Below are 56967 nucleotides of genomic sequence, written 5' to 3' on the forward strand. Positions count from 1 at the left end.
GTCGTTGAGCCAGTCGAGCGACGCGGGTGTAACGGTCGCCTTGGTGTCAGTCCCGACCGGGGCGGCCGTGACTTCGTCCGCCGTCTCCAGCGATGCGGCGGGGTGCGTGAGCACCGTGGCGAGCGCCGGCACTTCAGGCGGCACTTCAGGTGGCGATGCAGGCTGCGATTCGGGCCCGGAAGCAAGACTGGCGAGCACACCGGCCGCGACCGCTTCCACGTCGCCGGAGGCGAGCAGCTGCAACCGGTCCTGAAGCGGGCTGGCGTCAACGCTGGCCAGTTCGCACCAGCGTGCGAGCTTCCCCTCGACGGTCGTCTCCAGACTGATGCCCTGGGCACGGCTGCGAACCACCGGCAATACGCGCGACTCGACCTTCAGACCCGCGGCACCGGAAAACAGCGCCTTGATCGCTTCACGATCGACTACCTGACGATGCTCCTCGTCGACCTGCCAGCGCACACGCACGAACTTGTCGGCCGCGTCCGCTGCGAGCTCCTGAAGCTTTGCCATGTCCGGTGGTCCGTCGAAGTCCATGCAGATCATCTGTCGCGAAGGCGTTGCGACGAGCGTTGCTGACGCGCTGCCCGGTTCAACGTCCCACGACAGATAGCCCTTCTCGCCCTCTTCTCCATAATGGAAGCGGCCAATCGAGCCCGGATATGCGACCAGCCTGCCGTCGCGCTCCCACTGCTGCTCCTTGTGAATATGGCCCAGCATGAAGCCATCGCATTCGGCTTCGAACAACGCCGTGAGCGAGAACTCATGATCGAACCCCGCCATCGTGACGCCGTGCTCGGTGGTGCAGCCGTTGACTGTGCCGTGCGAGACACCGACCGTGCGAATCCCCGCTGCGCGAAGCTGCCTGTTCACACGGCCCGCCGCCGCCAGATATGCGGCGAGCACATCGCCCAGTTCCGTACCGGCCTCGAGCGCGCCAACGCTCGCAGCCAGTTGGCCCTTGTTGACCGTGGGCAGGCAGGTGAACACCACTTCGGGCATGACGCCGATGAACTGACGCAGTTCGTCATCCGAGAAGCCAGGTCCCTTCGATGCCCAGAAACGCCCATCGACGAGCGCGACCTGAGACACGCGATCCGCAACGTGGATCTGATGAACGCCGCCCATGAGGGCGAAGTTATCGAGGGTGCCTGGAGGCTCGTGCGAGAACGTGCCCTGCAACATCAGCACTGGCATCGCGTTGGCTAGCCGGTGAATCTGGGTCGCGAGCGCGTGCAACGACGGCGCATGCGCATCGAGCCGGTGATCGGTCGAGTCGCCGGAAACCACGCCAAGCTGCGCGCCGCTGTCGATCGCGTTGCCAACAGCAAAACTGAAACAGCGGTCGGACTCGGCCAGATTGTCGGGCGCGTAATGCAGGTCAGAAAAATGTGCGAATCTCACTTTCGCCTTCAGAAATTAAAAAGGCCGCCATACGGCAGCCAATATTGGAATGCGCGCCCGGATGGACGCAGGGGTATGGAGAGAGCCAGCCCCGAAGGGCTGGCGGAAGGTTGTGGAACGGGATGAAACCGGTCAGTCGAAGAACGTCGTCTGCCTGGTCGCCGCGATCTCGCGATCGAGTGCTGCGCGATCAGTCAGTGCCTTCTCCAGACGCTCGTTCATGCTGTCGACATCCTGCGGCCGCTCGACCCATCCACGTCCATAGGTGGTGTGCGCAAAGACCCGGAAATCTTCCTTCCGGTTTTCCGCGCTTAACCCGAGACGCTTCAGCAGGTCCGACATACGGTCCAGCTTGTCGGTGAGCGTTTCGACTGCATCGTCCGCGCTGCCGTCAGTTTGCGACGACGGTGCGTTGGGATGTGCACGGGCTGCTTCGGCCCCGCCTGCAACCTGTACCGGCTGTTGCTGCCCGGATGCCTGTTGATCTGGCGTTGGGTCGCTGTGGTCCACAGAGCTCTCACCGCGCGTTCCCTTATCAGCAATGACGCCTGGAAAGCCACCGGCAAGGGGAACAACGTTGCCACCGGCTTCGAGCAAGGCAACCGCCTGTGCGGCCGCTTCGATTGCCGGCACCGCATCATCGGCGCCGTCAAGCAGCGCCCCGATGTCGATGTCGGCGTCGAGCACCGTGAGCAGCTGCTTTGCCCGAACCGCTTCGCCGTTTTCGTTGATGCGCGTGATGTCGAACTCGCGCTTCGTGATCCAGAATCGCGTCCCGGTCAGTTTGCCTCTGGCAAGCTGCACGGTCTGCATGGCCGAATATGCCTTCTGAAGCACGTAGATGGAATTCGTCGGCAACTCGATGAGGCCCAGCCCCTTGATGTCCGGCACAGCGAAGATGAAGCTCGCCGACAGGTTGCAGTGTCGCGCCTGGTACTGCGGACACTGTTCGGGGTCGCAAATGCCATCAGGAATCGCTTCGTCCTGCCGCCGGATCACGGTGCGGCCGCCGAAGTGCCGAACCGCGCGTTGCGCCCGCTGATCCCGCTCCATCTTCGCGTACATCATGCAATAGCGGATGCCATCGCGTTCGTACTGGGAGAAGAACTTGCGACCATTGGCGCCGTACACGGCCATCTGGTTGGGCAGGTTCTGCATCCAGTCGTTGAACGCGAACAGCACCGGAAAGCGATAGAGCCTGAGTCCCTCGCCACGATCCTCGCCATACAGCCTGAGGATTTCGTCGGCGACGTCGGGATTGGTGAAGTCCGAGCGGCGACACGTGAAATACGGTGTGTTTTTGGGCGCGAGTGCGTTTTTCAGGTTGCACTTCGATTCGATCACCTTGCCGATCGTGTCGAACGAATCACCCGCCGCAACCATGTCGTTGTAGATGTCAACGGCGCGACTGTTGGCTCGGGCTTTCGATGTGAGCACCTTGATGCCGGGCCGGATGTGTCCGATCACCGGCGGGCGCAAGGCCCGTTCTTCAACGACACTGCGCACAGGGCCGTTGAGCATGCTGGGAACTGCATTCATGAGGGTTTTCTCGCAAGGAAAAAGATCGCTGTGGTGCGCAGCTCGCTGGCCGACTGCTCCAGTTCGTGCGCCGCCGCCTCGCCGCGGCGTTCAGCAACATGTGAAAGAAAAACGCGGCGCTCGGGATCGCTGAACGTCGCGAACCGTGCTACCTCGCACCGCGTGCGCCATGCTGGCAATGCGGTGTCTGCAGATGCGCGTTCCTGGGCGATCGTGTCGCTGATCGCCTGGGCAATGCGCTGGTCAAGACGGTCGGGAAGCATGGAAGACCTCCGTACGGGACAGGAACTGAAGGACGAAAAAAAAGCGCGTTCCTCGGTCAGAGGAGCGCGCTTCGGGGATTCGGATGAAATGACCCGAGCGCCACAACCCTTCTGGGGTCGTGGCGCTCAGGGAGCCGTGAGGCTCACAGTCGGGAACGTTAGGTCGTTCCCGCGCGGCATGGTCACGCCGCGCAACAGCCCATTTTCGGAAAATTCATTCCGCCGCAGGATCACGGATCAGTCCACTACGATCGTTCAACCCAGACGGGCTCTGGAGAGAGAACACCCGAATGATCCGGGTCCAAACGATGTCGCGGCGCAAATGAATGCGGCCGGCGACGAGTTTTATGACTGAATGAATGGGGAGCACAGGCTAGGCGCTCATCAGCAGAAGATTCCACACCAGTTGCCGGCTGGTCGGAGCATGCGCAGGGCACGACTTGGACAGAAGATGGACTCCGGGCTAGCCGGGTCAGTGTCGATGCGTCAGGGACGCGAGAAGTAGAGTCAGTATTGCCCAAAACGCTGCCGCAAATCCCCCGAAAGATCACGAAAACGGCATAGCTTTTGCCTGAATTCGTCAGAGGACTCGCGTTGACAATGGACGGTGAGAGAGACCACATCCGAATAGACCATGGCCGCAGTCCTTGAACTTTCCCCCGAGCCCGACCGGCAGCCGGAAGGCAACACCGGTCGTCCAGCGCTCAGTGTTGCCACACCTGCTTCCGAGGCACCCCCGTCAGCATCCGGTAGCGGCCTGAAGCCCATCGAACGCCTGACGAGCGACGGCCGCATTGAGCGGATCAATCCGGAGACCGATGCGAAAACGGTGCTTCGGTACAGCTCGCAGTTCGCCCGCAACTACATCAGGTCCGACTACAACTTCTGCGCATCGAAGATTGCCGTCGCGCGCGGAGGCAAGGTCAAGGCTCTGGAGAAGGCGTTGCGCGACACCTCGAACTGGCTCGGCAAGACCGATGAATGGCTGGCCCGCCACGAAGCGCGTCGGCTCGAAATGCCGCACGAACTGATCGAACTGACTGTCACGCGTCCGCTCGCTGGTCTGCTGGTGCGATGCCTGACGCAGTATGACCGGATCTTTGTGCGATCCACCGAGCGGATGATCGAGCGAAAGATCACGGACCAGGATCGCGCGAACATTCTCGCGAACGCGGAGCGCCGGCTCAAACACATCGTTCAGGTGTGCATGCCCGACAACGACCAGTACGACTTCGACGGCCAGCGCCGCGAAAGCTGACTGCTTCGACCTCTCACGCCTACTTCAGATCGCGGCCCACTTGACTTCGTGGCCGGATGGATACGCTCGACTTGTCACCCTGTGAGGAACATATGGATCTACGGCAAATTCAGGCACTGCACGCCCAGTATTCGGGGCAACCCGTCGTCATCGACATCACCCGCCACACTGCCGCGATGCCGGCGCTACCGGCACCCGAAGGCGGCAAATCGCTACGCTCCCAGGGTGCCGCAATGACCGCGGCACTGCGCACGGCAAGACGCCCTGCCCTGATCGCTGTGGCCATTGCCGCGCTTGCTGGTCTGGCGGGGATGAGTGCAGCGCGGGTGTGGCACGCGACGCGCGAGAATATTCATCCGGCGCCGATCGCCGTGGCTCCCGCATCCGCTCAGGTTCCTGCTACTTCGCAATCCGTGGGCGACGGCACGATGCCGATCAATGCGGCGCCCGCGAAGCCATTGACCGCGAGTGACCTCGAAGTGCCAAAGGCAACCGGACCGTCCGGCCTCGCGAGCGTCGACGCGCGGTCGCTCGCGATGCCGGCCGCGGCTGCGGGAACCGATCTTCGCGCGGCCCCCCAAGCCACCAATCCGGAACAGGGCGCCGCGGCCTCTCCGATCCACGCGCAACGCCCGACTGCCCCTGCACAGACAGCCCCGCTGGCGATCACACCGCAGGCTCAGGCACCGGCACCGGCACCGGCGCCATCGCCATCGCCATCGCAGAGCGCGCCGACACCCACAACCGCGACTCCAACCACAACGGCGGCCGCGGTGGAGCAGCCGCATGGACCGGCCAGGCCAGCCTTGCGGCCATTGCATCACCTCACCCGTCACCAGGCGACGGCGAACGACGAGCCCGCTGCGCCGTCGACCACAACGGCCGCGCCGTCGAAAGCGCCCGCCGCGAAATCCGGCGACGTTCAACTGTTCTAGGAGCCCCCCCATGAAAACACAAGGTCCCAACGTCACCCTGCTTTGCGCAGGCCTGTCGGTTCACGGCAACGTGATTCTCGACCACGGTCTGAGCCTTTTTCGGCATCGTCGATGGTGACGTAGTCTCCAATACCGGCCTGCTGCACGTCGGTCAGGGCGGCATGGTCAAGGGGCAGGTTCAGGGCGAGCACGTCCGGATCGACGGCATGGTTGAAGGCGACGTGCACGCGCGCGGCATCCTGGAAATCAACGGCCGCGTCAAAGGCAACGTGTTCTATTACGGCACCATCCGGCTCGGCCAGCACGCATCGCTCGAAGGTCAGGTCAGACGCAAGAGCGATCTCACGATCGAAAACGGGGCGACCAACGTCCAGCAGCTCTCGCGAACCGCGGCAGCAGTCTGAATCGCGAGAGACGTGAACGGCCTCGAAGCCACCAACATGACGGTCGATGTGGCCGATGGCCAGAGCGTGGACGTGCCGCTCGGCGACGCTCACTATTGCCTCGCGCTAAAGCTCCACCACGCGGACCTGTAACTACCGGGCCACGATAGAACAAAGGGCGCTCCCCGTCAGGGAAGCGCCCTATTTTTTTGCATGTGCGCCGGACCACGTCCGCGTCCACGTCATAGCGGTGCAGGAGCCCTATGGAAAAGCGCACGATAGCCCGGCAGGTTGATGAGAGACCGCTCCCGTTCAACCGCCAGGCCGCGTGCTTCGAACCAGGTCGCGAGCCAGTCGATGGCCCTTTCGAGTGCGTGCTCGTTCGCCTCGCAGGCGAAACGAAGGGCGTGGTGACGCAGCAACGCGGCATACTGCGCCGAATTGGCCAGAAAGAAAAACGGCGACGCGACACGGGCACGCTGCCACGCCAACGCGAACAGCTCCGCGATCTCGCTGGCCTCCAGTAACGGCACCTGATCCTCTCCGATGTCCGTCACCATCGCCAGATTCATCGGCGACACGGACTGCCGGTCGGGTCGCGCGCCAACCTTTGCGAACACCGGCCGGTTCTCCGCGTGCCAGGATTCCAGCGCGTCCGTTCCGACCCAGACTCGCGAGCGCAGGTTCTCGTTCAGCCATGTACGGCATTGCGGCTGGCTCACAAGCGAAAAGCCTGCGACGGCGAGCGGCGCCCAGTCATCGCGTCCGACGGCGAGGTAGGAGAAGTCGCCGTCGCTGTACGAATAGCAGAGGGCATCGAGACTCGCCCTGTCGAACTCAAAGGCCGATGCCCGGTGTCGATGCGGCGCAACCGCTGCACGACGACCTGCGAGGCAGCGCCAACAGGCATGAGGGATGAGACGGGCACATAGCCAAGCCTGCGGAGCAGTCGATCGAGCATGGAAACTCCAGATATTGATCAGCGTGCTTCCGATTCGATGACGAATCGCGACACGGGATTTTTCTTGATCGTGGCGATGACAAGGCTGTCACGCGCCCGTGTCATCGCGACGTAGAACAGGCGCCGCTCCTCCGATTCGGTGCTTTTCTCGTCCGGTACGACACCCTCTTCGGCGCGCGTGATCCAGACGTGGTCCCACTCCAGCCCTTTCGAACTGTGCATCGTGGTCAGCACGAGCGCGCCGTCTGCGGGCTTGTTGTTGTCCCGCTTCAGATACTCGATCCGCTCGGCAAACGTGCCGTTCAGTCGCGACAGCACGTCGTACGTGCCCTGGATTGCGCGAATCGCCGGATCGGCCTTCGCATAGGTCATCATCAGTTCCAGCACGCCATCGAGCGCAAGCGAATAGAACTGGCGCTCACACATCAGTTGCCATTCGCCCAGGCGCTTCATGAACGCGCGGTACGCGGTGGCCGTCTCTTCGGGCAGGCCTAGCGCGACCAGATCCTTTTTCTGTCGTTGTACAAGCGCCGAGCCCATGTCGCGGTGCAGTGAGCCCAGGTGCGCAGAATTCATCCCCATGTAGCCCAGGACCGCATCAAGCCCGTTCTGCTTGCGGCCCTCGACGATTTCGAGCAGGTTGCACATGAGCGCGCCCTGCGGGCGGTTCAGTACCGAACTGCCGGACGCACGGAAGTACGGGACGCCGTGCGAGCGGCAAACCGCCTCGATCGGATCAAGGATACGGTTCGTGCGTGCAAGAATGGCGCACGACTTGCCGGACGCGAGCAGCGGTTGCAGGAATTCGACTGCGGCAATGGCGTCTGCATATTCGTCGTCGGACCGCCTCGTCGCGACCGAGCCGCCGGCGCCGCGTTCGGCCTGCAGCACCTTTGGAATGCGATCGGCGTTATTGCGGATCACCCGGTCGGCGGCCGAGAGGATTTCGCTGCGGCACCGGTAATTGCTGCCCAACACGACCCGTTGCGCATTGAAGGATGCGGCGAAGCTCTCCATCCCGCGAAAGCCAAGCGCGGCACGGAAGCCATAGATGCTCTGATCATCGTCGCCCACTACCGTCACCTGTGTCCCCCCCTTCGCGTGAAGCTCGACCCACCGGTACTGCAACGGGTCCGTGTCCTGAAACTCGTCAACGAGGAGATCCGTGAAGCGATACGGTGTGATATCGTCCGCCTCCATGCCTGCAACCGCGAGGCGCAGCATGTCCTGGAAGTCGATCTTGCCGTTGCGCTCAAGCGCTGCCTGATAGGCCTCATAGAGTTGCGCATCGGCGGTGCCGGCCTCGACGCGACCAAAATTGGTCTTGATCCGCTCGATCACGGGCACGACTTCTTCAGGCTTCCATTCGAGGCCGAGCTCGGCGATGACGCGGGCAATCAGGCCCATGCGATCGCCATCGGATGCGATGTCCCGCCGTTTTCCGCCGGGCTGGCCCAACTGCCGGAACGCCAGCGAGTGAAAGGTGCCGGCGATGAGCCGATTCTTTGCCTGTGCGCCCGAGAGCGCCAGGATGCGATCGCGCAGTTCCACGGCCGCATCCTTGCTGAACGTGACGGCACCGACGATCGCGCCAGGCTGCGACAGGAGGAGCGCGGCCTTGGCGGCAATCGTCTTCGTCTTGCCCGCGCCCGGACATGCGATCGCGACGCAGTGCCGGCGGTGCTCGGCAACCTCGCGCTGCTGGGGATTCAGGCCGTCAAGCATGATTGCGTCACGCCTAACGGCCACGAACCGTCGTCATCAGACGCAGGTGGGTCATGTACCCACGCACGCCAATCGGATGGAACTTACGCAGAAAACGTGCCGATTCCTCGTCGACGTCCGACTGGTCGCGAATGCCGTTCCAGACGAGAAAGTCGAAGTTGTCCATCACCTTGTCGAACTTCATCAGCAGCGACAGCAGACGCATCGAGAAACGCGAATACGCCTCAACCTCGATGGCGAGCGACGGCTTCGTTACCGTCGGCGCGAACACGATGTCGCCCTGATCGCGCAGTTTCTGCTCGGTCTTCTCGCGGAAGTCCTTGGCCACGCCAAGCTGTTCATCGACATACGCTTCGAGTTCGGCAACCTGCTTCTCGAGCCAGGAAGTGACCGTACCCTGATCCTCAGCGCCAAACGTCGAGCGGCCAAAGCGCTGCATGTTGATGCTCATACGGTTCAGGTACGGCCACCACTGTTCGAACAGCGGCTTCAGGCGGGTGTGATTCAGCCGCACTGTCGCGGTCACTACTGCCGCGCCGGAAAGCTGGCGCGCCATCAGTTCACGGCCGATTTCCCGGCGGCGTCGCACGATCGCTGCGCGCTCGGCCGGAGACAGCTCGCGGAACAGCTTGCGCGTACGGGCGACCTGCTCACGCTTTTCCTCGGCTTCGGACTCGCTGATCATCCCTTCCTTCTGAAGGGTGTTTGCCGCGTCTTCCATCTGTTGCAGCTCGAGTTCGATCTCGCCGCCGTCCGCGCCATCCGTCGTCGCATTCTGGTTTGCCGCCGATGCACTTGCGGCATCAGCACCGGTAGCCGGGTTTTCCGCTGCTGCAGGAATGTCGGTCGCCGACGGCTGGCTCAGGGCTTCGGTATTCGTCTCTTCGGAGATGGTGCTCATAAGGGTGTCCCTTTGGAAAGGTGCACGCGCACGCGCGCGGCATGTCCCTATTGTTGCGAGCCCCATCCCGCCCGGGCCGTCAAAACATGTGTGATTTGAAGCATCTTTGTGACCAGTTGATGAGCCGGACGGAGTTTTTGAGTTCCGTAGGCCGCGGCGCAATGGACGGGGCATTCGCCTTTTTGAACCGGATGGAGCGGCGGTCCCCACAGCGGGCGGGGGGCAGACTGATCGTCTCTGGCCGGCCCAGGAGCGGTCATTCGACACAGGGCCACAAATCGCGGACAATCGACCAGCCGCCCCCCACCACATCGCAGGAATCATGAAGCAGCGTGTACGGATAAGGCTTGTTCAGAGGCAACAAGCACGGTGTCATGCGGCCGGCAAGCCTGCAGCTGGAACCAAGGGATATTTGGAAGATGACTATCGGTCGCGACTTGCCGCTATCTACTATCAACACAAAGAGTTGTTCAAGCGATTAGAAGGCGCGTGAGCACGAGAAGCCCACATATGGGCCGCGTTCCGTCTCGTTAACACAGCGCCGACACGCCGCACGACCGTGCCGAAGAATGTCGAGACAAAGGCAGCCTATGCCGAAGCTTTCTGCATCGGTAGGCGCTCCGCAAACGCGCTCGAAGCGGTGTCAATAATCCTCCGGTAGTACTCTTTGACGTGCTTATCCCGCGCACCTGGGTGGCATGTCCTAAAACACTCGATGCCATTCGACCGGAAGTGCCTAAAAGCCTTTGGCTCAACCTTCACAGTCTCACGCTCCGGAAGCACGGCTTTCAAGGCGCGGTCGTATGTGTGGCCGCTACCGAAGATGATTAGATCTGGCTTAAGCAGTTCGATTTCAAACTTGACGGCTGCCACCGAAAAATCAAACAGATGAGCAGAATGCCCGATCGAGGCCCGAGAGTAGCCGCGCTTCGGGCGGTGCCAGTCCATCTTCATCAGGTTGTTCCAGCAAACAGCCGCTCGATCGCCTCCAGCGAATGCATCAGCGAACCGCTTCCACTGCCGCAATAACTCACTATTACCGGTGCCACAGGCGTGTTGATTCTCATAGCGAGCCTTCGCGATGCCGATCCTGTCCGGACGCTCGTAGAAGGCTCCCAGCTTGTCACACCAACCGTTAGTTTCCTTCCCAATGAACATGACGCGGACGGGCGCATCGAGGTAAGCCTGCGATACGCTCGGAGTTCTAAAGAGGCGACCCTCCAGATCACGCTGTGTTGGCTTGGCGGTGCGTTGGGAAGGGTAAAGCCCGGCCTCGGTCCGTCATGGGACACCCGGCGCGATTCGCCGCGCGACGACTGCGGCCGTCAGCCGGCTGACGGCCTTAACCCGAAATGATGCGGTTTTCCTTATAGCTTTCGGGCTAGCCGATCACTGGTAGGACGACGCGGCGTGCCACAACAGCGCACCGAGCACCGCGGCGATGGCGATCCAGCACGGCGCGAGCACCGGGATCGGCGCGACGAGGATCGCAAAGGCAACACCGAACACCAGCAGGATGCCGTGGCCTGCCAGGTGAAACGACAGTGGACTGGCGAAGCCCGCCGCTGACGCATTGATCTTGCGACGCATCGCGCCGTCGAAGAACGCCGCGACGCAGAAGATCAGCGTGCCGAAAATCCAGAGCTTCATGACGCTCGCGCGGTACACGAGCCGATACAGCTCGCGCCAGAAGTTGTGGACCCAGGTGTGGGCGAACTCGGACACTCCCCCATCGCCAATATCGCCGCCTCCCGTCGCGTCGATGGTTGCGCGGACAAGACCCGTTTGCACGAACCACGCCTTGAACCGTTCGTTGGTCTTCTCGACCACTTCGTCGGCCGTCTCCACACCGAGAATTCCTGCGACCGACTCCGCTTCCTCGGGCGGCACCGAGAAAAGCGACGGCTCAGGAATAGCCGGCATGATGAACACGGCAAGCAACGGCACGAAGAAGAACCACCACTTGACGTGGGAGACGAACCGGCTACTGGCCATGGATGTGCATCCCCCACTCGATCAGGAATGACCCGATCCGCACCAGAAGGTAGACCGGAAAGCCAACGAGCCCCGCGAGGCCAAGATAGAAGTGCACCGGGCGCCGCGCCACAAAGAGTGCCAGTGCGAACGCCATCGCGTTCGGCCCGTGCGAGAACTCGGCCGGTCGCCCGCCTTCAATCTCGTCGATCGCGCTGGCCGTCGATATCGCGCGGCGCACGACGTCCGGTTCAACCCTCGATAGCTTCGCTATCAGAAAAGGCGTGAGCGACATCGTAGTCCTCGAAATAGAGTCGGAAGTTTTCGCCCGTCAGCGCGCGCGCGGCCAGCTGGAAGGCGGCCGAGCGCTGCGTGACCGATTCGGGGCAACGCTCGTCGAACATGCCCGTTTCAAGCTTGCCGTAGCGTGCCTCGAACGTGGTCACCGGTTCGAACATCGGCGGCCAGACGTGATAGCGATCGCCGTCGATCGCCACGTAGCGGCGCGCATACAGCAGGTGCGCGCGGGAAAATAACCCCTGCATGAATGCGATGTGCGGGTTGCCCGTCTTGCGGGTGCGCTTGTAGGCGGCGAGCCCGCAGTCCAGCATCTCCTTGACGAGCGGCTCACTCTCGCCCATGAACTTCTCCCCGATGAAATCGGCCACGCGGGCGCAGGCGAGTTCAAGTTCCGGCGCCACCGTAAAGACGGGGATCAGACGGGAGGACAGCTTGTGTTCGCGGATGATTTTTTTGAATACGGCATTCATGCGTAGGTTTTCAGCCTTGAAGGATGGGAATACGGCCCTGATAGACGGCGGCACCCGAAATGCGCATGAAGTATTGCAGGTTGGGCAGGCCGTGAATCAGGCGGGTTGGGATCAGCGGAACCTTCTCCAGTTGAAGCGAACGTGAAACGGACCCGGTAAATTCACCGATATGCGCTTCGCTGCCCGTGCTCGTACTGCCTGTGAGCGTCAGGTTGCGAATCGCGGTCTCCCCGACCTTGTCCGAAAACCACTGCGCGGTATCGCTGTCTTCCAATCTTAGGATTATCTGGTTGTTCAGATTGCCCAAAACCTGCAGCATTTTGGCGGCGTTTCCGAACCGCGCTTCCAGATCCGCTCGCGCCTGGAACGCGACGAACGCCTTGAAGCCAGCGCCGCGCCCCTTGTTGAGAATCTGGATCACCTGTTCGTTGATCGCTTCTGCGATCTCGTCGATGATCAGCACCACTTCCGGTGGCGAATCGTAGAAGTTGTAGATCGAGCCGCACACGGCAGCCACGTCGGACAGGATCATCGACGCGATCGCTTTCTGCACGATGTTGTTCGACAGCGAATCGAGGCCCATGTACAGGACAGCCTTCTGCTTGATGACCTTGTCGATGTCCCAGATCTCGCGCTCGTCGTCGAAGTCATCCGCCTTGGGCGCGAGCATCAGGCCGGTTTCCCCGGTTGCGAGCATCTGCAGCAGCGGTAGCGCCGACGCGATGATGCGCATGTAGTGCTCGCGGTCGTGCACGTGCGTGGCAATCAGGCCGTCGATCGCTTCGTTGCCACGTTCCTGTAACGCGAACTGCGCGTTGTAGAGTCCGATCATCCCGTCGACGAGCGAGGCGGCATTGTTACGCTGACCCTGCCGGGTCGTTTCCGTGGCGACCTGTTGCTCCCAGTCGGTGAGCCCCTGTTCAACGAAGAAGCGCTTCAGTGCCTTTTCGAGCAGCGACGTGATGCCCGACTGCGCGTACTTGAGGATCGAGCGCAGGGTCGGCTTGTCGCCGATGTAGAGTTCGCCCTTCACGGCACGGTCGATGAACAGGAACGCGAAGTCCCGGAACGGCCCCTCCTCCATCAGCTGGGCGATCCGGCTCGGGATTTCCGACGGCTGCGACCAGTTTTCGATCGGGTTCAGCCGGATCGACTCGGACGGCTTGGCCTGGTTGAAGTACAGGAACTTCCGGCCGGCGCGCTGGCATTCCTTCTCGACGCGCCGCTTCCACTCCGCGTCGTTTTTCGGGTCAACGATGATGAGCACGTCGCTGAGGTGAATGACCTGGGTGGAGATCACCTCATAGGTGCGGGTCTTGCCGGCGCCCGTCGTGCCGCCGACCAGGGTGTGACCACCCATCGCCTTGTAGTGAAACGGCACCAGCGCCTTTTTCGGTTCCATGCCGTGAATCCACGACGAACCCTGCGGCATGCGATCGCGGATGCTGTCTTTCGGCGCGAACATGCCCTCGATGGCTTCTTCAATCCTGCGGCCCGTCTTCGTCCTGTTAAGCCAGCGCGGCAGCCCGGGAATATCGGTCGTCGGCATACGCAGGATGTCATGGGCGATCTGGCAATGCTTCTGCGTCCACTCGTAGCCGATGCCGAGATACATCGAGTTCGCTTCACTACGCATCCGCTTCTGGATCTGCAGCAGCTTTGGCACCTCGAGCGTCGTCAGCCATTTGGTCGAGATAGCCATGCGGAAAGTCAGCGCGCGCCAGATCTGCAGGGAACGCAGCGCCAGAAACGCAAGTGCGACCAGTGCGAACGCCCAGCCGTAGGGCATGCCCGAGATGGGCAACAGCACGATCGCCGCCAGCCAGAACACCGCTGCGCGAACTTCGTAGATCGGCCTGAAATGGTTGATGTAGCTGGTCACGCCGGGCTCGCGAGTATGAGTTGTCCCGCGCGCGGCGCGAGGGTGACTTCGGTTGGCGCATCGGCGACCATCAGGCTGCGCTTGCGCATGTGTTCAACAAGGGTGCTGGCGGCGATGCCGTAGCTCCCAATCAGCCGCTTGGGCACGACTAGCCCCTTTTCGGTCCACTGCACTGCCGCCTTGCTACTGGCGACGTCTTCACTGAGTGCCTGAAAAAATTCGCGCACGGAGCCGGGGACGCCTTTGAGAACCTCGTCGAATGTCGACGCGTTCGACGACTTCGGTTGACTCGCCGTCGTTGCTAGTGGGCGCATGGCGGTCGGATCGACCGCGGCGGACACTGGTGCCGGCGACGGCACAGTCGGGGTATCCGCAGGCGTGGCGGGCAGAATCTCGCCCGTCGATGGTTCGACGGTCATGCCTGCCGGTGTCACAACAGCCGCCGCCTGCGTTGCTGTTGGAACTGGAGGAGCCGACGTTGGAGGCGGATTGTGTGGTGCTGCCGCGCTCGCACCTGGTACCGGTGCTCCCGGCGATGACACTGGCTCGAGCTCTGCGGCGACGTGGACAGCCGACGGCACGGCGAACTGGACCGGCGCGAACACGCCACGCTGCGCCTTGCGATCAAACTCGTCGGCCGTGCTCACGCCCTGGCGGACGACCTTGTGCAGCAGCGATTCGGCCTCGATCGGCCGCATGTTCGGATTGATCGCGCCAAAGAGTTCGGCGAGCACCTCGGCGTCGAGACCGGCGAGCAGCCCGGAGCCCACCAGCAGCTGAGCCAGCATGCCGGTACGCATCCGCTCGACCGGCAGCGGGGTGTCGCGCCGCGCGAGGCGATATGGCGATCCGGCCAGCCACGGGCACAACTGACCGTCAACCGGTGGATTCCACAGCGCACGGTCGCTGTCCCGCTCGACGGCGAAATGCCGGTACGGTTCATCAAGCCGCGAGCACACGGCGGCCAGAAACACCGCATAGTTGTACTGCGGCTCGATGCGCCTGCGCTTTTCTGAAGGCAGATTGGTGCCGAACTTCTGGCCGCCAGCGAGCCGCATGGCGTAGAACGCGGTCTCGATCGTGGCGCGGAAGGCGCCGCCCGGTTCGCGGTACAGATCCGGGCTCAACGGCAACGACGAGAACCACGACGCGCAGGCGCGCAGAACGGCGAGCCACTTGCGCTCCAGCTCGCTCTGGCTGGCTTCGTTCGCACACTGCGCAATCAGGTCCACGCGACGCTGATACTCGCCGAGCAGCGCGTCCTCGGTCATAGGCGTATGCGCGGTCATAGCAGCGGCTTCGCGAGTTTGGCCAGCGCCCGGCCGGTTGCTCCGGTGCCGCCCCCGAACATTCCGGCGATTTTGGGAATCTCGAACGACACCAGGAACACGAAAAACGCGAGGTCAAAGACGTAGCCGGCCGACAGTGAAGTGGTCAGTCCCGCGCTGGCCGCGTCTTTGACTGCGTTGACGAGAGTACCCGTGACGAGCTTCATCATGATGGCGGCCACGACCATATACATGCCCGCGGTGATCATGAAGTCGAGCCATGACTTGAAGTAGCTCCGTGTGAATGACGAAAATCCGAGCGCAAATGCGATCTGGCCCATGACCGCGCCGCACGCAAACTGCAACTGCCCCACGTTGATGTAGAACACGAAGACGACGGCCGTGATCGACAGGACCAACCATGCAAGAAGGAGCGGAATGACGCCGATCAGCACCGAGATGTATTCGGTCCATGCGGCACCCTTGAAAGCCTTGATGACCGAGTCGAAAAGCTGGCTGGCGGCATTGCCGATGATGCTGACCGAACTGCCCATGTTCGTGCCACCGGCAATCTCGGACGACAGTGTCACGAACCACTTGTAGAAGGATGGCACCCAGGTCGCGTAGCCGATGTAGAAGGATGCAAAAATGCCGAGCATCCCTAGCTCCTCGAAAAGCGCGATCCATGCCATGACCGGGTCTTTTGTCGCGGCGAAGCGGACCGCTGCCAGCACGATCGTGATGACCGCAAGGCCACTGGCGAACTTGTCCGATTCCTGGCTGATGCTCTGGCTTGCATCAGCGGCGGCACTGACCACCGAGGCAAACATCGCGTTGAGCTTCGCCATCGCATTCGCATTGGCCTGCCCAAGTTCTCCCGGCTTGACCAGGGAGGCAGCCGTGGCACCCGAGCTCGACGGACTGGGCGTGTTGGAAGCGGGCACCACGGTGCCGTCCGGCAGGGTCGTAGGTTCGTCTGCGAGCGCAAACCCTGGACACGCGAACACACACAGCGGCACCAGCACCGTCAGAAAAAGCCGGTTCAGATGGCGAAGCATGTTCAGCCCTGCCCGCATCAGAAGCCATAGGACGCGCGTTCTGCGTCCTGTTGATCCAGGAAGCTTTTCGCGGCGGCTGAGCGGTTCTTGTCGTCCTCGTTGGCAATCGACTGCTTCTGTGCATCCTGCTGCTGTTTGCCGGCCGTCATCTGGATCAGGTCACTCATCTGGCTCGATACGATGTCCAGATAATGCGTCGTCATCTCAGCGGTTGCCTGTTGCGTCGGCGTGAGCGACATCTGCGACTGCAGTTCCTGGCGGCGTTTGGCCAGCGTCTGGGCGTGCACCATGACGTCATTGCCTGTCTGAAAGAGGCGCGTGGCCTCGTTATCACGCTGGTTGTAGAGCGTTGCCATGTCGGCGAACCACTGCGAATTCGACTTGCCCGAGCGGGAAATCAGTGTCTGGACGCGATTGATCCACTGACTGCCCTCGTTGAGGTCACCGTACATGTCAGTCAGGGTGCTTTTGAGCTGCGTGAACTTGCTGATGTCGCCGGTGATCTGGTCGTACTGCGCCTTCATGGCAGACGGGTCGAGGTTCGTCGCCTGCAGCAGCTGGTTTGCCATCATCTGGTACTGATAGACGATGTTGCTGTCCTGATAGATCTCGGTCTTCATGGCCTTCGCCGCAGTGATGATGTTCTGCGCGAGGTTAGACGCGTCAATGACGGGCAGCACGGCGTTGGCAGCGTGCGACATACCGAGCATCAGGCCTGCGGCGAGCGTCAGGCGGCCAAGGATCATTTTCATCGTGGGTTTCCTAGTCGAGAGTCAGCATTTCGCGCACGTAGGCCTCGCGCCAGTCCGGTGCGCCGGACGTGTAGTGCCTGTCGAGCACCGCCTGCGCGCGGCCGTCCGAGCGCAGCACCGCGAGCGTTTCCTTCGGGAAGCTCGCCTGCAGCATGCGGGTCTGGTCCGGCGTCACCCATAGGTAATCGCGGTTCGGCACGGCGTTGGCCAGCATGTCGATCTGGTGTTCCGTCAGCCCGAACAGGTCGCGATACAGATGCAGGTTGTTCTTTGCATCCTTGTTGGGCAGATAGAAAATGTTGGGAATGTTTTCCTTGAGAATTTCGAAGTTCGGAATCCGCGCCACCTGGGAGAGCGACTGCGTCGCGAGCAGTAGCGTCGCATTCAGCTTGCGGATGGTGACCGCCCAGATTTCCAGGCGCTGATAGAAGCGCGGATACTGGAAGAAGAAGCCCGCCTCCTCAACTTCGATGACCGTATAGCGCTTGCCATCAAGCCACTGCGCGATACGGTAGAACGCGTAATCCATGAACAGCGCCGCGGCCACCGGATAGTTCTGGAACAGGTCGCCCATTTCGATCGAGATGTCGTCGGACAGCGAGAAGGCGTCGTCGATGTGGTCGAAGAAACGGCCATTCTTTTCGCCCTGGGTCCAGACCGCGAGCCGCTCGCGCAGCTCGATCGGCAGAAGCGCATTGAGGTTGGACAGTGTCCAGAGGTCGCGCGGGTAGCCCGTACCCAGGACCGTGACCTTCTCGAAAATCGTGCGCTGCTGTTGCGGCGAGCATCGGAAGTCATCGTCCTCGATCGCCATCTGTACCCATTCGGCGACGTACGGGAAGTGCTTTGAATCGTGCAGCAGCGAAAGCGGATTGACCGAGGTTCCGGCCTCAAAGCGCCCCGTCGCGTCGACGAACCGTCCGCCCGCGAGCAGGGTCGGGATGCGGGTCGAGCGGTCCTTGTCGAACCGGATTCGCCGCGCCTTGTGGCGCCCGGTCTGGGAGACCAGGAAATTCAGGAAGATCGACTTGCCCGCGCCGATCGGGCCGATCACGAGCGCATGCGACTTGCCGCCCGGATGGTGCAGACTCACGCGCTGAAGGGTCTTGTGACGCGTCGGCAGCATGGTAAGCGGCCCGGTCTTCTCGCCGGACTGCTGCGTGAGCCACGCATTGACCGTGTCGCCTTCCGAGACGCTGCGCACCGGGGCGATGTCGGACACCGCCGGCGTTTCGACAAACTGCAATCGCCTCTGCTGGTCCCATCGGCCCGGCAGTGTCGTCTGCCAGGCGGCGAACAGATTGTCCCGCTCGAGGATCACGCCAAATCCAGCGTTGCCGATGCGGCCGATCACTTCGCGCGTGGCATCGTCGCATTCGTCGACGGTATCGCCATAGACGATCACCGAGACGTTCGCAAAGCCATACTGCTGCCCGTCCGCAACCAGTTTGGCCAGCGCCTTTTCGGCTTCGTCAGCGAGGCGCTCGCGGCCTTCGTCGTTCTTCTGCTCTTCCTTCGAGAAGTAGGCCTTGAGGATCGACCAGGGGTTGAATGCCGCGACCTTATAGAACTTGCGGATCTTCTCGATGTACGCGCTCGCCTTCGTTGTGTCCAGAAAGCGGAACATCACGCACACATCCAGTTCGGCGTCGACTTCGGCGAGCACGTCCAGTGCGGCTTCCTGAAAGCCCATCCACTCCTTGACCGCGATGATCTTCGCGTACCGTTTGCCGTGCGCCGATTCGAACATCAGCGTGTCGGCACCGATCGTGACTTCGCTCTCGGTCAGGTGCGTATCGAGCATCGTGACGGGATACCGCACGCGCCGCGGCGGCACCGACGGGTTGGCCGCCTGATGGAGGAACGCGAGCGCGTTCTGCAATTGCAGACGCTTCATCCTCAGGCGCGTGACACCCCCTTTGAACGCATCGATCACGCCTTCAAACCGCTTGATGTCAGACGTCAGTCGCTCGATATCAAAGGCGAAGGCACTGCGCGCAAGGACCGAGTCCTTGATCGTCTCGAAGATCGCGCGCGGCATCGATTTGCCGCCCACCGTCATGTGATACGCGACCTTCTCGAAGATCTTGTTGACGCCGGTCTCGGGCGTGAAGGCGAGTGCGAGCGAATGCGTGTTGCGGAAATACCGGCCGCTCGCGACATGAGCGCGGTTGATTTCGTCGACACGCGCGTCCATCGAGGAATCGAAAGTCCCGCCGATGTCTCCCTTGACGCGCCGGTGCGAGAGCTTCCACCACGCCGTAATCCGGTGGTCGAAATTCTTGCAGGCGTGATCAAGGTTGTCGCGCGCGGCCGAAATATCGGAGGCGTTTGGGCTGTCGGCGTCCACGCCTTCCAACGTATAGACGGTCAGCAGCGACCCGTCCTTGTCGAGGATCAGTTCGGGCGTGACCATCGTCGCCCACGGGGCGATCTCCTGGATCGAGCGGCGCTTCAGGCTCTTCTTCAGCATGGCAGGTCCTGATCAAATCCATATGGACGTTTGAACCGGGCCGAAAACTTCGCAGTCGGCAGGGGCTCATACACGTCCGCGTAGCGGTTGTAGACGAGCATGACCTGCTTCCACCACGGATCTTTCGAGCTTTTCCAGCGCAGCAGCCAGTGCACCGCGATCCCAACGACGAGGAAGGTTGGCGTCATGCTGGTGTAGCACAGCAGCATGGTCATCGTGCCGTTGGCGATCGCGAGTCCGCGATCTGCCCCGCCCATCTGGCGAGGCAGCGAAAGAGAGCGGCTGACGCGGGTAGGCTGACGCATGTGAGCTTACGTACAGGTGTAGGTGACGTGGAGATGGTTCTTCACGATCGGAATTGCGCACGCCGCAAGGCCGAGACCAACGAAGACCGTCGAAATGATCTTGCCGATCGTGCTTTCCGAGTTGCCGATCGCGACGGCGCCGACGATGATCAGCACGATGCCGATGCCGTAAAGCCACGGGCCACTAATGTAGGACGAGATCAGACAGATGACGTCCGTCGCGGAGCCGAGGTCGGTCAGGTCGACGGCCGAGGCGAACGGCGCGAATGCGGCGAGCGAAGCCGCAACGACGGTCGAACGCAGCTCACGGCGGGTGAGGAAGCGCGTCCAGATAAAGCGGCTCAACGCTCGCGTGCGCTCGCGCACGGTAGCGAGAAAATCAGACGGGTACTTCTTCATAAACGGCACTCCGATGGGTTAGAAAACGCGGTTGAGAACGTAGTCGCGGTCCTTGAAACCCTTGATTTCGAGGATTTCAGAAACGTGACGCAGCTCGCCTGTGCGGCGAAGATGAATGACGTAGTGGAAGCAGTCGGCCACCGCCTTGCGCATGTCCGCCAGTTCCCACCGGCTGCCCGGCGGTACGCCGAGCATCGCGAGACTTTCGAGGCGGCTCAGCCCGCCACGCGCGTCGTTGGCATGGATCGAACCCATGCCGCCGTCGTGGCCGGTGCTCAGCGCCTGGATGAAGTCGTAGGCCTCGCCGCTTCGGACTTCGCCGACGATGATGCGGTCGGGCCGGAAGCGCAGACACAGGGCGACGAGCAGCTGGGTCGTGACACCCTTGTCGGGGTTTGAGAGCAGCCGCACGCGATTGGGCGCGGTCAGCTTCAGTTCCATCGTGTCCTCGACCGTGATGACGCGTTCGTCTTCAGGAATCTCGGCATTGAGCGCGTTGAGCAGGGTGGTTTTGCCGGACGAGGTGCCGCCGGCGACGAGGACGTTGCGGCGTGCCCGCACCATCGCGCTCAGGGCCTCGCGCAAGGCATCGTCCTGGATGCCCGGAGGGAAGAGATCGAGTTCCTTTTCCTTGCGGGCGTTCGTGAGCGAGAACGCGCCCATGTTCACGTAGTCGCTAAGCGATAGGTGCTTGTCGCGGTGCTTGCGGATCGAAAGCGCATTGCCGTCGATCGCGGTTGGCCGCATCACTGATGCGATACGCAGATTCTTGTGGCCTGCGTTGATGATCCCCTGCGCGGTGCCGGCGACCGCCGACTTGTCGACCGATGCCGCCAGCGCGCTGATCGCGCCGTCAAGCACCGCCTCGTTAAGCGTGAGGTCAAGCCGATGCATCTTGCCGCGGCGCTCGATCCAGATGTTGTTGAAATCGTTAATCATGATTTCAGCAACGTCGGGCGCCTCAAAGCACTCGCGCAACGGACGCAGCGACTCGAAAAACATGCGGACCGCGCTGTCCTCGAGCGGGCGCAGTTTGAGCAGGGGATTGTCGGTAGCCTCGGACATGCCTGCTATTGTTCCGTCCGGCCGGAACCTGGAGCAGACTGAAAGAACGATCAAATCCGCGAGCTTTCGGGGGAAGTGTCGTGCTCGATGTCGCAGACGATGGATGCCTTGAACCACCCGGGCTGCTTCACGCCTTCCAGACTCCCGTCAGCCGGCTAACGGGCTTAACCCGGAAAGCTCAAGAAAAACGTATAGCTTTCGGATTAACCGCAGCTGGAAATTGTGGTATATGTCTGCGGCGCAATTGCCTTTCCAATCATCAATCATCGATGGCAAGAACAATTCCGTTTTACACAAGCCCGCAGGCCGCTCGCGCCCGCCGCTCGAAAACTCTGCTGTTGCCGATGCCGCGCGCTCAGGCGGACGAACTTTCCTTACAGGTGCACATAGCCCTCGACGCGATGCGACGAGGCCTGGGCAACGTGAACGCTGCCCAGACGCTGTGCCAGGCCATGATCGTTGTGGGGCTGCTCGCGGAAGCTGGATACGGCTCGGCGACGGTCGAACAGATGCAGGACGCGGAAGAGGTGATCGGGTCGGCATTCGACCGCGGCCGGGACACCGGCGTGTGGATGCTCGACGATGACGGATTTGCGCAGTTCGCGACGATCGTGAGCACGTACGACCATCAGCTTCGGCGCGCGCCAGTCGCCGCGATCGCTGACGCTAGCGACAGGCTGGATCGTTTCCGCGCGGGCGAGACATTCGAGCAGACGGCCCGCAGGCGCGCCTAGCGACCTCCAGGCATTAACCGGGATAAACCGCGACAACCAGAATTCGGGCAACAGGACATGAGGGGAAAAATCGCTGACGGCGAGGCCCGCGACAGGCTGATTATCTGGCTTCGCCGGCGCATGGAAGAATTCGGCATCACGCTTGAAGCACTCGCAGAGTCAATCCAGCACGACGTCGACCACCCGCCTCTTTATCGCGATGCGCGCGGCAACGAATGGAACGGGCTGGGCAACATGCCCGACTGGCTAAGCGCTGCCAGAAATGCCGGTGTAAGTCCGGAATTCTTCCGCATCGAGCCGAAGCCGGCGCCCAAACCTATGGTCGCCGCCTCGGAGACCGATCCGCGGCAGCTGGACCTTTTTCGATGAAACCAACCGCCTGATGGCACGGGCAATCCGCGCGTGCGTGCTTCGCGAAAACGGCCCGTTTCGACCCACATCGGCCCGTTCGGCGGGGTAAAATCAATGGCGGCTTCCTGAGTACTTCGGCCGCCCGTGGGTTTATGACTAACACACCAAGTCGGCTGTTCGAGTATTCAAATAACCTCGAACGTAAGCCTACCCGCCCTCGGTTGGCGACGAACAGCGGCCAGGCGTTACGTCCTTCATCCAACCCGCTCCGATGCCAGGAAGGCGGTTTCATCTGTATCGGCGGTTTCTGGAGATGCGTGTTCGTTCAGGTATGTGGTGCGTAGCCCACTTCTTACGCCCCATCGATAGAAAACCAGCGCAACCGCCACAACAGTCAGCATGTCGCACCCGTCGGGAATGACGCCCATGCCTCCAAACTCCCGTCCGCCCAGCAACGAAAGCATCGCCATGGCGGGCAGGTACAACAGCATCCACCACGCCGCTCGCAGTTCCGCGCGAAAACTCTCCCATCCCGCCGTCGACTGGTAGTAGAAATAGACAGGCAACGCCACGATGATCAACAGGATAATCTGCCCTGTCAGCGGCCAACATGCACAGAAAAGCACGAGGGAAGCGCACACGAATGCGAACGGTGCGATCACCAACATGCCAGGAATTCGAAGAGGTCTCCGGAGATCCGCGGCATGCTTTCGAAGTGCCATCAGGCTAACCGGTCCAGTCAGGAAGGAAACAATTGTTGCTACCGAGATGACCGCGGCGAGTGTTCCCCAACCACGAAAGAAAAACATGAAGAGAAACGAAATGCCGAGGTTGAACCACATGGCAGCTCGCGGGACCCCGTAGACGGGATGGGTCGCGCCGAAGATGCTTGGCATGGTCCCATTGCGCTCCATCGCATATATCATGCGGGCCGTCGTTGCGGTATAGATCGTGCCTGTTCCCGATGGGCTAACGAAAGCATCCACGTACAGCAGAATCGCCAGCCAGTTCAGGTCGAGGGCGATGGCCAGTTCTGCGAACGGTGATGAAAAATTCAGACCGTGCCATCCGGATGCGATACTTGACGGGCTGACGGCGCCTATGAACGCGATCTGCAGCATCACATAGATAACCAGCGCAAGCAGGATCGAGCCGACCAGCGCAAACGGGATGCTCTTCGAAGGGCTACGCGCCTCGCCCGCAAGACTAACGGGACTCTGGAATCCGTTGAAGCTGAACACGATACCACTGGTTGCAACGGCCGTAAGGAGGAAAACTTCGCGGTCGGCACAGGTGGACAATTCGCGCCCTACGGGTGGCCGTCAATCCTTGGAACGAGAAACTTGAAGACGGTGATGGCGGTGTTCGTCTTAACAAACAGCTTCACACGCCAGTAGTTCAGCATAAAGTAGACAATGACGAGCGATGCACTGGCGAACAGTCCTTGTGTCGTGAGATCCTCGCCGGTCATCAGCGCATGGGCCCATGAATAAGGCCACGACGCCATGTATTGAACCGACGCGATTGCTTCAATCGGGATGACAGCAACGATCGATATCCAGTTCGCCCAAGCGGCTATAAATCCGACGAGTGCTCCATGAGAATAGCGCGCGTAGCGGACCATGCCGCCCGACTCCGGAAATGTCGTACCCAGCTCTGCGTAAGTCAGTGCGATGGCCAGCACGATAACCGCACCAATGATCCACGCAATGATCGCGGCCGGCCCCGCAACCTTCGACGCGTGCCAGGTGCCAAACAGCCACCCGGAGCCGATAATCGAGCCCAAGCCTGTAAAGAGCAATGCCACTGGGCCGATACTTCGGTTGACGTTATCCTTCATAATTGTCTCCTGGATCGCGTTCGCAGGGGCGTGACTGATTCCCGCCACAGCGGCGCTTTTGTTATCGTCTACGCAATGAATGCCTTCATCGCGTCGGAGATGACGGCGAGCGGGAGTTCGCTCAGGCTGTCGGCTCGGCTAGCCAGGCGAGTTGGCGTTCGAGGACTGATTGGGCTGTCTCGCCGACCAGTTCCTGATACGTTGCGGGAGCGGTGGCGCCTTCGGTATTGACCAACAACACGCGGGACGAGCCATCGAGGCCTACGTTGCTGGCCAGCAGCGGGTCTTGAAGCAAGACAATCAGCCCAGCAAGACCCGCCACGCCCGACTCGCCAGCGACGACGGGCGCATCGGTATCGCTGCCAGCAGCCAGGATGCGCATGGCGTTCACTGCATCGTCATCGCTGATGGTCATGAAATCATCGACGCTGGGCTGCAGGAACTTCCATGCGAGCGGCGACGTCTCGCCGCAAGCGAGCCCGGCCATCACGGAGTCGACGGAGCCCGTTGCACGAGCTGCGCGTCCCGCCAACGCGCTCTGATACAGGCAGTCGGCCTGCTGCGGTTCGACGACGACGAATCGCGGACGATGTTCGCCATGGTATTCCCACAGGTAGCTGATCAATCCTGCTGCAAGGCCGCCGACACCGCCCTGAAGGAACACATGCGTGTACGCCGGCCGATCCGGCTGGCTATCGCTCTGCTCGACGATCTCCGCTGCAATCGTGCCATAGCCCTGCATCACATCGCGCGGGATGTCTTCGTAACCGTCGTACGACGTGTCGGAAATGACGTGCCAGCCATTCAACGAAGCGAGGCGAGCCGCCTCTTCGACCGACTCATCGTAGTTTCCGGTGATGCGCACAATCTCTGCACCGTACGCCGCTATCGCTTTCTCGCGCTCGACGCTGACATTCGCGTGCAGCACGATCACACAACGGCAACCGAGCGTTTGCGCGGCAGCGGCAAGACCCTTTCCGTGGTTGCCGTCCGTGGCGCTCACTACCGTGGAATGCGTCAGCAGCTCCCGATAGCGTCCTTCGAACAGGCCATGCGCGTCGAGATTATGATTCCGCCACAGCCGCTGAATCAGGCGTACCAGCGCAATCGGTGCACCCAAGGCCTTGAAGCTGCCCAGCACAGAGCGCGCTGACTCGTCCTTGATACTGATGCTGCCGACCGCGAGCCTCGCGGCCAGCCCCGGCAACTCACGCAACGGCGTCGCATCGGGCGAAATCTTGTCCCAGCATGAAAGCCAGGCGCGGCTTTCCTGTGCTTTCTCGATGCTGAGAATGGTCTTCAATTCAGCGGGGTACGCAGCGCGCGTTGCGCGTGGATTGGCTACCAACATGACCTTGATACTCCAGTAACGAATGATGTGAATTGGCGAATGAAAGTCGTGCTCACTTCTGTGCGAGCCGCTGGAGCACGACATCCAGCAAGACGTTCGCGCCGTCGATAAGCTGATCGTCGTCCGTGTGTTCGCGCGGGTTATGGCTGATGCCACCGCGGCTCGGCACGAAGATCATCGCGGCCGGCGCGATGCGCGCGATCATCTGGGCGTCGTGTCCTGCGCCTGACGTCATCCGGCGATGCGTGAAGCCCATGCGCTCTGCTGCCGCTTCGATCGCATCGGCCAGTCCTGCATCGAATACGACAGGCTCGAAACGGACCAGGCGTTCGGTCGTGATCTTCACGCCTTCCTTCTCCGCGACTTCGATGAGGAATTCGACAAGACGACGCTCGGCGTCCTGCAGGCGTTGTTCGTCCGGGTCGCGCAGTTCCACCGTAAAAACCGCCTTGCGCGGAATCACGTTGATGACGTTCGGCTCGATGCGCAGCATGCCGATCGTCGCGAGCGTGGTGCCGGTGGTCACGGCCAGCTCACGCAAAAACGTCGACACGGCAGCAGCCACCCACCCCGCATCATGACGAAGCCGCGTTGGCGTCGTACCCGCGTGATTGGCATTGCCCTGAACGGTGATCTGCTGCCACGAGATGCCCTGAAGATTCTCGACCACGCCAATACGGATGTTCTCTGCTTCGAGTATCGGACCCTGCTCGACATGCAGTTCCAGATATTCGTGCGGAACCACCGCGCCGGGCTCCATATCACCCGCGTAACCAATGCGCGCGAGTTCGTCGCCAAAGCGCGTACCGTCGATGCCAACCGTATCCAGCGCTGCACCAACCGACAGGCCTCCCGCGTACACCAGCGAGCCCATCATGTCCGGCTGATAGCGGATGCCTTCCTCGTTGGTGAAGGCGCCGATGGTGATGGAGCGCTGCGGCGTGATCCCTGCCTGACGAAATGTCCGCACCACTGCAAGCCCGGCCAGTACGCCATAACAGCCATCCAGCGCGCCGGCGTTCTTCACCGTGTCGATGTGCGAGCCCATCATCAATGGACGCTGGCTGCCGTCGTCCGAATCGGAACGCAGCGTGCCGAATATATCGCCGATCCGATCGACGCGGACATCGAGGTCCAGTTCGCGCATCCATTCGACGATGAGGTCGCGACCGGCTTTCTCATCGTCAGTCAGTGCAATGCGCGTCCGGCCACCCACTTCACTATCAGCGCCCAGTGCACCAAGCTGACGCAGTTGCTCTAAAAGCAATGCGCCGTCGAGCATCAGCGATGAAGATACAGACGTATTCATTTATTACCTTTGATCCTTAGTCGACGGGCAATTCGAGCCGCGCGATCTCAGCGAAATAGTGCGCGCCCGTCAAAAGGATGTCGTCGTTGAAATCATAGGTGGCGTTGTGCAGCGGCGTGCCGCCCTTATCCGCCGACTCGCCGTTGCCGATGAAAATAAAGTTGCCGGGCACTACCTGCAGGAACGCACCGAAGTCTTCCGAAATCATCATGGGCTGAATGTTGTCATCGACGCCATCGCTTCCCGCCACATTGCGCGCCGCCGCTACCGCGACGCCAACGAACTGCTCCGAGTTCACCGTCGGAGCGAACTCATGTGTGTACTCGAAGGTGCAATCGGCGCCGTGCGCGCGGCAGATGCCTTCGCATACTTCACGCATGCGCGTCTCGAGCAACGTCTGCACTTCGCGTGAATAGCTTCGCGTATCGCCCTTGATAATGACATTCGAAGGAATCACATTTCTCAGTCCGTCCGTGATGAATTCCGTACACGAAATCACCGCCTGAAGACTCGGGTCGAGATTGCGCGAAACAACGGTCTGCAATGCCATCACGATCTGCGACGCGACGACGATCGGGTCCACGCCCATATGCGGACGTGCAGCATGCGTGCCCCGCCCCTTGATGTGAATGACGAAGTTGTCTTCACTCGCCATGATGCCGCCCGCGCGCGTTGCAAACGTTCCCGCGCGCATGCCCGGCATGTTGTGCGCGCCGAAGATGGCATCGACGGGGAAGCGTTCGAACAGGCCGTCGGCCATCATCGCCTTCGCGCCGCGGCCATGCTCTTCCGCCGGCTGAAAGATGAAGCGGACCGTGCCATTGAAATCGCGCCGTTCTGCAAGGAGTCGCGCCGCCCCGAGAATCATCGACATATGCCCGTCATGCCCGCACGCATGCATTTTTCCGGCGGTGCGCGAAGCATGCTCGCGATCGGGCGCCTGCTCGGCAATGTTCAGCGCATCCATATCGGCGCGCAGGCCAATAACCCGTTTCCCGTCCCCGGCCGTCAGGTTCGCAACGAGCCCCGTTCCCCCGATGCCGCGGTGAACTTCCAGCCCAAGCGTCCGGAGAATGTTCGCCACATAGTCGGACGTGTTGACTTCCTCGAAGCCCGTTTCGGGATGTTGATGCAAATACTGGCGCCAGCTCTTCAACTGGCCCTGCAGCGTGCTTTCCATTGTCGGACGTCCTTGATGATTTCGGGGAATGCGCCTGTCGAACATGTCGGCTGAGGAAATAATATTGTTTGCGGTGATAGAAAAAGTCTCCAAATCGGCCCCCATCATGCAAAAATATCTTTGTCTCGACCTTCCGGCCGCAAAACCATGACACTCAGCCTGGACGATTTTGATCTGAAGCTATTGATGGAAGTGCAACGCGACGCGCAGATTCCTCAGAACGAACTCGGCGCGCGCGTCAATCTGTCTACAGCGGCCGTCAATCGCAGATTGCGACGCCTGTCGGACGAAGGCATCATTCGCAACTACGCCGCCATCGTCGCGCCCGAAAAGGTCGGCTATCCGCTGACGATCATTGCAACAGTCGAGGTCGAGAGCGAACAGATCGATCTGCTCGACTCGATGAAGCGCACCTTCGCGCAATGCCCGCAAATCCAGCAGTGCTACTACGTCGCGGGCGAATGGGACTTCGTGCTGATACTGACGGTTCGCAACATGGACGAGTACACGGCCCTCACGCGGCAACTGTTCTTCTCGAACAACAACGTCAAACGCTTCAAGACGCTGGTGAGCATGAGCAACGTAAAGGTGGGGCTCGGTGTACCCGTCGCGCCCGAAGGCGCGTGACGCCGTCAGCGCACGACTGACTTGTCGGTCCAGTTGCCCTGATCGAACTGACGAACGGTAATCGCGCCGTTACGGATATCGCCCTTCTCGTCGAACTGGATTGCGCCCGTCACGCCGTCCAGCCTGGACGCGCGCAGCTTCGGCAGATACACCTTCGGGTCGGTCGAGCCCGCGGCCTGCATCGCGTCCGCCATCGCGAGCACTGCGTCGTAGGCATAAGGGGCATAGAGCTGCACGGGAACGCCGAAGCGCTGCTGATAGCGTTTGAAGAACTCCGGTCCTTGCGGCATCTTTGCAGGCGGCACACCCGCCAGCGTGCAGTACGCGTCCTTGCTCATCGAAGACCCAGCGAGCTTGATGAACTGCGGTGTGCACGCTTCATCGCCGGCAATGAACTTGACCTTCAAGCCGAGCTTTTGCGCCTGCTGCACGAATGCCGCGGCTTGCGTGTCGCCGCCCGTGAAAGCGATCCCTTCCGGCTGACGGCTCTTGATGGTCGTGAGCACCGCCATCCAGTTCGTCGTCTTGTCGGTGCCGTACTCGCGGGCGACCACGTTGCCTCCGGCAGCCTTGACGGACTTTTCGATCTCGTCTGCGAGACCTTGTCCGTACGCCGTACGATCGTCGACGATGGCGACCTTGCGCGCGCCAAGATCGTGGACCAGATACGAGCCGATGACCGAGCCCTGTCTCACGTCATTCGCGACCATACGGAACACGTTCGTCAATCCTTGCTGCGTGAGCTTCGGGTTGGTTGCCGATTCGGTGATCATCGGAACGCCTGCATCCGAGTAGATTTTGGAAGCGGGTATCGACGTCCCGGAGTTCGCATGACCGACGACACCCGCCACGCCATCGTCCACCAGTTTCTGGGCGACGGTCACCGCTGTCTTCGGATCGGCCGCATCATCCTGCGAGTCGAGCACAAACGTGACGTTTTGCCCGCCAATGCGAATCTTTCTGCTGTTCAGATCTTCGATCGCCAGCCGCACACCGTTTTCATCATCCTTTCCGATGTGGGATAGTTCGCCGGTCAGCGGAGAAACCTGCCCGATCTTGACCGTCAAATCCGCGTGAGCCGCGTGAGCCGCGAGAGGTTGCAGGGTAAGCGTCAGGGACGCGAGGCATATCAATGGCCGTGATGATTGCATGGTCGTGCTCTCGATAGGTTGGCTGAGAATAGGATCGACAGAACCGTCGACCCGTTGAGCCAAGCAACACTGCGCTGGCCTGCAACCATCCTAATGACGCGAGTCAGTAGCCAAAATCAGCCGCGATGACATTTCTGCAAATTTCGATTGAAAAACGAGCAATTTTCGATAATTCTTCTCGGTGCCTGGATGGCAGTGTTTGCGGTCGACGCCATTTCTCGTTCCCGCATGGCAAGCCGAAGTATCACCGGACTGCCAGCGCGAATTCCCGGGCAGCGAGCGGAAGCGCCTCCGGCACGACCAGCATCTGTTCGTAATCGATGACCGGCGCAAACGCAGTGTCGGGCACGTCGAAGCCGTCTCTGGCCGGAGAGCCGGTAGGGCGTCGTGTGGGTCGGCCGGATTTGTGCAAGGGTCAGCACAAGATCTCTCCACGGGGTATGAACCACAGCTTGAGCGACGCTTCCCGGAGGCGAACTGCCGTTCGAACGTCAAAATGCCGACAACCGCGAGCGTCCCTTCCTGGCCGAGAGCAGCGCGACCGCGGGGAGAGTCCGCGGGCAGAAAAATAGCCCGGCAAAATTGTCGGGCTTGGGTTCAGGAGAATGGGCAGACATCGCCCGTCAGCAGATCACTTCCATCATTTCGCCAAAAGGTGCTTTCTTCGCGCGCCTGAGCGGCACGGTCGAGGCCCACAGGACGGGATAGGACGGTTCATCGGTCGGAAACGCTCCATCCATGTCGGTGAGATAGACCAGAAACGTGGGTTGAATGCCTTCGTCGGCCAGCCGTTTGAACGGATCGACAAACGAAGTGCCTCCCCCGCCACGCACCGGTAGCAGGTCGACCGCGTCGCCGCGCTCGAAGATCTGCACCTGCTTCACGCGCGTATCGCAATCCAGCACGATCAGCCGCCGCGGCCGCACAGTCTCATTCACAACGAGGATTTCCGCGTCGAACTGTGCCTGCGTCTCGTCAAACACCGAACCGCTGGAATCGCGCACGAACACCGCATCGCCAACCGCCGGTTCGTTAAGCGACGGCAGATACAGCCCCATGTGCAGATACCGGCGATTGGGCATCGCGAAAGTGTAGTCAGTCGGCGACGATTCCTGCGCAAAGCGTTGCAGGATCGCGCGCCAGTCAACCACAGGTTCCGCCGCCACCTGGACCATGCCTTCCAGAGAGCCGCCCAGTCCGCCCCGCATCTTCGCCGCTTTCGCGGCCTGTAGGACGGCGACCTTCCAGTCGGCTTCCTTCTGTGCCTTGTCGTCCCCTCTGTATTGACGGACCTCGCCACAGGAGGGCGCAGCCTCGGGAGAAGTGCCGGACTCGGGTGTTGCGGACCGAGTGGTCGCGCCGTTCGCGGATTGTGGCGGGCTGTTGCCCCCGGGTGTGCCGCCTGGCTGTTGAGCCGACTGTGGAGTCGACTGCTGGCCAGGCTGCGCATCCGGTTTGCCATCATCCTTCTTACCGTTGCCCTGCTGCTTTTCCTTCTGCTGCTTTTCCTTCTGCTGCTTCTCCTGCGCGAGAATGCCGTAAATCTCCTCGGCCGACTTGCCCTTGAAGCGGGCATCGACGAACACGCCCTTTGGTAGCAGCATGCCTGCGTCGAGCACGATTGGATTGATCGCATAGTCACACGCGTCGTTCCAGAGTTTCGGATCGCGATCGCCCTGGCGCCAACAGTGGCCGTTGGCCACGTGCAGGACTTCATGCGCCAGCACGCCGCGTGTCTCCAGATCGTTCAGGCCGCCGAGGTACGCCGGGTTGTATCCCAGCGATTCCCCGTCGGTCCAGAACGTCCTGCACGACGGATCTTCGACCACCTTCAGACGCAAAGCGAGTGCGCCGAAAAACGGCTGGTCGAGGACCAGCGCCGTGCGTTGCTTCGAGATGCGCGGGTCCATGGCTACCTCACGCGACGAGTCGCAGAAGCGGCGTCGGCTCCGGCTGGACAACCTGCTCCAGCGGCGCGAACGTCGAAAGCTGGTTCGCCACCGGCTCCGGTGTCCCGCCCATGAACGCTGCCATCAGCCCCTCGATTTCCGAGGCCTTGGCCGCGACCTGCGAACGCAGCACGCTCGACTCCTTCAGATCCGCACCCGTGTGAACCGCGAGATGCGTCTTCGCCTGTTCGAGGATGTGGCTGAGCTTCGGGTCGTTCGTGAAGTTCAGCTTCGGCAGCAGCTCGCACAGTTCGCGCACCTGGTTGGTGACGCCCAGGCGAACATCGGTGGCACCGTACAGCTTGTCGGCCAGCTTCGAGACGGCCTCGTACAGACGCCCGACCAGATCATTGTTCGCCGTCGAGATCGAGGCAAGCACGTGCTGGTCGATTTCCGAACGAAGATCCGTCAGCACGTCGGCCGGCAGATCGACGCCAAACTGGCTCGCGTCAGGAAACGGCAGCACCGCGAGCTTGACGCCGAACTTCTCTGACATGCGGGCAAGCGTGGGATAGTCCGACTCGTTGAACAGCCCGTTCAGTTCCACCCGGGCCTGTTCCTTGAGATTCAGGTAGTCGGTCAGGAAGACGGAAACGGCGAGATCGAACTCATCCTTCATCCTGCGCATCTGGTCGGCGAAGTCCATGTAGATCGCCGTCGGCAGCAGACGCACGCCCAGCTGTTCGTACTTTAGCGAGTGGTCGTAGTGATAGCGGCGAATGCGATTGCCGATCGAAACCACCTCCTTGTAGCTCGGCGCATGCTCGGGCAGCAGGCGCTTGTTGAAGCGCCCGATGTCCTTTGCCTGATGATTCTTCTCGACTTCTTCGGTCGCTTTCACGTCGAAGCAGCGCGCCTGCCAGGCGGATACCGTGACGGCCGACAGCATGACGCGGGATTTCAGTTCAGTGATGTTCATGGAAAACTCCAGAATAGAAAGGGATTGGATCGAGCAGAAAGAAAAAAGCCACGGCGCGAGGCGGGCCGTGGCAGAACGAACAACGGATGAAGCAACAGGCAGCGGCTTACTCGCCGCGGATGATTTTTCCGATCTCGCCACCCTGCGCGCGGATGAACGCATGGGTGCTCGCCAGTTCAGGCTTGCGACGCACGGCATCACGCGCGAGAAGCGCACCGAATTCACGGTGGCCTACGTCGATCAGCCGCTGGTTGTAGGTCAGCACCCGCTCGAAGTTGCCTTCGGTGGAGTGCGCCGCCAGCGCCGAACTGACCGCATACAGCGCGGCCGGGGTCTCAGGGATCGGCGCCGTGTCCGGCGACAGAATGATGGCGTCCGGCGACGGCAGCTCGCGGTAGATGGCAAGAAAGCTCATCAGTTCGCTCGCTGCAGCCTCGCCCACCGAACCCGCGTAGGAGACGAGCTCGAGCGACTTCGGCACGACCGGCATCGTCTTCGCGACGAATCCCCATGTTCGGGGGCTCGGTGCGTTTTCGATATCGCGCGCGGTCTTCTTCACGGACAGCAGATCCGGCCGGAATCGCAGAAACGCGATCAGTTCGGCAGGAACACCGCTGCGCACCGCCCAGGCAGTCCAGTCGGCGATCGAAGGCTCAAGCTCCACCACCGTCGCGAAACGCGAGATGACGGGATCGAGAATGCCCGAGACACCCGCGTTGTCGTTGCGCCGGTTGGTGGCCGCAACGAACGTGACGCAGTCGGGCAGCGCGTGTTCGCCGATGCGGCGTGCCAGCAGCAGTTGCATCTTTGCCGCCTGCACCGCCGGTGATGCCTGGCCCAGATCGTCAAGGAACCAGAGCAGCGGCGTTGTCGCTCTCAATGCGCGCTCGAGATCCCCGAACGGCAGGAAGCGGGCGACGTTCCCGTCAGGGAATGGCAGGCCCTTCGAGTCCGTGGGGTCTTCAACGACGGGATGGCTGATGAGCAGGTCATGCCCGGTTTCCTGAGCCGCCTGAGCGACGATGTCGCTCTTGCCGATGCCCGGAGCCCCGGTGATAAGCACCGGAAGGCGGGCCGGAATGTAGGTGATGAGCAGTTCGCGAAGTTGCGAGGCAGAGACTTTCATGGGGTACCTGAAAAGGAAAAGCCCCACGAAACAACGCCCCCGGGGGGACGTGGTCCCTGAGGGGCGAGTTGGATGTGCCGCGGATGCGGCGCGTCGATGCGTCCTGGAGACGCGAAAAAAGTTGTGCCTTACGCCTTCGCGCCAGCCAGAGCGGCCAGTTGAGATTCGGTAAGGGTTTCGCGCGGCACGGCGGTCACGCGGTTGAAGATCATGCTGCCGTAGAGATTGGCGAGACAGCGTGCTTCAGCGCACAGCACCGTCACCTCCTCGTCGGAGGTAGCCGGATTGCGGTTGCGCCACACGTTGATCGCGTTTTCGATCTGGGCGATTGAAACGTCCCGGGTTCCTGAAACAGCGTTCGGATGTTTCATGGGGTGTCCTTGAAGGAAGTGCCCCCTGAACAACGCCCCAAGGGACGTGATCCCCAAGGGCAGAATTGTTGCCGTCTCCGGCGGGTCGATGCGTCATGGACGCGGGTAACAGAGCCCAGTATGGGCGGCCGCTGCGCGAAGGTTTGCCCGAATGATGAGCAGATTGACCCCGCTTAGACTTATCGCGTGACGCCAGGCCGAAAAAAAAAGCCGGCGCATATGCGCCGGCTGTGGTTCAGGAAAATGCAGTCAGAGCAACGCTGTCTGCGCGGCCCGTGCTGCATCGATTCTCGCGATCATCGCCGCTTCCTGCTCGCGATGCCGTCGGGACTTCTCTTCGCCCACGCCGTTGTGCTGCTCGATCACGTAGGCGAAACAGACAGGATTGGCCGGACCGCGCCACGCCTTCCAGGCCTCCAAGATCCGCGCGCGCACGCCGGGCGTGCATGCGAAGTACTCGCGACGCAGGCGACGCCATTGCTGGGCGCGCAGATCGCGCATGCGTTGCTCGCTCTGGTACAGCAGCCGTTCGCGCCGTTCCCGCTCTTCATCAACCGAAAGCGCCTGGGGCGTTTCGATCTGATCGCTGAAGAGCGGGTAGGCACGTTCGATCTTTTCGCGAGCCCGATCCTGACGGCTCAGATGCAAGGCTTGCATCCGCGAAGTCCAGCGAAGACCTTCGACCTTGGGTGTACGATCGAATCGCATCGTCCCCTCCCCTCAGGCTGCAAGCCGCTCGAGCATCGCGCGGGCGTAATCCAGCGTGCCATCCTTTACCTGCAGACGACGCGCCTCGTTAAGCTCAGTGTTGACGAGCACGTACTGTTTGCTCTCCCCCTTGCGCCAGTCCCGAATCTCCCGGAACCCCGATGCGATCGCGTCGACATGCTGGGCGCCATCGGTGACGACGCCGTCGCCGCGCTTATAGCGGGCATTCTGCGCGGCTTCCTTCGCACGCTGCGCATCCTGCTCCTTGCGCTCCGCCTGCTTGCGCGAAAGCTCGCTCTCTTCCCATGCGGCCTGCGCAGTCCCGTCGAGTCCGCACAGTTCGAAAATCGCACGACGCCGGGACTTAGCCGTCAGGCCTCGCAACTTCAGGCCATGGAACTCGAGCACGACCTGCTTGCTGCTCAGGTTGTGATCGTCAGGCGTGTCGAGGATGTTCAGCAGACTTGCCACATCGCGCGACTCCAGTGCAACGGCTACACGGTTCGGCCATTCGAACGTTTCGCGCCCGTATGCGAGCAACGCCATCGAACGTTCCAGCGCGTGCCGACGGGCACTGAGCCGCCCCTGCGTGCGCTGCATGTCCGCATGGTCCAGCTTTTTCTCCCGGCGCTAGTCGGCGATCGGGTCACGAAGCCGCGCGGCCAGCGCATTGACCGGCTGTCCGACCGATACCGGCTTGTCGAACATCTCCGGCAATGGGTCAACCTGCAGGAGGCCCGCCGCGAACAGGGCGTCATCGACCTCGATGAAGTCCGGTGCATTGGATACGCCGGCGACAGCGGCCACCAGAGCATCGACCGTTTCTGCCGTGACCGGCTGTTTCGCCGCTCGCATCACGGACAACAGCTGATGCAGTTTCGCCGCCGGTAGCCGCCCGCGCAGCGTCGGAACGTCGAGCAACGTCGACGCCCACTCGAGGTCGTAACAGAATGCCCTTTCCATCGCCCGGTATTCCGAGAGCACCGCTTCGGGAATTTGCTCGTTGCGCAGCAGCGCATAGGCGATGTGCACCTCATGTCGTCCGTTCGTGCTGCCTCCCGGCACACAAGGACCGCCGCTGGCAAATCCGAAGCGTTCCATGGCCACGTCATTGAATAGCGACAGCAGATTGAAGAACTGGCGCGCTTCACGTGCGGCCGATTTTTGCGCATCGATCTGGTCGGTCGAGAGAAACCGCGTTGGCGTACGCGCAAGATCGAAAATTGCGAACAGCAGTTCCCAGTGCGATGCGCGGATCTGCCAGGGCTTCGGCTCAGGGCCATAGGTCGATAGCCACAGCGAACGGACTTCGTCGAACATTGCCGCGACGATTTCTGCGACCGTGCCGTCACGACGGATGCCGAGCGTGCCGTTGTAGCGCGTCACGCGTACTGCGGCCGCACCGCCGTCCAGGTCAATCAAAGTGGTCTCAGTTGCCTGGACCGCCTCATTGACGAACAGCGCGAACACCCCGGAGAGCGTCGGGGTCGTGAAGACTTGGCCGGGAATCGAGAGTTGGTACATATTGGCCCCGTCCGGGATTGCAAAAAAAGCGAAGAAAATCGAATCAGTCGAGGTCGAGCATCCGCGAGACAACGGCGGCGATCGCCCATGCCTGCGTGCGCGAAAGCGTCTTGCTGCGCAGGACCGGCTGGCTCTTCCAGTGCCCAGCTTCGCCGAGAGCGACGAACTGGACAAAATCAATCTGGATGATCCAGCCTTCCGAGCTTCCGCGGGCAACCGATAGCGCCAGCCGTCGGCGCGCGGTCCCGCTGTCCGGCCAGTCTCGTGAAGCCGACAGGCCGTAGCAGTCTTCGTTCGGATCGTTGATGAAGTTGGCCGCCACGATCCATTCCGGTTCTATCTCGGATTGGCACAGGGTCCGGGCAATGTGATTCAACCTGGCTGATGGTTTTTCCAGCAGGATCAAACGGCGTGCTGGCATGCACGACCGGTGGTTCGAGAAGTTCGGACATGAGAATCGGAAATCGGCATAGGGGACGGCCATAAGGCCGTACCCCTGCCACACCACCCGGCATGCGGGTCCGCACCGGGCGGTTCGGGAAGTTGAGGTTATGAGAGGCGGGGTGCACCCAGCCGATCGAAGCATGCGAGGGTCAGCACGCTATTCAGGAGTTTGCCGCTGTTACGCCACCAGCGACGGCTGTTCGCCGCCACCTGTTGCGCCACAGCGGGCGGTGCCCCCAGCGCACGCAGTTCCCGGTAGATGGTCGGGCCGCGGCGCCATTGCTTAAGCTGGATGACACGCAACCGGTGACGCATCCACTCGTCCAGCACCCGCCAGACTCGTGACGTTTGCGCCAACCGGAAGTACGCCTTCCAACCCAGCACATAGCGCCGTAACCGTTCCACCACGTCCTTCATGCTGCGTCCGCCGTTACGGCCGGTCAGTTCACGAATGCGGCGTTTGAACGCCAGCAGCGGTTTGGCCGCCACCTTGCGCTTGATGACACCACCGGACGCTACCCACAGGCTGTAGCCCAGAAACTTGCGACCGAACACACTGGCCACCGCGCTTTTGGTCTCGTTGAACTTCAGCCGCAGTCGCCCATACAGACGGCGCAGCAGCGCCATCACCCGTTCGCCAGCGCGACGGCTGCGAACATACACATTCGCATCATCGGCATAACGCACGAAGCAGTGGCCGCGCCGTTCCAGTTCCTTGTCCACCTCATCGAGCAGCACCTTGGCCAGCAACGGCGATAGCGGCCCGCCTTGCGGCGTGCCCTGTTCGCGCTGCTGAATCACGCCACCATCCATGATGCCGCTGTTCAGATACGCCCGGATCAGCCGGATCACCCCGGCGTCCCCGATACGTTTCTGTAGACGGTCGATCAGGATGTCGTGGTTGACCCGGTCGAAGAACTTCTCCAGATCAACGTCCACCACGATTCGCCGGCCCGACTGCGCGGCAAGCACCGCGTCATGCGCACGCGTCCGGGCCGGAAACCGTAGCTGTGCTCGCTGAAGCCAGGGTCCAGAACCGGTTGCAGCACCTGCAGCAGCGCCTGCTGGATCAGCCGGTCCGTCACCGTTGGGATGCCAAGCTCGCGCTCGCCTCCTTCCGGCTTCGGAATTGTCACCCGCCGTACCGGACTGGGCCGGTACGTCCCCTTCAGCAACTGTTCGCGGATCGCGGGCCACGCCGTCACCAGATGGCGCGACGTCTGGTCAATGTCCAGACCGTCAACGCCAGCAGCTCCCTTGTTGGCCCGTACCCGTTTGAACGCCTGCTTCAGGTTCTCTTTCGTCAGCGCCGCCATCAGCAGCGATGACCCTGTGCCCCCGGACTCATGGCGCGGGCAACAGGCTTCGTCGCTCACGGACATAGGCGCAGCTTCACCGCGCGTGCCTCCCGCTCGCCCCGCTTGCGCGGGCATCTGACGCAATTCCTGTCGCATCGACATGGCGCTGGACACTCCCTCCCGTTCGGCCCTTCGTCACCAGCTTCGGTCTCATCGACCTGTCCTGTGACTGTTGGGTCGGAGGAGGCGCGCTGACGCGCTGGCCTCCGTCCGCCGCGCAAACTGCACGTGCCGTTTTCCGGCATGCAGCTTTCACGAAGATGCAGCATGCTGGGACGCAATAGAAGGTATCAGTTGCACAAGATTGACCAACCCGAGCTCGCCATACAGCCGCGCCTCGGGCAAAACCTTCCAGCCCATGTTGCGCCAGCGCTTGAAACGATGCGACCAGATGCGCCGCACGATTCATCGGTTGAGCCGGTTGAAGATTCTCCGGACGTGGGAGCGCTTGTAGTAGTGCCCCCAGCCCCGCAGGATGGGATTGAGCCGTCCAATCCAGATCTTGCGCAAAGCGTCATGTGTCGATCGCCCTCGCCGATAGCCGAAGTTGGCGTCATCGAATACCGGTTCGAAGATCGGCTCAAGACGGTTGAGCAGCGCCTGCTGGCATACGCGATCGTAAATCGACGGTATGCCGAGCTGGCGGAACTCCCCCGGTTTGCCGACTTTCGGGATCGAGACCTGCCGGACCGGTTGCGGCTGATAGGTCCGCGCACGCAGTTCTGCCTGCAGACGGTCCAGATGCTGGTCCGCCTGTTCGGCAAAGTCTGCCACGCTGATTCCATCGACACCGCCACTGCCCCGATTGGCCCGGACCCGCTCCCAGGCGACTTCCAGATTCTTCCGTTGATAAATCTTGTCAATTAATGAGTGGACCTTCCTTGCTTCCATCGGGTTGATCCAGTCAGACAGTCTCCTCGGGCGCGGATGTACGGGTATTTCGCTCATGGAACTGATCCTCCTCCGTGTCCTTACTCACTGTCGTCCGGGTTCTTCCCAATCATCTTCGCCGGCTGCCTTCCCCGACCCACTTCCGTCGCCGATCGCTCGGTCACGTAGTTTTGGCCACGCTTCAGGTACTACTCAGCCGTCCGACTACTGGCACAGCGCCGCTCACCACTTCGCTCCTCGCTTATAGGCTTGCTTCCCGCGGTGCCACCCGCGGACTGTGCCAGTTCTCCTGGGGTCACACGCTGTTCTTCCGCACCGTGCCGTCCGCAAACACCTTGGTGCGGTGGGTGAATGAGAACGCCTTCGCCTCCATAGTGCAGGCTCGACCTTGCCCCACCTTTGGCCGACCGGTTCGTCATCGGGGCAGCCCCCATCGACTACGGCCCGGTACTTCTCCTCATGCCCTTCGGATTCCGCCTCACGGCGGACACCCTGCCCTCCGGAGTACTGCGAGATGATGGCTTCAGGTCCGCCTTGTCCGTATCCGGCTTTCGCCTTCGTGCCCAGTTAGACGTCTCCATACCTTCCCACCTCTCTCCGGCCAGCGAGGCATTACCCCCGCTTTCGGATATGGCGCCCCTCATCCGGGCGCCAGAGGGACTTCAACCCTCCCGAACAACGCGCTGCCCAGCGCACACTACGGCCTCTGCTGACTTCTCGCTCCGGCTCGACGCCGTTGCGCTTTCAGGCACGAGGCGAGATCTCCCCAGGTAAGAACGCACTCCTTCATCGCACAACCGCCGCATTTACGCCGCCTCGCCTTGGTCACGAGAGCTTCGCGGTCTATTGCCCGCTCACCCTGCCCGGCAGCGCCTCCTATGCGGTTCTTGTTCATCGGCTCACGATTTACGCTCCACGCTTCCTCCCCACATTCGGTCGCCCTCATGCAGTTGCGCTTCACTTCATTCGCTGTGACCAGCTTATGGCGGGACTTGCACCCGCAAGAGTGCGCCCATGCTGGGCGCACAACAAAAAGGCCACACCCGGAGGTGCAGCCTTTAGATGGATTGAGGACCGGCGACCTCGCCAGCCCACTTTTGACAATCAGATGACGCTATGGCGTGCGCCGACGAGCGCGATCCGCCTTACGACCGTTACGGTCCATGACGAGACCAAGTACAGACAAGGCAACAGCCACGCCCAGCGCAAAGAAACTGAAGCCCATGCTCACTCTCCATTCATGGAAACCATGCCCACGTACAAGGTTAGCACAAAGGCCACGACCAGATTGACCTCCGACAGGATGTTGGAAACAGACCAGCTCGACGTTGTGTGCCAGAAACTGATCGCACCGATCACTGCTGCGGCAGACAGCGTGTGCATGAACCGGCCGAATTGCTGGCGTTGGTCCCTCGTGGGTGACCTGACCATGTCCACCAGCTCTGCCCACAGTCCGATCTTGTCCAGTCGATCTGCCAGCTTCGACGCCACATGGAACGTCCCGTCGACCTTGGCCTCCAGTTGCAGGGAGCAATCGGGACCCCGCGCAGAAACCTTGGGCGGAGACTCAGATTGAGAGAGGTGCTGCATGACAAACGCCAGCCTTTCCGATATGCAGACCTGATCCAGATCGGCAATAAACGTCGCCCGATCTGTGATGCTCAGGCCGGATGGGTACTCAACGACAATGTCGACGATTTCCATCGCGTCCCCTACCGGCTTTCGCCATCGAGGCCGCCTGCAAGCCGCAGACCGCCAAGCAGCGCGTCGTATCCCTCGCGGGAAAACAGTTGCTCGAACGACACCGCGTTGTCGCCGCCGCCCGACAGATCGGAGCGGCCGCGACGCGTGCGGAACGAAACGGCGACCTTGTGCCGGGTCGGGGAGTCTGTAACCTCCAGCATGAGGGCTGGGGTTCGCAGGGTGACGCGGCAACCGCGATTGCGGCGAGCCGGTTCGGTGACGATCTCGTGCTCGCCGGAACGCAAACGCAGATCGCGGGCGACACGACGCAGCATCTGCGTCGCGTGGTGTGTGATGGCGGCGTCCGTTGCCGCGCCGGCGCTACGCTGGTCGGCATGGAACACCTTTGGAATCTTGAGCATTTCAGCCTCAAAAAAAGAAAAAGCGAGGTGCCCTTTAGGGAACACCTCGCGATGAAGGAATGCGCCGGCGGTGGTGCCGGCATCTGAAGAGCGGGTCAGTGAGTGACGCGAAGACCCGAACCGGTCGCAACGAGAAGCACGTGCTCGCCCGGGACAAAGCGCTGGTCGTCCGGTTGAGCGACGACAACCGTGGCGCCCGAACTCTTGCGCACGATGATTTCGAGGCCTGAACGCTGCGCCATCGCCTGCGAAACCTTCTGTGCGACAAAGCCCGATGCAGCGCCCGACAAGGCCCCCGCGATGTAGCGTCCTGTGCCGTTGCCGATGGTCTGGCGACCGAGGAACGCACCCACACCGGCGGTGATCAGCGAAGTGAGCCCGGAGTTATCCGAACCCGCTTCAATCGAGATTGAGCGGGTGCGAACAACGGTGGCCTCTTCAACAGAGCCGGCACGCTGGACGTCGTAGCGCTGATACGTATTCGGCGAGCCGAAATCGGTACTGGCGCAGGCGGACAGCATGGATGCGAGAACGAGACTGATGATGATCTTGCACATGGTTGCCTCAAAGAATTGAAGGGCAACCGTCCCGTCAGGGAGGTTGCCCTGACGGGAAGAATTCAACCGCGGTAACACAAGCGGTTTGATGAAGGATTAACTGGTGCGAACGTGGTTCGAATATCCGGTGACGCCGACAGCCTTCTCCGGGTGCCAGATCGCCACTGTCTGACTACCGACCATCCACGACACGTTCTCGTCGCTTCCTGCGATGCGTCCTTTTGCAGGAACAGCATCGGGGAACTCACGAACGAGGTTCAGGGAAAACATTTCGTAGGTGTAGGCGGTTCTCGCCTGACGGAAACCCTGGCCGTATACGAGACTCAGGAGTTCCCGAGACTTGCTATATGCCTCGGCCTGAGAGACCAACGCCTTTGGGGATGTCGCGACGTGATCATGCGAACCAAGGACTTGCTGCAGCACTGTGCGGCTCCTAAGAAAAAGGGAGCCGATTCCCTGATGGCATTGGCTCCCAGCAGGGTCAAAGACAGGCGGAAGCCCCTCGTGGATGACCAACATTCGTCGGTCCAAGGTTGACGCACTCCGGCAAGCCAGAGTGTTCTTTCGATGCGCAAAAGCGCGGGTGATACGGCCAGTCTAGGCCAGTCCGAAGCGCGCCCATCGTGGAAACATCGAGAAAATGGCGTCGCTTTTAAAGTTCGGCCCGGCGGCACGAAAGAGACAGCGCAAAAAAGCGCTGAACTCGAAGGACCCGCGCTGATCAAAAGGCGCGTCAAACCTCGTCGTTCACGACGAGGAAGGAAAGCGCGGACGCCGCAGGCGTCCTTGACAACGCGTCGATGCTGATACGATAACTTTCATGCAACGACTTCAAGCCTTCAATTTCGAACCAATGCTGAACAATACCTCGCAAAGGACGTTCTTGAGATCATCACTGTCTTCAGCGCGCGGCTGTATGGATCGCGCTCGCGCAAGACTCAGAAGCTGCTCGACGGTATGCGGCAGGCTGTAAAGGATTCAAAGTGATCCTCGCCCATCGCATTGCACTCGACCCGAACAACACGCAGGCGACGTATTTCGCGCGCGCTGCCGGGACGGCTCGCTTCGCGTACAACTGGGCGCTCGCCGAGTGGAAGCGGCAGTACGAGGCGTACAAGGCTGACAGGACGCGGTCCAAGCCTTCGCAGATGGCGCTGCGCCGTCAACTCAACGCCACCAGGCGCCAGCAGTTCCCCTGGATGCTTGAGGTGACGAAGTGCGCGCCGCAACTCGCAATCATCCAGCTCGGCGAGGCATTCAAGCGCTTCTTCTCCGGCCAGAATCGCTACCCGACGCAGCGCAGGAAAGGCGTCGATGATCGCTTCAGTCTTTCCAACGATCAGTTCTCCATCGAAGGTTCACGCATTCGCATTCCCAATCTGGGGTGGGTGCGCATGCGTGAGCCGTTGCGCTTCGTGGGCAAGATCATCTCGGCCACTGTTTCGCGCAAGGCCGACCGCTGGTTCGTGAGCATTACCGTCGAGGTTCTCGAGGCTTCGCACCTATCCAGAGCCGAAAACCAAGGCGCGGTTGGTGTGGATCTCGGAGTTTCCTCGATGGCGACGCTTTCGACCCGCGAGAAGATCCTCGGCCCCAAGGCGCACACGGCCCTGCTCGATCGTCTGCGCCGCATCTCGCGTAGCCTGTCGCGCAAACAGAAAGGCTCCGCGAACCGCCGCAAGGCCCGCATGAAGCTGGCGAAGCTGCATGCCCGCATCAGCAATATCCGGTCGGAGGCACTCCACAAACTCACGTCCGACCTCACGCGCCGATTCGATACGCTCGGCATCGAGGATCTGAACGTGCGCGGCATGATGGCAAACCGTCGCCTGGCGCGCTCCATCGCCGACATGAGTTTCTACGAATTCCGTCGGCAGCTGAAGTACAAGGCTGACATGCGCGGCGGCCGGGTGATCGTTGCAGACCGCTGGTTTCCGAGCAGCAAGACGTGCGCGGATTGCGATCACAAGGTCGATGTGCTGCCGCTCAAGGTGCGCGAATGGACGTGCCCGGCGTGCGGTGTGGTGCATGACCGGGACGTGAACGCGGCAACCAATTTGAAGATCATGGCCGTGAGTTCCACGGTTTCAGCCTGTGGAGAGGAAGGCTCTGGCCGTCGTCGCAAGACGGCGGTGAAACCGGCCTCAGTGAAGCAGGAACCAGACAGCAAGCTCGCTGCATAGCTTTAGTCAGCTATGCAGCGGTTTGTATAGGTTCTGGAGAACGGTCAAAGATGGATGCCGGGCGAGCCGGCTGGGTCGATGCGTCAGAGACGCGGTAGGTTCACCAAAGATACCGTCACGATCCGCCGGCGTTTCAGCGGAAAGCTTCACAATTGCATATCGCTAAGAAAAAAGGCCCACCGTTCTCGGGTGGGCCTTCGTTTCAAAGGAGCGTCAACTGGTCGATCCTGTCGAACATCGAGCGCTCGCGCGTGCCGCTCGCAAGCGACTGCTCGAATAGTTCGGCCAGCGACGTTGCGTCACGAACAGGGGAAATCACTTCGGCGTTGCCGATTGCTCGTTCCAGCACAGCGATGTCCGAGTTCTCCATTTCGGGCGCGACATCAATGTCACCCGCGTCTTGTTGGGCGGCCATTGCGTGCTCCTCCACTGGCTCGCCACGCTCAAGCGCAACGGCATCGCGAAGCAGTTCTGCCTCAATCCGCCGCCGCAGCCTGAAGGTCCAGCCGCCCAGCACGTGCGCAGGCGTGTACCAGGTGCCCCATACCTCCATCGATAGAGCATTCCCATGTACCACGGTCGCGGGAATGTGAAGGAGCGAGAGTTGTACATAGGGCATGTGGACGCAACACGGATCAATGTCAATACAGGTCGCGCTTCTTCGACTTCACGATCCGCAGCAGGCGATCGTGTGTTTCGTACGATAGGCAATGCATCTGCATGCCGATGCGAAGCAACCGATTGAGGTTCATGATGCTCCAGTCTTAGACGGGAACACGCCCGCAACGGGTGTGAACCCGTCGGGGTGAATGAAAAGCGCCCGCGTGCTGCGGGCGTTTAGTCGATGCGTCAGTGACGCGGTAGGTGAGTCGATCGTATCGCCAATGGCACGGCCATACGACCGGAATGACGGCGAAATCCATGCGGCTTTCGGAGAAGACTCACGTGTCCATCGCGGCAAGATATCCACCGTTTCGCTTAATAAACCTGTGGATATCTGTGCGGGCGTGCCACCTGGCAAGGCGGGCAGACCCGTGATCAATTGGAAGGCACGCACCCCATCACGTCGCGCTGCCGTCAGCCGGCTAACGGCCCTAACCCGGAAAGCTCGACTAAACCATGTAGCTTTCGCCGGAAACTGATGTGCTGGAAAGCTCGCGCAAACGCTGGAGCTTTTGCGCCACCCCGGTTCCTACCCGCGCCCGACAATGAGAAATGCCCGCGCGCGGGCGCCCCGGAACCACGCCTTATGTCCGAGCCGACTGACAACACGCACGCCCCCTCGTCGCTGAACGGCGCGTCATCTATGAGACCGAGCGTAAAAGCTGCGGCGAAGGAATCGTGACGGCACATGACGGCGTCACGGGCACCGTGATCGTGATGGACATGGAGGACAGATCGGTTCTGGCGCAGGTCCGAGTCGCAAGTCGAAATCATCGTCTGAGGAGCAGCAATTCAACGGTAATACCACAGGTAGTGTCGCCTTCACCACCGCCGTCGCCGCCTGCCTGTTCGCCTTTCTCCTGCCGGTCTTTCATGCGGACGGCGTCCTGAAGCCGGTGTGCCTGGCAGTGGTCGGTGCCCTGATCGTCGAGATGAACCGGCGAAGCATCATTGGCGGACTGGTTGAGCGTGCCAGCCGCAAGACGGGCACGTCAGCCCGCCAGGCCGTCTTCATTAATGGCGTTCGGGTTGGCGAAATCCGCGAAGCCGACGCTATTGCCATCAAACTCGAGGCGCTGCGCCATCCGCGCAACTATGTCGCCCAGTTCGCCAACATTATCGCGTTCATGTGCCGCGGCGCAGCAGCGTCTCTCGTCCTCACGCCGCTGCTGCTGTTCTGGCTGGCGCTTTTCTGCGCGTGGACAGCACCGGAAACGTTCCAGACTGCCATCTCGGCAATGGTCCACCTGCAACCGGGCGATCTGGCGAATTTTGCGACGACGCTCATCCTGCTAGCCCAGATCGCCTTTGTGATTGCCGTTGGACTGTCGTTCGCCCTCGGCCTCGACCTTGGGCTCGAGAACGTCTTCCGCCGTGCGGCGCACCGAGAGATCCGCCTCGCCATCGATTGCGCGACCGACGGCGAAATAACGCTGCGCGCGCCAAGCGCCTCGCTCGCACTCGCGTGACGTGAGAACCACATCCCGCGCGAATATCAGCTCGAAGGCAGCAATACCTGTTTCCTACCAACCCGCTTTCATGGCCGCCCCTGTGCGGCCATTTTCCATCGTGGAGCGAAACCATGTCAGACGTAGCGTTCGATGGCGGCAGATTCCCGCTTGCCGACGTGCAGGAGAATCCGGCTCGCTACGTGAAGCGCCTCGAACGCGCCAAAGTTGCGCCCGGCCATGCCGTGTGTCTGTGTGCGAGGCACGACACCCCACTGCAACTCGTTATCCGGCGGTACGGTTCACTGCTACATCTTGCAGGGTGGCCGGACGACGGGCATCGGCACGCGCGAGGATGCGCCTTCCATAAGGACCCGAACGCCGCGAAACCCGCCGGCGGTGGCGACAGCAAGGCGGCGATATTCGCGACGCCCGCCGGTTTGAACGTCAAGCTGGACGCATCGCTTACCTTGCGCGAGACGAACTCCGGTTCCCGCTTATCGTCGGCACAAACGTCAACCCGCCCAGGCCGACGCTCCGCCACCCTGCTCGCTTTCCTGCAAACGCTCTGGTGTGAAGCCTGCCTCAATGAGTGGATAGGACTGGGCACGACACGCCACTGGGGCCAGTGCAACGCCCAGCTGCTAGCCGAGGTCAGCACTGCGCTCATCAACGGGGCAGATGCCCAGACGGTTCTGCACGTCATGCGTCGCTTCGACGAAGCAGACCAACGCAGAGTTCGACTCGTTCATCGCACGCCTCTCCACGACCCGTCGTGGTCTGGTGATCGGCGAAATCAGCGAGGTCACACCGACACAGTACGGCCATGCGTTGAGCCTTCGGCAAAGCGCTCGCAAGTACTACGCAAGCACCACGCTCATCGAACACGCGGCGCGCGCCTGGCCGCATGCGTGGCGTGCGCTGGGCGGCGATCGCGCCGCGTGGGTCGTTGCGATCCTCCTCCTCGTCGAACGGACGCCGAAAGGCCATCTGAAGCTCGTCGATCTCGCAGCGATGCTGTGTTCTTCCGCCTTTATCCCTTGCGACTCGATTCACGAAGTGGCCATGGCCAACCGGCTTGTCACTGAGCGACGCGACTTCGTAAAACCGGTTCGTCTGTCCGCAGACGACGACATGCTGCCCGACTTTGTGTTGCGCGACGCCGGCGCGCAGACGCACATCGAGGTCTACGGCATGAATGGCGTTCCAGCCTACGAGGCGCGCAAGGAAGAGAAGCGGGCGCTTCGGCTCTCGCGTGGCATTCCGGCCGTCGAATGGGATGTGGATCGCGAGCCGCTCGCGCACGTGCAGATCCCGCCGCCTGGCGATGCGCGGGCGACTTGACTCCGCGATAGGCCCGGTAACCTGGAAATACATTGCCGCGGCGGCACACCGACCCCGGCGCGCGAATCAACAACACACACAGAGGAATCCGACCATGCAATTGACAAGGGCAAGCCACCGCGACAACCGTAACTCGGACGGCTACATGAAGCTGAAATCAATTTTCGCGACTGCAGTGCTCTTATCGTCGGCGAGTTGTTTTGCTGCCGATCTGCCCGGTCCGAGGCTCACTCCGGGCGCGATCAATCCGGACGTGACGCAGGAAAACATCGGCAGCACCATCTGTGTGAGAGGCTGGACAAAAACCGTGCGACCGCCCGCCTTCTATACAAACAGGCTCAAGAAGCTCCAGATCCGGCAATACGGATACACGGATACCAACCCACGCGACTACGAGGAGGACCACCTCATTCCGCTCAGCGTCGGCGGCAATCCGACCGATCCTCGCAATCTGTGGCCGCAGCCGCGCAAGTCCGAATGGAACGCGGATCGCAAGGACGAGTTGGAATTCGCGCTTTACAAGGGCGTGTGCAACGGCGAAGTCAGCCTTCACGATGCGCGCCGCGCATTTGCGACGGATTGGATAGTGGCATATCGCCAGTACGGCGCACTACTTCAGCGGTATCGGTACGGCTACACAGACTGACGGAGGCCGACGCACCGCGACCACACACGGCGCCCGGTGGCAGTTTGGCCCGCCGCAACCCAACGAACAGGAGTCACCGTGCAACAGATATCCCAGATCCTCCAGGACATCCTCAACCTGACACGCTATGCGACATCACCCTTCATTCTTAACGGTCGACCCGATTCTGTGCGCCAATGGCTTCTCGCGCTGCAGGAGCATTTGAACGCCGTCAGACTCCGGATCGACAACGCGCTCGCGTCCCTCGATGAATCGAAAGTAGGTGAGCTCGATGATTGGACTGACGAGGAACGCATCCTGAGCAACGAATGGGTGCTGCGTCACTATCCCAACGAGTCTGAAAACATCAGGACGGCGTTGCGTAAAGCGTGGTGCGACGGACAACGACTACCCTACAAGTCACAGATGGCCTCTCCTGCGACAAACCAGAAAGCTTGACTTTCCGGTTGAATCGGCACGATGGAATTGCGTGCCCGGTTCCCGATCGGGCTATCTAACGGAGTCCTCCATGCTCGGCAAAAGCTTTTTTCTTGAACGCGCTACGTCGCGCTCGCTCGACTGGCTGGGCCGCTACCCCGCCTTGGGCTGCGCCTCTCACGATCTGCAGTCACTTTCCTCGGGTCGCCAGATGTCGTGGCCGCGACCGCGTCCAATGGCGTGCGCTGCGTGTTTTTCAGTGCGGTCGGTTCAGTCCTCGACTTTAGCGCGACGTGGGCCGAGCTCGAACGCGCGAAAACCTGGTGGTACTTCGTGCAGCGCTGGCATTTCTGGATCGTGCCGGACGCGAATTCTCTCGCCGCGATCAATTCGACGGGCGATCAGATCGGCCATCTGATCGTCCCGAACTTTGCGCCGTCCAACCTCGTTGACGCGGCGTTTCTCCCGTGGCTGGACGGGATCGAAATGCGCGCCCGCCAGTGCGGAACGCTCGCGCTACAGTCTCCCGATATCGAAACGGTCTGAGCAGAGGCAACATGAGCCAGAACAGTAAGATTGAATGGTGCGATCACACCTTTAATTCTTGGGAAGGATGCCAGAAGGTCGGCCCGGGTTGCGACCACTGCTACGCAGAGACGCGCAACGCGCGCTTCGCCGGCGGCACACCGATCAACTGGGGCCCGGGCGCGCCACGTCGCCGCACTTCCGCCGCGAACTGGCGCAAGCCGCTGCAGTGGAATGCGCAGCATGAAGAGTTTTTCGCGAAGCACGGTCGTCGCCAGCGCGTGTTCTGCGCATCGCTCGCCGACGTGTTCGACAACGAAGTCGATCCGCTATGGCGCCGCGATCTGTCCGAGCTGATCGAGCGCACGCCGAACCTGAACTGGCTGTTGCTCACGAAGCGCATCGGCAATGTGTCCGACATGGTCGCTCACGCGCGATCGCGCGATTGGCTCGCGGGTCGCGACAACGTCTGGCTCGGCGCGACAGTCGTCAATCAGGCCGAGGCCGATCGCGACATCCCGAAGCTGCTTGCGGTGCCAGCGCGGGTGCGCTTCCTCTCCATGGAGCCGCTGCTGGGCCCGGTGAGCTTCGAAGGCATGTTCGCGGGCAGTGACTGGCGCGACCACACCAACGCCCTCGAGGCGCTCGACTGGATGATTGTCGGCGGCGAAAGCGGACACGGCGCCCGGCCAATGCATCCCGATTGGGCACGCTCGCTGCGCGACCAATGCGCTGCCGCGGAGGTGCCGTTCTTCTTCAAGCAATGGGGCGAATGGGCGCCCGGCTCAAACCCCTCCAGACAGCCGATGGACCGCGTCGGCAAGAAAGCCGCCGGTCGCGAACTGGACGGCCGCGTTCATGACGATTTTCCTGAAACTATTCTTCATACATAAAGCGGCGCTTTTCCGGTTGTAAATCGGCTTTTCGCGCGTCCAATGTCCAACGATAATGCCTGCCAATATCTCCCAATAAATGCACGGCGAAGACCCGGACAATGTACGAACAGCTCTATCCCTGCGACCACTGCGGCGGCCGCGGCACCCTTGGGTTTTCCCAACGGGTCGTCGCGGAAACCGGTTCGTCTCCTTTTGACTACGGCAAATATGGCCGTCACGCCGGCCCACCTGTCATCGGCGACGTCATGCCCCGCCCTGCATTTGCTCCCCAAACCGAAAAACTGGTCGGCATCTACTGCTCGGACTGCGGCATGTCAACGCCGTGGCTGCCCGTAGGCAAGGACGAGAAATCTGCAATGACCCGGTGTGCTCATATCTGGAACCGCCGGCTGAGTCGCCCGAAAATCACCGAGGGCGACCTGCGTGACCTGGTCGAGAAAGAGCTCGGAGCCTGTGATTCACAGATGGTCATCGACATGCTCGCGCGCAATGATGAAGACTGGGAAACGCGCGGCCCGCTATTCGCCATGCTCGCCCAGAGGCTCGTCGATGCTACCGTGTCAACGATCGACAGCTGGCCGATCGATCCCGTCCTGAAAGACGCCGCACGCTATCGCAAGCTCGTGCAACTGGCGAAGTGGGTCGATATCGACGGCGAACGCTACGTACAGTTTCCGAAGACCCCGTCGCCCAGCGAGCATGACCAGTGTCTTTTTGAGGATCGAATCGCGCTGGCTGTCGACGCAATGCCTGATCGCGACCGGTGGTAGGGCAACCCTACTGTCGAACGGCGGCACGGTCAACAAAGTGTCTTGGCGGCCTTCCGGGACAACCGCTTGCGGAGAGGCAGTAGTCGGGCCACCAGCGGCCGCTCGAGGTCGTCGTCCAGTTTGGTTAGCCGAGGTCTCGTCCGCCCTCGCTCAATGGCCGGTCTCCGGCGAGCGAGTTGCGGATGGCACCGCCTCAACCCGGCCACGAACGGCCGGTCGAGGTCGTCTTCCAGTTAGGCTTACCGAGGTTTCATCCGGCCTCGCTCAATGAATTAGTAAGGACCTCCCCGATCCCAGCATAGGCACCGATCGGTGCCATCATGGCTGGTGCTACACAACCTTCCGGGAGGGGAAATCATGGAAACGATTACTCGTGTCGGCGTGGATCTGGCGAAGAACGTCATGCAAATTCATGCAGTCGACGGCAGGGAACACGTCGTGGTCCGCAAAGCCGTTCGCCGTGAGCACTTCCTCAGCTGGTTCGCCAATCTGCAGCCCTGCCTCGTCGCCATGGAAGCGTGCAGTGCCGCACATTACTGGGCCCGTAGACTGCGCGCGCTCGGACATCTGGTACGGCTCCTTCCCCCGCAATTTGTCGCGCCCTACCGCAAAGGTGGCGCCCAGATAAAAAACGATGCACAGGATGCCGAAGCTGTCTGTGAGGCTGCGGGTCGCCCCAACATGCGCTTCGTGCCTGTGAAGTCACCCGCCCAGCAGAGCGTGCTGGTGCTCCACCGCATGCGCACCGGATTCGTCGAGGAGCGTACCGCACTCGTGAACCGGTTGCGAAGGCTGCTGGGCGAGTTCGGTGTCTTCCTGCCCCAAGGCATCAACCAGTTGCGCAAACACCTCGTTGAGCACATTGAGGACGGCAACAACGAACTCAACGGTCAGGCCCGTCAGGCTCTCATGCGTGGCTGGGCCCAATGGCAGACGCTGGACGACGAGATTTCGTGGCTGGATCGACAGATCGGCGACCACGCCAAGCACGACTCCCAGGCACAGCGTTGCATGGAGCTGTGCGGAGTCGGGACGGTCACCGCTTCGGCCGCCGTGGCCACCATCGTTGACGCAGCACAATTCAAGAACGGCGGGCAGATGGCCGCGTGGCTCGGCCTCGTGCCCAAGCAAAATAGCAGCGGCGGCAAGCAGCGGCTCGGGCGCATAACCAGACAGGGTAACGACTATCTGCGCAGTCTACTGTTCCAGGGCGCGCGCTCCGCGGTCCTCACCGCGCCCCGACGCAACGACCGGCTCTCCCGCTGGATCGTTCAGTTGCAGGCGCGCGTGGGCTACTCCCGAACCCTCGTTGCCGTGGCCAACAAGCACGCCCGCGTCCTGTGGGCGGTGCTCGCCAGGGGCGAACGTTTCGATCCATCGCACGCGCCCGCCCGCCATGGCGGGGCGGCGAGCGCGTAAGCCCCGAACCCTGAAACGCCACGCCCACAGCAATTTCACTTCCAACTCGAGGACCCAACGGGCAAGGATAGCGACAAGTCAGACCGGCAGCAGGCGAACTCGAAAACCGGCAAGGCGATGCGCCCAGTGCAAATGCGGCTCAATGAATGGAGTCCTGCTGCGCGGTTATTATCCGGGCCCGGGCGCAGCAACGCCAGCGCGCCCAGCGAGGCTGTTTATAGGCATGCAGTCTGTCTCGCCGCCATTCCTGCCAGATACGTCCCCTCTCACGACAAAGGAGACTTGTTCGATCATCCGCTAAACCAATCTTGCTAAATCGGGGAGGTCCTTATAGGCCGGTTTGCAGCGGGCAAATTTCAGAGGGCACTGCCTCGATGCGACCAATTGCGGACGATCTACCGTTGGATGCAGTGGACGGTCCATGTTCGCCTTCAGGCCGTAAAACGGGAACTCAGCGATGTTCAATCAACGCATTGCGTATTCATGCCCCGGGAGACTTTGCCGAATCAAGCCGCCGCGCCTCGCAGATCTCTTATATGCTGATAGACGGTCGCGCGGCCCATTCCCAGGACATTTGCGACATAATTCGCAGCGCTTTTTCCCTTGAACGCCCCTTCGGCCCATAGAGCTTCGACGAGCTCGCGACGGTGATCACGAGTAAGCGAATTCAGCGCCAGCTGACGTTCCTGGAGCCATGTGTGAAGGAAAGTGTTGATGCGTTCCTGCCAGTCATCCTTGAACAGCTCTTCGGGCTGTTTCACCAAGCCTGCACCGGTAATCACACGGTCAATCACATGCTTAATGTCTTCGAACACTGCAATGTTGTAGTTCACGCACATCACGCCGACTGCGCTACCGGCATCGTCAAACAGTACCGTACTGACGCACCGCATGCGCCTGCCATCCCAATTAATCTTTTCGTATGGACCGACGGTACCGGACTCCGCCGAATGGTCGATCTCCTCCAAAGCCGAGTCGTCCCCCAACTCCCGCTTCGAGAGATTATTGGCGATATAGGCGACCGTCTGACTTTGCAAGTCATGGATAACGATTTCCACATACGGGAAAAAAAGCAGTGCAACGCCGTCAGCGACACGGCTGTAGCGCTCCAGTAGTAGCCGACGTCCGGCCGTTGTCTTGGGCTTTCGCATGGGTGGGTGCTTGCAGTTTGGGGCTCACTCTGGGGCGCGAATCGCAGCGCAGATCCGGTGTTTCCGCATTTTGCCATGAGACACATTGCAACAATTTCGCCGGTATCGCAGCGCTTTGCGCCAATGAAACTGAATCAGTCATGCAGCAGCTTTCCGGCAACACGTTCGGGTAGCGCCGCCTTGCCGGCGATCATAGCGATACGCTGGCCTGGCGTCAGCAGATGAATGTGCGAGCGCGCGATCAAAACGCCCGCGGTAGGCGCCACCACCGCTACGCGTCGCGCCGGCACTATATCGTCGCAGCGAACGACCTCTGCAATCGTCTCGCCGCGCTCGACTGAAGCCCTGCACTGCCGCTTCCAACTAATCACGCCGGCTGCCGGCGTTGCTACATGGGAGACGGCGTTCAGCGCAAAAATTTGCGACTCACGGCCAGGCGCCGCTGCCCTTCCAGCGACGAGACCCGCCATGATGCCTTCCCGGCGCAGGAAGTCGATCAGTCCGGCAGCATCGGCGGCTGCCAGATCGTCGCTGACGTCGCGCTGCCCGCGCAGTTCGACGACAGCGGCAAATCCTGTCGACGCATCACTACAGAGTTCAAGACGCTTAATTTCTCGCCACGCGTCGCGAAATGCCTGATCGAACGTCCCGCCACCCGCCTCATCTTCCAGAATCAACGCATGCGCTTCCATGCAACGTGCAAGAGCTCTGGCTCGGTCTTCGAACTCCCACGAACTATAGATATGCATGACTGCAATCTTGTCACAGTGCAGGTCGAGCACCGCATCATGCTCAAAACCGACGGCAAGCAATTGCAGCTTCAACGCCTCGACAGGGTTCGCCGCCGCCTGGCGATCCAGAGTTGCCTGTTTCAACCATGCTTTAATTTCTGCAGCGGACGCGGCACGCGGCCGCGTCACGTCGAAGCTTGCTGCGATCGCCGGCCGCAGATCGAAAAAGTTACGATCAAAATTGCCCGTTCCACCGAGATCGAACCTGCCGCTGAGGTGTCCCATCACATGCTGATTCATGCCAACGGGTTGGCCCATCTTGACACTGTCACCTGATGCAGCAGTTCGCCGTCCTGTTCAGCGCGAGTCAGAGCGGAGATAAGATGCTGGATTACGAGCAGTCCGGGCACTTCGCCCGCGTGAAGTGCCGCCTGGATGTAAAGCGCCTTCCGACCCGACGGTGGACCGAAGGTGTGATGGCAGAGACCGAGGTCCGCTCCGGGACCTGTGCTCTGGAGCGTGACGTGCCGCGTCTTCATGGTCCTGCTTCCCCTGATTCATTGAGGAGTTTCCAGGCCAGCGTGAGCCCACCGGCGCTCAAAAATCAAGCAGCAAACTGCCCGCATGCCTGTCCCGCACCGGACGTTTGCCGGCCAGAAGCGCCGCTCTTTCTCCGGGGCGAACAAGCTTCTTGAGTTGCCTGACAATCATCAGTCCGTCCACGGTACTGAGGATCGGCACCCGCTGGTTGAATTCACGGCCATCAAGACGCACCACTTCGGCAATCACTTCCCCGACGCTGACCCGGTCCCCCGGTGCTTTTCGGTAGACGATCACTCCGGCGCACGGACATGGCACGTGTGAGGCTCCGTCGAGCGGGAACACGCTGGCCGTTTGAGTTACCGGCGCGGGAGCACACAAGGCTTGGGCGCTCAGCACGCGTTCGCTTCCGAGAAAGCGCAACAGATTCGATGCATCGGCGGCTGCAGGCTCGTCATTGACATCGGCCTGTCCGCGCAACTCGATGGTGGCGCTAAAGCCGCTCTGGTGCTCGGAGAGGAGACCGGCCGCCTGAACTGTGCCCCATGCGCTGGAATGCACCTGATCGAATGCGCCGCCGCCGGCGTCGTGCGGCTCCAGCAGCAGAACGGGCGCGCCCATGATCTCGGCGAGCAGCGTCGCCCGGCTGGCCTGAAGCTCGGACGCATAGACATGCGCAATGCAGTCGGTATCGCAATGCAGGTCCAGAACGATGTCATGTTCGATCGCCAGCCTGGCCAGTTCCAGCTTCAACGCTTGCGATGGCGTTGTCGCCGTCGCTTTGCCCAACATGTCGGCGAACAGGGTCCGGTATATCTCCGGGGTGTTCGTCCGATCTGACACATCGGCGACGTGCGCGGCAACCTGCTGGTCGAGCCGCGGAAAGTTGCGATTGAAGTTTTCGCCGTTCTCGAAATCGAAGCGGCCTACAACGGCGCCGAACAGCCGTTGCGACATACCGATCGGATTCGCGTAGGGCACAACCGTCACGAGGCCGTCGATTAAACCTGCGGCGTCGAGTTGTACAAGCATCGCCAGGAGGTGCTGAAGCACCAGCAAACCGGGATGCTCGTCTGCGTGGAGTCCTGCGTGCAAGTAGACACTGCGTCCATTACCTCGTTTGCCAAACTGGTGCGCCAGAAGCGTCAACTGGACTCCCGGTGCCGGCGACGGAAGCTGGATATCAAGGCGCCGATAGGTCATGGATGCATCTCCTGCTCGTCCAGGTACGTTGGTGCAGGCGGGACCACATGCTGGTTTTGAAGCGCAACACAGCATCTGCGTTGCGCGAACTCTTTGGCCGCCACGCCATCATTGGGCGCGCGACTGGCCCTTCAGGTACTTAAAGAGTTCATAGGCTATCGCAACGTCTTCAAGGCCGAGTCCGATGGACCGGAAGAATGCATGCTTCCGAAAGGACGGCTTGATCGCCTTGCCGCACAAGAGATCAGCAAGATCGCCCTGCACGGCTTCGGCTCGCCAGTCATGAAGTTCGGCAGCCAGCTTCATCTCACCTGCGGTGGCTGGGGTGGTTCGGCGGTAATCACAATAGACATCCATTGCAGCGAGCCACTCGGGAGGTATCTCGTGGGCATTGGCGACGTTGGTGCTGATTGATGTGATAAGCGCAGGCTTGTGAAGCATGTTCTCGTGAAGCACCGGCGTCCCCGATGAGGTACACAGGGCAATCACGTCGGCGTCGGCGACGCAGTCTTCAATCCGTGTGCAAACGGAGACTCTGCCGTCCAATGCCATCAACTGCTCACGCTTTGCCGTGTCGTCCGCAAGTTCGGGCGAGAACACCTGAATCGTGCGCCATGGACGCACCGACACCAGGTGGCGTAAATGAGCCCGCCCAACCGCGCCCGATCCGATAATAGCGAGCCGGCCGGCAGCATCGGCGGCAAGATGTTCGACCGCGAGTGCCGTCGCGCCAGCGGTGCGCTCGATTGTCAGCTGGCCTGAGTCGCACCACATCAGCGGCTGTCCCGTTTCCATGGACATCAATGCCGTCCATGCCGTGATGACTGGCTTTGCCTCCGTCACGATGTACGGCGACAGCTTCGCGCCGAACACCTTTGCGTCCGCCATCACGCCCAGATACGTAATGAAGTCTCCGGCACCCTTGGGGAAAAGAGCCAGCGTCTGCGGCGGTTGCACCGCCATGTCGTTTCCGAGCGCGCGAAACATCTGCGCCAATACTCGACGCACGTCGAGGTGAGGTAGCGCGTTCCTGACAGCATGCTGGTCGACGATCAAGGGCAATCCGTTCTCTGCCTGACTCATTGAAACTTCGCTCCACATTGTTGCCGGGTCCGGCGGCGGAAGAATTGTAAGCCAATCTGTCCAGTTTGGACATTTATTTTTTGAAATTGCTTGCTTTTCTCCTTGTCCAGAATAGACTGTCAATCCAGAGGAAGCAAGGGC

53 protein-coding genes and 5 pseudogenes (1 of these 58 cut by a window edge) are annotated in these 56967 nt (G+C 61.3%); 16 read left to right on the forward strand and 42 right to left on the reverse strand.

Translation table 11 applies throughout. The features are described 5' to 3' along the window. From G5S42_RS39060 to G5S42_RS39070, 3 genes are all read right to left on the reverse strand, one after another. Positions 1 to 1401 carry the 5' portion of a metallophosphoesterase family protein gene (locus G5S42_RS39060; protein WP_176112108.1) on the reverse strand. 18 nt of this gene lie to the left of the window's left edge, so 1401 of the gene's 1419 nt are visible here — the first part of the coding sequence; the start codon lies at positions 1399 to 1401; its stop codon lies beyond the left edge, outside the window. A 132-nt stretch (positions 1402 to 1533) separates the two neighbouring features. Further along, positions 1534 to 2940: a recombination directionality factor gene (locus G5S42_RS39065; protein ID WP_176112109.1), complete on the reverse strand. Its 1407-nt coding sequence runs from the start codon at positions 2938 to 2940 to the stop codon at positions 1534 to 1536. Continuing rightward, the gene (locus tag G5S42_RS39070; protein WP_176112110.1) at positions 2937 to 3203 is read right to left on the reverse strand and encodes a DUF7696 family protein; all 267 of its coding nucleotides are present in this window, start codon (positions 3201 to 3203) and stop codon (positions 2937 to 2939) included. The genes G5S42_RS39065 and G5S42_RS39070 overlap by 4 nt, the downstream gene beginning before the upstream one ends. 634 nt (positions 3204 to 3837) lie before the next feature. Between G5S42_RS39070 and G5S42_RS39075 the strand changes: the two genes are divergently transcribed. From G5S42_RS39075 to G5S42_RS39085, 3 genes and pseudogenes are all read left to right on the forward strand, one after another. Further along, a complete protein-coding gene (locus G5S42_RS39075; protein WP_013094720.1) occupies positions 3838 to 4461 on the forward strand; it encodes a hypothetical protein in 624 nt (207 codons plus the stop codon). Positions 4462 to 4553: 92 nt separating this feature from the next. Further along, the gene (locus G5S42_RS39080) at positions 4554 to 5396 is read left to right on the forward strand and encodes a hypothetical protein (protein ID WP_246392462.1); all 843 of its coding nucleotides are present in this window, start codon (positions 4554 to 4556) and stop codon (positions 5394 to 5396) included. A gap of 10 nt (positions 5397 to 5406) precedes the next feature. Further along, positions 5407 to 5800, forward strand: a pseudogene (locus G5S42_RS39085) (bactofilin family protein). Between the two features lie 221 nt (positions 5801 to 6021). Here G5S42_RS39085 and G5S42_RS39090 read toward each other — a convergent pair. From G5S42_RS39090 to G5S42_RS39160, 15 genes are all read right to left on the reverse strand, one after another. Continuing rightward, positions 6022 to 6501, reverse strand: coding sequence for a hypothetical protein (locus G5S42_RS39090; RefSeq protein ID WP_246392463.1), 480 nt, complete (start codon positions 6499 to 6501; stop codon positions 6022 to 6024). 257 nt (positions 6502 to 6758) lie between these two features. After that, the gene (locus tag G5S42_RS39095; protein ID WP_176112111.1) at positions 6759 to 8465 is read right to left on the reverse strand and encodes an ATP-dependent helicase; all 1707 of its coding nucleotides are present in this window, start codon (positions 8463 to 8465) and stop codon (positions 6759 to 6761) included. A gap of 13 nt (positions 8466 to 8478) precedes the next feature. Then, a complete protein-coding gene (locus tag G5S42_RS39100; protein WP_176112112.1) occupies positions 8479 to 9366 on the reverse strand; it encodes an ATPase in 888 nt (295 codons plus the stop codon). 588 nt (positions 9367 to 9954) lie between these two features. Further along, entirely contained in the window at positions 9955 to 10524 is a 570-nt protein-coding gene (locus G5S42_RS39105) for a hypothetical protein (RefSeq protein WP_176112113.1), read from the reverse strand. 231 nt (positions 10525 to 10755) lie between these two features. Beyond that, positions 10756 to 11361, reverse strand: coding sequence for an IncC plasmid conjugative DNA transfer DtrJ family protein (locus G5S42_RS39110; protein WP_176112114.1), 606 nt, complete (start codon positions 11359 to 11361; stop codon positions 10756 to 10758). After that, on the reverse strand, positions 11351 to 11635 hold the full coding sequence (locus G5S42_RS39115) for a hypothetical protein (protein WP_176112115.1): 285 nt from the start codon (positions 11633 to 11635) through the stop codon (positions 11351 to 11353). The genes G5S42_RS39110 and G5S42_RS39115 overlap by 11 nt, the downstream gene beginning before the upstream one ends. Beyond that, the gene (locus tag G5S42_RS39120) at positions 11592 to 12110 is read right to left on the reverse strand and encodes a hypothetical protein (protein WP_176112116.1); all 519 of its coding nucleotides are present in this window, start codon (positions 12108 to 12110) and stop codon (positions 11592 to 11594) included. Before G5S42_RS39120 ends, G5S42_RS39115 begins: the two co-directional genes overlap by 44 nt. A gap of 10 nt (positions 12111 to 12120) precedes the next feature. Beyond that, the gene (gene traD / locus G5S42_RS39125; protein ID WP_176112117.1) at positions 12121 to 13992 is read right to left on the reverse strand and encodes a conjugative transfer system coupling protein TraD; all 1872 of its coding nucleotides are present in this window, start codon (positions 13990 to 13992) and stop codon (positions 12121 to 12123) included. Further along, positions 13989 to 15281 carry a TraI domain-containing protein gene (locus G5S42_RS39130; protein WP_176112118.1) on the reverse strand — a complete coding sequence of 431 codons (1293 nt, stop codon included), beginning with the start codon at positions 15279 to 15281 and terminating at the stop codon, positions 13989 to 13991. Before G5S42_RS39130 ends, traD begins: the two co-directional genes overlap by 4 nt. After that, entirely contained in the window at positions 15278 to 16318 is a 1041-nt protein-coding gene (locus tag G5S42_RS39135; RefSeq protein WP_246392465.1) for a type IV secretion system protein, read from the reverse strand. Before G5S42_RS39135 ends, G5S42_RS39130 begins: the two co-directional genes overlap by 4 nt. 17 nt (positions 16319 to 16335) lie before the next feature. Continuing rightward, positions 16336 to 17070 carry a TrbJ/VirB5 family protein gene (locus G5S42_RS39140; protein WP_176112120.1) on the reverse strand — a complete coding sequence of 245 codons (735 nt, stop codon included), beginning with the start codon at positions 17068 to 17070 and terminating at the stop codon, positions 16336 to 16338. A 10-nt stretch (positions 17071 to 17080) separates the two neighbouring features. Beyond that, positions 17081 to 19543 (reverse strand): VirB4 family type IV secretion system protein, encoded by a 2463-nt coding sequence (locus G5S42_RS39145; RefSeq protein WP_176112121.1) that lies wholly within the window; start codon positions 19541 to 19543, stop codon positions 17081 to 17083. Continuing rightward, positions 19537 to 19800: a conjugal transfer protein gene (locus G5S42_RS39150; RefSeq protein WP_035490446.1), complete on the reverse strand. Its 264-nt coding sequence runs from the start codon at positions 19798 to 19800 to the stop codon at positions 19537 to 19539. Before G5S42_RS39150 ends, G5S42_RS39145 begins: the two co-directional genes overlap by 7 nt. 54 nt (positions 19801 to 19854) lie before the next feature. After that, on the reverse strand, positions 19855 to 20247 hold the full coding sequence (locus G5S42_RS39155) for a conjugal transfer protein TrbC (RefSeq protein ID WP_176112122.1): 393 nt from the start codon (positions 20245 to 20247) through the stop codon (positions 19855 to 19857). 18 nt (positions 20248 to 20265) lie between these two features. After that, on the reverse strand, positions 20266 to 21312 hold the full coding sequence (locus G5S42_RS39160) for a TadA family conjugal transfer-associated ATPase (protein WP_176112123.1): 1047 nt from the start codon (positions 21310 to 21312) through the stop codon (positions 20266 to 20268). 269 nt (positions 21313 to 21581) lie between these two features. Here G5S42_RS39160 and G5S42_RS39165 point away from each other — a divergent pair, with 269 nt between their 5' ends. Both G5S42_RS39165 and G5S42_RS39170 read left to right on the forward strand, forming a co-directional pair. Beyond that, positions 21582 to 22046, forward strand: coding sequence for a hypothetical protein (locus tag G5S42_RS39165; protein ID WP_176112487.1), 465 nt, complete (start codon positions 21582 to 21584; stop codon positions 22044 to 22046). A gap of 57 nt (positions 22047 to 22103) precedes the next feature. Then, the gene (locus G5S42_RS39170; protein ID WP_176112124.1) at positions 22104 to 22415 is read left to right on the forward strand and encodes an H-NS family nucleoid-associated regulatory protein; all 312 of its coding nucleotides are present in this window, start codon (positions 22104 to 22106) and stop codon (positions 22413 to 22415) included. Positions 22416 to 22717: 302 nt separating this feature from the next. Here the strand turns inward: G5S42_RS39170 and G5S42_RS39175 are convergent. The 4 genes and pseudogenes from G5S42_RS39175 to G5S42_RS39190 form a co-directional block, all read right to left on the reverse strand. Further along, positions 22718 to 24237 (reverse strand): annotated as a pseudogene (locus tag G5S42_RS39175) (APC family permease); the annotation flags it as partial. A 121-nt stretch (positions 24238 to 24358) separates the two neighbouring features. After that, the gene (locus G5S42_RS39180; protein WP_176112125.1) at positions 24359 to 25588 is read right to left on the reverse strand and encodes a diaminopropionate ammonia-lyase; all 1230 of its coding nucleotides are present in this window, start codon (positions 25586 to 25588) and stop codon (positions 24359 to 24361) included. A 52-nt stretch (positions 25589 to 25640) separates the two neighbouring features. Then, a complete protein-coding gene (locus G5S42_RS39185; protein ID WP_176112126.1) occupies positions 25641 to 26897 on the reverse strand; it encodes a Zn-dependent hydrolase in 1257 nt (418 codons plus the stop codon). 16 nt (positions 26898 to 26913) lie between these two features. Further along, positions 26914 to 28077, reverse strand: coding sequence for a M20 aminoacylase family protein (locus G5S42_RS39190; protein ID WP_176112127.1), 1164 nt, complete (start codon positions 28075 to 28077; stop codon positions 26914 to 26916). 147 nt (positions 28078 to 28224) lie between these two features. Between G5S42_RS39190 and G5S42_RS39195 the strand changes: the two genes are divergently transcribed. Then, positions 28225 to 28704, forward strand: coding sequence for an Lrp/AsnC family transcriptional regulator (locus tag G5S42_RS39195; protein ID WP_176112128.1), 480 nt, complete (start codon positions 28225 to 28227; stop codon positions 28702 to 28704). Between the two features lie 5 nt (positions 28705 to 28709). On the opposite strand, the gene G5S42_RS39200 is transcribed toward G5S42_RS39195, so the two are convergent. The 15 genes and pseudogenes from G5S42_RS39200 to G5S42_RS39270 form a co-directional block, all read right to left on the reverse strand. Further along, entirely contained in the window at positions 28710 to 29855 is a 1146-nt protein-coding gene (locus G5S42_RS39200) for a branched-chain amino acid ABC transporter substrate-binding protein (RefSeq protein WP_176112129.1), read from the reverse strand. A 623-nt stretch (positions 29856 to 30478) separates the two neighbouring features. Then, complete coding sequence (locus G5S42_RS39210; RefSeq protein WP_176112130.1) at positions 30479 to 31765, reverse strand: vWA domain-containing protein; 1287 nt, start codon at positions 31763 to 31765, stop codon at positions 30479 to 30481. 7 nt (positions 31766 to 31772) lie between these two features. Next, positions 31773 to 32723 carry a hypothetical protein gene (locus tag G5S42_RS39215; protein WP_176112131.1) on the reverse strand — a complete coding sequence of 317 codons (951 nt, stop codon included), beginning with the start codon at positions 32721 to 32723 and terminating at the stop codon, positions 31773 to 31775. A 106-nt stretch (positions 32724 to 32829) separates the two neighbouring features. Next, positions 32830 to 33849 (reverse strand): ATP-binding protein, encoded by a 1020-nt coding sequence (locus tag G5S42_RS39220; protein ID WP_176112132.1) that lies wholly within the window; start codon positions 33847 to 33849, stop codon positions 32830 to 32832. A gap of 128 nt (positions 33850 to 33977) precedes the next feature. Then, positions 33978 to 34220: a DUF3717 domain-containing protein gene (locus tag G5S42_RS39225; RefSeq protein ID WP_176112133.1), complete on the reverse strand. Its 243-nt coding sequence runs from the start codon at positions 34218 to 34220 to the stop codon at positions 33978 to 33980. Positions 34221 to 34469: 249 nt separating this feature from the next. After that, a complete protein-coding gene (locus G5S42_RS39230; RefSeq protein WP_176112134.1) occupies positions 34470 to 34928 on the reverse strand; it encodes a hypothetical protein in 459 nt (152 codons plus the stop codon). Between the two features lie 12 nt (positions 34929 to 34940). Next, positions 34941 to 35474: a hypothetical protein gene (locus G5S42_RS44715; protein WP_246392467.1), complete on the reverse strand. Its 534-nt coding sequence runs from the start codon at positions 35472 to 35474 to the stop codon at positions 34941 to 34943. 84 nt (positions 35475 to 35558) lie between these two features. Continuing rightward, positions 35559 to 36398, reverse strand: coding sequence for a hypothetical protein (locus G5S42_RS44720; protein ID WP_246392469.1), 840 nt, complete (start codon positions 36396 to 36398; stop codon positions 35559 to 35561). Positions 36399 to 36495: 97 nt separating this feature from the next. Beyond that, positions 36496 to 36936, reverse strand: a complete 441-nt coding sequence (locus G5S42_RS39240) for a hypothetical protein (protein WP_246392471.1) — start codon at positions 36934 to 36936, stop codon at positions 36496 to 36498. 65 nt (positions 36937 to 37001) lie between these two features. Beyond that, positions 37002 to 38356, reverse strand: a pseudogene (ltrA, locus tag G5S42_RS39245) (group II intron reverse transcriptase/maturase). A gap of 303 nt (positions 38357 to 38659) precedes the next feature. Then, a complete protein-coding gene (locus G5S42_RS39250) occupies positions 38660 to 39202 on the reverse strand; it encodes a group II intron maturase-specific domain-containing protein (protein ID WP_217710319.1) in 543 nt (180 codons plus the stop codon). A gap of 1170 nt (positions 39203 to 40372) precedes the next feature. Continuing rightward, entirely contained in the window at positions 40373 to 40849 is a 477-nt protein-coding gene (locus G5S42_RS39255) for a hypothetical protein (RefSeq protein WP_176112135.1), read from the reverse strand. A gap of 8 nt (positions 40850 to 40857) precedes the next feature. Then, on the reverse strand, positions 40858 to 41250 hold the full coding sequence (locus G5S42_RS39260; RefSeq protein WP_176112136.1) for a hypothetical protein: 393 nt from the start codon (positions 41248 to 41250) through the stop codon (positions 40858 to 40860). A gap of 95 nt (positions 41251 to 41345) precedes the next feature. Then, positions 41346 to 41807 (reverse strand): outer membrane lipoprotein, encoded by a 462-nt coding sequence (locus G5S42_RS39265; protein ID WP_176112137.1) that lies wholly within the window; start codon positions 41805 to 41807, stop codon positions 41346 to 41348. A 96-nt stretch (positions 41808 to 41903) separates the two neighbouring features. Continuing rightward, positions 41904 to 42230 carry a hypothetical protein gene (locus G5S42_RS39270; protein ID WP_176112138.1) on the reverse strand — a complete coding sequence of 109 codons (327 nt, stop codon included), beginning with the start codon at positions 42228 to 42230 and terminating at the stop codon, positions 41904 to 41906. A gap of 435 nt (positions 42231 to 42665) precedes the next feature. On the opposite strand from G5S42_RS39270, the pseudogene G5S42_RS45915 reads away from it, so the two are divergent. Together G5S42_RS45915 and G5S42_RS39280 are read left to right on the forward strand one after the other, a co-directional pair. Continuing rightward, positions 42666 to 42794: pseudogene (locus G5S42_RS45915) on the forward strand (IS607 family transposase); the annotation flags it as partial. Further along, positions 42791 to 43990: an RNA-guided endonuclease InsQ/TnpB family protein gene (locus G5S42_RS39280; RefSeq protein ID WP_176112139.1), complete on the forward strand. Its 1200-nt coding sequence runs from the start codon at positions 42791 to 42793 to the stop codon at positions 43988 to 43990. The pseudogene G5S42_RS45915 and the gene G5S42_RS39280, both read left to right, overlap by 4 nt. A 202-nt stretch (positions 43991 to 44192) precedes the next feature. Here the strand turns inward: G5S42_RS39280 and G5S42_RS39285 are convergent, their stop codons facing one another. Then, positions 44193 to 44507: a hypothetical protein gene (locus tag G5S42_RS39285; protein WP_217710321.1), complete on the reverse strand. Its 315-nt coding sequence runs from the start codon at positions 44505 to 44507 to the stop codon at positions 44193 to 44195. 1054 nt (positions 44508 to 45561) lie between these two features. Between G5S42_RS39285 and G5S42_RS39290 the strand changes: the two genes are divergently transcribed. The 8 genes and pseudogenes from G5S42_RS39290 to G5S42_RS39325 all read left to right on the forward strand — a co-directional run bounded on the left by G5S42_RS39290 (position 45562) and on the right by G5S42_RS39325 (position 52118). After that, positions 45562 to 46122 (forward strand): hypothetical protein, encoded by a 561-nt coding sequence (locus G5S42_RS39290; protein WP_312883711.1) that lies wholly within the window; start codon positions 45562 to 45564, stop codon positions 46120 to 46122. Between the two features lie 113 nt (positions 46123 to 46235). Further along, a pseudogene (locus G5S42_RS39295) lies at positions 46236 to 47445 on the forward strand (DUF1173 family protein). Further along, positions 47381 to 48091 carry a hypothetical protein gene (locus tag G5S42_RS39300; protein ID WP_246392473.1) on the forward strand — a complete coding sequence of 237 codons (711 nt, stop codon included), beginning with the start codon at positions 47381 to 47383 and terminating at the stop codon, positions 48089 to 48091. Before G5S42_RS39295 ends, G5S42_RS39300 begins: the two are co-directional and overlap by 65 nt. Before the next feature lie 78 nt (positions 48092 to 48169). Continuing rightward, positions 48170 to 48529 (forward strand): hypothetical protein, encoded by a 360-nt coding sequence (locus G5S42_RS39305; RefSeq protein WP_176112141.1) that lies wholly within the window; start codon positions 48170 to 48172, stop codon positions 48527 to 48529. Positions 48530 to 48724: 195 nt separating this feature from the next. Then, positions 48725 to 49054, forward strand: coding sequence for a hypothetical protein (locus G5S42_RS39310; RefSeq protein WP_246392475.1), 330 nt, complete (start codon positions 48725 to 48727; stop codon positions 49052 to 49054). 11 nt (positions 49055 to 49065) lie between these two features. After that, positions 49066 to 49926: a phage Gp37/Gp68 family protein gene (locus G5S42_RS39315; protein WP_176112142.1), complete on the forward strand. Its 861-nt coding sequence runs from the start codon at positions 49066 to 49068 to the stop codon at positions 49924 to 49926. A gap of 101 nt (positions 49927 to 50027) precedes the next feature. Continuing rightward, a complete protein-coding gene (locus tag G5S42_RS39320) occupies positions 50028 to 50699 on the forward strand; it encodes a Lar family restriction alleviation protein (RefSeq protein ID WP_176112143.1) in 672 nt (223 codons plus the stop codon). A gap of 357 nt (positions 50700 to 51056) precedes the next feature. Next, positions 51057 to 52118, forward strand: a complete 1062-nt coding sequence (locus G5S42_RS39325) for an IS110 family RNA-guided transposase (protein WP_176112144.1) — start codon at positions 51057 to 51059, stop codon at positions 52116 to 52118. Between the two features lie 506 nt (positions 52119 to 52624). On the opposite strand, the gene G5S42_RS39330 is transcribed toward G5S42_RS39325, so the two are convergent. From G5S42_RS39330 to G5S42_RS39350, 4 genes are all read right to left on the reverse strand, one after another. Then, positions 52625 to 53269: a helix-turn-helix transcriptional regulator gene (locus G5S42_RS39330; RefSeq protein ID WP_176112145.1), complete on the reverse strand. Its 645-nt coding sequence runs from the start codon at positions 53267 to 53269 to the stop codon at positions 52625 to 52627. Positions 53270 to 53403: 134 nt separating this feature from the next. Further along, positions 53404 to 54318, reverse strand: coding sequence for a M14 family metallopeptidase (locus G5S42_RS39335; protein ID WP_217710322.1), 915 nt, complete (start codon positions 54316 to 54318; stop codon positions 53404 to 53406). A 279-nt stretch (positions 54319 to 54597) separates the two neighbouring features. Beyond that, positions 54598 to 55743: a succinylglutamate desuccinylase/aspartoacylase family protein gene (locus tag G5S42_RS39345; RefSeq protein ID WP_176112148.1), complete on the reverse strand. Its 1146-nt coding sequence runs from the start codon at positions 55741 to 55743 to the stop codon at positions 54598 to 54600. A 108-nt stretch (positions 55744 to 55851) separates the two neighbouring features. Next, a complete protein-coding gene (locus tag G5S42_RS39350) occupies positions 55852 to 56826 on the reverse strand; it encodes an ornithine cyclodeaminase family protein (RefSeq protein ID WP_176112149.1) in 975 nt (324 codons plus the stop codon). Positions 56827 to 56967: the final 141 nt, after the last annotated feature.

Origin of the sequence: Paraburkholderia youngii (assembly GCF_013366925.1) — a bacterium.
GTDB classification, from domain to species: domain Bacteria; phylum Pseudomonadota; class Gammaproteobacteria; order Burkholderiales; family Burkholderiaceae; genus Paraburkholderia; species Paraburkholderia youngii.

Bases quoted from the DNA above. Each gene is read 5' to 3' on its own strand.
- G5S42_RS39200 (WP_176112129.1), bottom strand. From the start codon at position 29,855: ATGCAATCATCACGGCCATTGATATGCCTCGCGTCCCTGACGCTTACC.
- G5S42_RS39180 (WP_176112125.1), bottom strand. From the start codon at position 25,588: ATGTTGGTAGCCAATCCACGCGCAACGCGCGCTGCGTACCCCGCTGAA.
- G5S42_RS39075 (WP_013094720.1), top strand. From the start codon at position 3,838: ATGGCCGCAGTCCTTGAACTTTCCCCCGAGCCCGACCGGCAGCCGGAA.
- G5S42_RS39120 (WP_176112116.1), bottom strand. From the start codon at position 12,110: ATGAATGCCGTATTCAAAAAAATCATCCGCGAACACAAGCTGTCCTCC.
- G5S42_RS39345 (WP_176112148.1), bottom strand. From the start codon at position 55,743: ATGACCTATCGGCGCCTTGATATCCAGCTTCCGTCGCCGGCACCGGGA.
- G5S42_RS39250 (WP_217710319.1), bottom strand. From the start codon at position 39,202: ATGAGCGAAATACCCGTACATCCGCGCCCGAGGAGACTGTCTGACTGG.
- G5S42_RS39325 (WP_176112144.1), top strand. From the start codon at position 51,057: ATGGAAACGATTACTCGTGTCGGCGTGGATCTGGCGAAGAACGTCATG.
- G5S42_RS39070 (WP_176112110.1), bottom strand. From the start codon at position 3,203: ATGCTTCCCGACCGTCTTGACCAGCGCATTGCCCAGGCGATCAGCGAC.
- G5S42_RS39190 (WP_176112127.1), bottom strand. From the start codon at position 28,077: ATGGAAAGCACGCTGCAGGGCCAGTTGAAGAGCTGGCGCCAGTATTTG.
- G5S42_RS39195 (WP_176112128.1), top strand. From the start codon at position 28,225: ATGACACTCAGCCTGGACGATTTTGATCTGAAGCTATTGATGGAAGTG.
- G5S42_RS39145 (WP_176112121.1), bottom strand. From the start codon at position 19,543: ATGCTGAAGAAGAGCCTGAAGCGCCGCTCGATCCAGGAGATCGCCCCG.
- G5S42_RS39115 (WP_176112115.1), bottom strand. From the start codon at position 11,635: ATGTCGCTCACGCCTTTTCTGATAGCGAAGCTATCGAGGGTTGAACCG.
- G5S42_RS39300 (WP_246392473.1), top strand. From the start codon at position 47,381: ATGTGGATCGCGAGCCGCTCGCGCACGTGCAGATCCCGCCGCCTGGCG.
- G5S42_RS39095 (WP_176112111.1), bottom strand. From the start codon at position 8,465: ATGCTTGACGGCCTGAATCCCCAGCAGCGCGAGGTTGCCGAGCACCGC.
- G5S42_RS39065 (WP_176112109.1), bottom strand. From the start codon at position 2,940: ATGAATGCAGTTCCCAGCATGCTCAACGGCCCTGTGCGCAGTGTCGTT.
- G5S42_RS39160 (WP_176112123.1), bottom strand. From the start codon at position 21,312: ATGTCCGAGGCTACCGACAATCCCCTGCTCAAACTGCGCCCGCTCGAG.
- G5S42_RS39240 (WP_246392471.1), bottom strand. From the start codon at position 36,936: ATGGCCGTCCCCTATGCCGATTTCCGATTCTCATGTCCGAACTTCTCG.
- G5S42_RS39210 (WP_176112130.1), bottom strand. From the start codon at position 31,765: ATGGACCCGCGCATCTCGAAGCAACGCACGGCGCTGGTCCTCGACCAG.
- G5S42_RS39315 (WP_176112142.1), top strand. From the start codon at position 49,066: ATGAGCCAGAACAGTAAGATTGAATGGTGCGATCACACCTTTAATTCT.
- G5S42_RS39335 (WP_217710322.1), bottom strand. From the start codon at position 54,318: ATGGGCCAACCCGTTGGCATGAATCAGCATGTGATGGGACACCTCAGC.
- G5S42_RS39150 (WP_035490446.1), bottom strand. From the start codon at position 19,800: ATGGGCGGGGCAGATCGCGGACTCGCGATCGCCAACGGCACGATGACC.
- G5S42_RS39140 (WP_176112120.1), bottom strand. From the start codon at position 17,070: ATGAAAATGATCCTTGGCCGCCTGACGCTCGCCGCAGGCCTGATGCTC.
- G5S42_RS39350 (WP_176112149.1), bottom strand. From the start codon at position 56,826: ATGAGTCAGGCAGAGAACGGATTGCCCTTGATCGTCGACCAGCATGCT.
- G5S42_RS39165 (WP_176112487.1), top strand. From the start codon at position 21,582: ATGGCAAGAACAATTCCGTTTTACACAAGCCCGCAGGCCGCTCGCGCC.
- G5S42_RS39225 (WP_176112133.1), bottom strand. From the start codon at position 34,220: ATGAAACATCCGAACGCTGTTTCAGGAACCCGGGACGTTTCAATCGCC.
- G5S42_RS39100 (WP_176112112.1), bottom strand. From the start codon at position 9,366: ATGAGCACCATCTCCGAAGAGACGAATACCGAAGCCCTGAGCCAGCCG.
- G5S42_RS39110 (WP_176112114.1), bottom strand. From the start codon at position 11,361: ATGGCCAGTAGCCGGTTCGTCTCCCACGTCAAGTGGTGGTTCTTCTTC.
- G5S42_RS39135 (WP_246392465.1), bottom strand. From the start codon at position 16,318: ATGCTTCGCCATCTGAACCGGCTTTTTCTGACGGTGCTGGTGCCGCTG.
- G5S42_RS39130 (WP_176112118.1), bottom strand. From the start codon at position 15,281: ATGACCGCGCATACGCCTATGACCGAGGACGCGCTGCTCGGCGAGTAT.
- G5S42_RS39220 (WP_176112132.1), bottom strand. From the start codon at position 33,849: ATGAAAGTCTCTGCCTCGCAACTTCGCGAACTGCTCATCACCTACATT.
- G5S42_RS44715 (WP_246392467.1), bottom strand. From the start codon at position 35,474: ATGGCGTTGCTCGCATACGGGCGCGAAACGTTCGAATGGCCGAACCGT.
- G5S42_RS39255 (WP_176112135.1), bottom strand. From the start codon at position 40,849: ATGGAAATCGTCGACATTGTCGTTGAGTACCCATCCGGCCTGAGCATC.
- G5S42_RS39260 (WP_176112136.1), bottom strand. From the start codon at position 41,250: ATGCTCAAGATTCCAAAGGTGTTCCATGCCGACCAGCGTAGCGCCGGC.
- G5S42_RS39105 (WP_176112113.1), bottom strand. From the start codon at position 10,524: ATGTTCATTGGGAAGGAAACTAACGGTTGGTGTGACAAGCTGGGAGCC.
- G5S42_RS39215 (WP_176112131.1), bottom strand. From the start codon at position 32,723: ATGAACATCACTGAACTGAAATCCCGCGTCATGCTGTCGGCCGTCACG.
- G5S42_RS39155 (WP_176112122.1), bottom strand. From the start codon at position 20,247: ATGAAGAAGTACCCGTCTGATTTTCTCGCTACCGTGCGCGAGCGCACG.
- G5S42_RS39170 (WP_176112124.1), top strand. From the start codon at position 22,104: ATGAGGGGAAAAATCGCTGACGGCGAGGCCCGCGACAGGCTGATTATC.
- G5S42_RS39230 (WP_176112134.1), bottom strand. From the start codon at position 34,928: ATGCGATTCGATCGTACACCCAAGGTCGAAGGTCTTCGCTGGACTTCG.
- G5S42_RS39265 (WP_176112137.1), bottom strand. From the start codon at position 41,807: ATGTGCAAGATCATCATCAGTCTCGTTCTCGCATCCATGCTGTCCGCC.
- G5S42_RS39185 (WP_176112126.1), bottom strand. From the start codon at position 26,897: ATGAATACGTCTGTATCTTCATCGCTGATGCTCGACGGCGCATTGCTT.
- G5S42_RS39330 (WP_176112145.1), bottom strand. From the start codon at position 53,269: ATGCGAAAGCCCAAGACAACGGCCGGACGTCGGCTACTACTGGAGCGC.
- G5S42_RS39320 (WP_176112143.1), top strand. From the start codon at position 50,028: ATGTACGAACAGCTCTATCCCTGCGACCACTGCGGCGGCCGCGGCACC.
- G5S42_RS39080 (WP_246392462.1), top strand. From the start codon at position 4,554: ATGGATCTACGGCAAATTCAGGCACTGCACGCCCAGTATTCGGGGCAA.